44 protein-coding genes and 1 pseudogene are annotated in these 57025 nt (G+C 70.4%); 24 read left to right on the forward strand and 21 right to left on the reverse strand.

The features are described 5' to 3' along the window. Positions 1-165: 165 nt before the first annotated feature. From GAS53_RS01265 to GAS53_RS01300, 8 genes are all read left to right on the forward strand, one after another. Positions 166-1443: an ROK family transcriptional regulator gene (locus GAS53_RS01265; RefSeq protein ID WP_151475474.1), complete on the forward strand. Its 1278-nt coding sequence runs from the start codon at positions 166-168 to the stop codon at positions 1441-1443. A gap of 154 nt (positions 1444-1597) precedes the next feature. Then, positions 1598-2863, forward strand: a complete 1266-nt coding sequence (locus GAS53_RS01270) for an ABC transporter substrate-binding protein (RefSeq protein ID WP_151475475.1) — start codon at positions 1598-1600, stop codon at positions 2861-2863. Between the two features lie 21 nt (positions 2864-2884). Beyond that, positions 2885-3847, forward strand: a complete 963-nt coding sequence (locus GAS53_RS01275; RefSeq protein ID WP_151475476.1) for a carbohydrate ABC transporter permease — start codon at positions 2885-2887, stop codon at positions 3845-3847. A gap of 8 nt (positions 3848-3855) precedes the next feature. Beyond that, complete coding sequence (locus tag GAS53_RS01280) at positions 3856-4740, forward strand: carbohydrate ABC transporter permease (protein ID WP_151475543.1); 885 nt, start codon at positions 3856-3858, stop codon at positions 4738-4740. Positions 4741-4752: 12 nt separating this feature from the next. Continuing rightward, on the forward strand, positions 4753-7647 hold the full coding sequence (locus GAS53_RS01285; RefSeq protein WP_151475477.1) for a glycoside hydrolase family 2 TIM barrel-domain containing protein: 2895 nt from the start codon (positions 4753-4755) through the stop codon (positions 7645-7647). A gap of 84 nt (positions 7648-7731) precedes the next feature. Beyond that, positions 7732-8727: an ABC transporter ATP-binding protein gene (locus GAS53_RS01290; RefSeq protein ID WP_151475478.1), complete on the forward strand. Its 996-nt coding sequence runs from the start codon at positions 7732-7734 to the stop codon at positions 8725-8727. Positions 8728-8801: 74 nt separating this feature from the next. Next, complete coding sequence (locus GAS53_RS01295; RefSeq protein WP_225858658.1) at positions 8802-9536, forward strand: ABC-2 family transporter protein; 735 nt, start codon at positions 8802-8804, stop codon at positions 9534-9536. Position 9537: 1 nt separating this feature from the next. After that, positions 9538-10338 carry an ABC transporter permease gene (locus tag GAS53_RS01300; RefSeq protein WP_151475479.1) on the forward strand — a complete coding sequence of 267 codons (801 nt, stop codon included), beginning with the start codon at positions 9538-9540 and terminating at the stop codon, positions 10336-10338. A 106-nt stretch (positions 10339-10444) separates the two neighbouring features. Here GAS53_RS01300 and GAS53_RS01305 read toward each other — a convergent pair whose 3' ends face one another. Then, positions 10445-12649 carry an MMPL family transporter gene (locus tag GAS53_RS01305; RefSeq protein WP_192582890.1) on the reverse strand — a complete coding sequence of 735 codons (2205 nt, stop codon included), beginning with the start codon at positions 12647-12649 and terminating at the stop codon, positions 10445-10447. A 412-nt stretch (positions 12650-13061) separates the two neighbouring features. Here GAS53_RS01305 and GAS53_RS01310 point away from each other — a divergent pair, with 412 nt between their 5' ends. Then, complete coding sequence (locus GAS53_RS01310; RefSeq protein ID WP_192582891.1) at positions 13062-14795, forward strand: sensor histidine kinase; 1734 nt, start codon at positions 13062-13064, stop codon at positions 14793-14795. Continuing rightward, complete coding sequence (locus GAS53_RS01315; protein WP_151475482.1) at positions 14786-15430, forward strand: response regulator transcription factor; 645 nt, start codon at positions 14786-14788, stop codon at positions 15428-15430. Before GAS53_RS01310 ends, GAS53_RS01315 begins: the two co-directional genes overlap by 10 nt. A 28-nt stretch (positions 15431-15458) precedes the next feature. On the opposite strand, the gene GAS53_RS01320 is transcribed toward GAS53_RS01315, so the two are convergent. From GAS53_RS01320 to GAS53_RS01330, 3 genes are all read right to left on the reverse strand, one after another. Continuing rightward, positions 15459-16394, reverse strand: coding sequence for an AraC-like ligand-binding domain-containing protein (locus GAS53_RS01320; RefSeq protein WP_151475483.1), 936 nt, complete (start codon positions 16392-16394; stop codon positions 15459-15461). 260 nt (positions 16395-16654) lie between these two features. Beyond that, on the reverse strand, positions 16655-17155 hold the full coding sequence (locus GAS53_RS01325) for a hypothetical protein (protein WP_151475484.1): 501 nt from the start codon (positions 17153-17155) through the stop codon (positions 16655-16657). Then, a complete protein-coding gene (locus GAS53_RS01330; RefSeq protein WP_151475485.1) occupies positions 17152-18870 on the reverse strand; it encodes a PHP domain-containing protein in 1719 nt (572 codons plus the stop codon). The genes GAS53_RS01325 and GAS53_RS01330 overlap by 4 nt, the downstream gene beginning before the upstream one ends. A 237-nt stretch (positions 18871-19107) precedes the next feature. Between GAS53_RS01330 and GAS53_RS01335 the strand changes: the two genes are divergently transcribed. Further along, the gene (locus tag GAS53_RS01335) at positions 19108-20436 is read left to right on the forward strand and encodes a jacalin-like lectin (RefSeq protein WP_151475486.1); all 1329 of its coding nucleotides are present in this window, start codon (positions 19108-19110) and stop codon (positions 20434-20436) included. A 125-nt stretch (positions 20437-20561) separates the two neighbouring features. Here the strand turns inward: GAS53_RS01335 and GAS53_RS01340 are convergent, their stop codons facing one another. From GAS53_RS01340 to GAS53_RS01350, 3 genes are all read right to left on the reverse strand, one after another. Then, positions 20562-21377 (reverse strand): SAM-dependent methyltransferase, encoded by an 816-nt coding sequence (locus tag GAS53_RS01340; RefSeq protein WP_151475487.1) that lies wholly within the window; start codon positions 21375-21377, stop codon positions 20562-20564. Positions 21378-21486: 109 nt separating this feature from the next. Beyond that, on the reverse strand, positions 21487-22410 hold the full coding sequence (locus tag GAS53_RS01345) for a hypothetical protein (protein ID WP_151475488.1): 924 nt from the start codon (positions 22408-22410) through the stop codon (positions 21487-21489). An 84-nt stretch (positions 22411-22494) separates the two neighbouring features. Then, positions 22495-27456 (reverse strand): DUF6531 domain-containing protein, encoded by a 4962-nt coding sequence (locus tag GAS53_RS01350; RefSeq protein WP_151475489.1) that lies wholly within the window; start codon positions 27454-27456, stop codon positions 22495-22497. A 245-nt stretch (positions 27457-27701) separates the two neighbouring features. Here GAS53_RS01350 and GAS53_RS01355 point away from each other — a divergent pair, with 245 nt between their 5' ends. The 3 genes from GAS53_RS01355 (at position 27702) to GAS53_RS01365 (ending at position 30595) form a co-directional block, all read left to right on the forward strand. Beyond that, entirely contained in the window at positions 27702-28277 is a 576-nt protein-coding gene (locus GAS53_RS01355) for a TetR/AcrR family transcriptional regulator (protein ID WP_151475490.1), read from the forward strand. A 190-nt stretch (positions 28278-28467) separates the two neighbouring features. Further along, positions 28468-29856 (forward strand): prenyltransferase/squalene oxidase repeat-containing protein, encoded by a 1389-nt coding sequence (locus GAS53_RS01360; RefSeq protein ID WP_225858646.1) that lies wholly within the window; start codon positions 28468-28470, stop codon positions 29854-29856. Between the two features lie 16 nt (positions 29857-29872). Then, complete coding sequence (locus GAS53_RS01365) at positions 29873-30595, forward strand: hypothetical protein (RefSeq protein ID WP_151475491.1); 723 nt, start codon at positions 29873-29875, stop codon at positions 30593-30595. A gap of 5 nt (positions 30596-30600) precedes the next feature. On the opposite strand, the gene GAS53_RS01370 is transcribed toward GAS53_RS01365, so the two are convergent. Both GAS53_RS01370 and GAS53_RS01375 read right to left on the reverse strand, forming a co-directional pair. After that, positions 30601-31023, reverse strand: coding sequence for an NUDIX hydrolase (locus tag GAS53_RS01370; protein WP_151475492.1), 423 nt, complete (start codon positions 31021-31023; stop codon positions 30601-30603). An 89-nt stretch (positions 31024-31112) separates the two neighbouring features. Next, entirely contained in the window at positions 31113-31568 is a 456-nt protein-coding gene (locus GAS53_RS01375) for an Lrp/AsnC family transcriptional regulator (RefSeq protein ID WP_151475493.1), read from the reverse strand. Positions 31569-31746: 178 nt separating this feature from the next. On the opposite strand from GAS53_RS01375, the pseudogene GAS53_RS01380 reads away from it, so the two are divergent. Then, positions 31747-32802 (forward strand): annotated as a pseudogene (locus GAS53_RS01380) (APC family permease); the annotation flags it as partial. Between the two features lie 84 nt (positions 32803-32886). On the opposite strand, the gene GAS53_RS01385 reads toward GAS53_RS01380, so the two are convergent. Beyond that, positions 32887-33687, reverse strand: a complete 801-nt coding sequence (locus GAS53_RS01385; protein WP_225858647.1) for an isocitrate lyase/PEP mutase family protein — start codon at positions 33685-33687, stop codon at positions 32887-32889. Beyond that, on the reverse strand, positions 33684-34199 hold the full coding sequence (locus tag GAS53_RS01390; protein WP_404829160.1) for a DinB family protein: 516 nt from the start codon (positions 34197-34199) through the stop codon (positions 33684-33686). The genes GAS53_RS01385 and GAS53_RS01390 overlap by 4 nt, the downstream gene beginning before the upstream one ends. Before the next feature lie 287 nt (positions 34200-34486). Between GAS53_RS01390 and GAS53_RS01395 the strand changes: the two genes are divergently transcribed. Next, complete coding sequence (locus GAS53_RS01395) at positions 34487-34909, forward strand: hypothetical protein (protein WP_151475495.1); 423 nt, start codon at positions 34487-34489, stop codon at positions 34907-34909. Positions 34910-34918: 9 nt separating this feature from the next. Here the strand turns inward: GAS53_RS01395 and GAS53_RS01400 are convergent, their stop codons facing one another. Next, the gene (locus GAS53_RS01400) at positions 34919-36631 is read right to left on the reverse strand and encodes a DUF2264 domain-containing protein (protein ID WP_151475496.1); all 1713 of its coding nucleotides are present in this window, start codon (positions 36629-36631) and stop codon (positions 34919-34921) included. 96 nt (positions 36632-36727) lie between these two features. Continuing rightward, positions 36728-37765: a rhamnogalacturonan acetylesterase gene (locus GAS53_RS01405; protein WP_151475497.1), complete on the reverse strand. Its 1038-nt coding sequence runs from the start codon at positions 37763-37765 to the stop codon at positions 36728-36730. A gap of 186 nt (positions 37766-37951) precedes the next feature. Between GAS53_RS01405 and GAS53_RS01410 the strand changes: the two genes are divergently transcribed. Further along, on the forward strand, positions 37952-38932 hold the full coding sequence (locus tag GAS53_RS01410) for a polyprenyl synthetase family protein (RefSeq protein ID WP_225858648.1): 981 nt from the start codon (positions 37952-37954) through the stop codon (positions 38930-38932). Here the strand turns inward: GAS53_RS01410 and GAS53_RS01415 are convergent. Together GAS53_RS01415 and GAS53_RS01420 are read right to left on the reverse strand one after the other, a co-directional pair. Next, positions 38919-40331, reverse strand: coding sequence for an RICIN domain-containing protein (locus GAS53_RS01415; RefSeq protein ID WP_151475548.1), 1413 nt, complete (start codon positions 40329-40331; stop codon positions 38919-38921). The genes GAS53_RS01410 and GAS53_RS01415 overlap by 14 nt on opposite strands. A gap of 184 nt (positions 40332-40515) precedes the next feature. Then, positions 40516-41658: a glycoside hydrolase family 43 protein gene (locus tag GAS53_RS01420; RefSeq protein WP_151475498.1), complete on the reverse strand. Its 1143-nt coding sequence runs from the start codon at positions 41656-41658 to the stop codon at positions 40516-40518. A gap of 269 nt (positions 41659-41927) precedes the next feature. Here GAS53_RS01420 and GAS53_RS01425 point away from each other — a divergent pair, with 269 nt between their 5' ends. Beyond that, complete coding sequence (locus GAS53_RS01425) at positions 41928-44042, forward strand: autotransporter (RefSeq protein WP_225858661.1); 2115 nt, start codon at positions 41928-41930, stop codon at positions 44040-44042. A 34-nt stretch (positions 44043-44076) separates the two neighbouring features. On the opposite strand, the gene GAS53_RS01430 is transcribed toward GAS53_RS01425, so the two are convergent. Then, positions 44077-44982 (reverse strand): LysR family transcriptional regulator, encoded by a 906-nt coding sequence (locus tag GAS53_RS01430; protein WP_151475499.1) that lies wholly within the window; start codon positions 44980-44982, stop codon positions 44077-44079. 108 nt (positions 44983-45090) lie between these two features. Here GAS53_RS01430 and GAS53_RS01435 point away from each other — a divergent pair, with 108 nt between their 5' ends. Beyond that, the gene (locus GAS53_RS01435) at positions 45091-45918 is read left to right on the forward strand and encodes an oxidoreductase (RefSeq protein ID WP_151475500.1); all 828 of its coding nucleotides are present in this window, start codon (positions 45091-45093) and stop codon (positions 45916-45918) included. 41 nt (positions 45919-45959) lie between these two features. Here GAS53_RS01435 and GAS53_RS01440 read toward each other — a convergent pair whose 3' ends face one another. Continuing rightward, a complete protein-coding gene (locus GAS53_RS01440; RefSeq protein ID WP_151475501.1) occupies positions 45960-47084 on the reverse strand; it encodes a protein kinase family protein in 1125 nt (374 codons plus the stop codon). Between the two features lie 237 nt (positions 47085-47321). Between GAS53_RS01440 and thrS the strand changes: the two genes are divergently transcribed. The 4 genes from thrS to GAS53_RS01460 all read left to right on the forward strand — a co-directional run bounded on the left by thrS (position 47322) and on the right by GAS53_RS01460 (position 51708). Further along, a complete protein-coding gene (thrS, locus tag GAS53_RS01445; RefSeq protein ID WP_151475502.1) occupies positions 47322-48590 on the forward strand; it encodes a threonine--tRNA ligase in 1269 nt (422 codons plus the stop codon). 136 nt (positions 48591-48726) lie between these two features. Further along, positions 48727-49653 carry a homocysteine S-methyltransferase gene (gene mmuM, locus GAS53_RS01450; RefSeq protein WP_151475503.1) on the forward strand — a complete coding sequence of 309 codons (927 nt, stop codon included), beginning with the start codon at positions 48727-48729 and terminating at the stop codon, positions 49651-49653. A 208-nt stretch (positions 49654-49861) separates the two neighbouring features. After that, positions 49862-50152 (forward strand): hypothetical protein, encoded by a 291-nt coding sequence (locus tag GAS53_RS01455; RefSeq protein ID WP_225858649.1) that lies wholly within the window; start codon positions 49862-49864, stop codon positions 50150-50152. Then, positions 50152-51708, forward strand: coding sequence for an amidase (locus GAS53_RS01460; protein WP_151475505.1), 1557 nt, complete (start codon positions 50152-50154; stop codon positions 51706-51708). The genes GAS53_RS01455 and GAS53_RS01460 overlap by 1 nt, the downstream gene beginning before the upstream one ends. Positions 51709-51795: 87 nt before the next feature. Here the strand turns inward: GAS53_RS01460 and GAS53_RS01465 are convergent, their stop codons facing one another. Beyond that, positions 51796-53352, reverse strand: a complete 1557-nt coding sequence (locus GAS53_RS01465) for a carboxylesterase/lipase family protein (protein WP_192582892.1) — start codon at positions 53350-53352, stop codon at positions 51796-51798. 302 nt (positions 53353-53654) lie between these two features. Between GAS53_RS01465 and GAS53_RS01470 the strand changes: the two genes are divergently transcribed. Then, entirely contained in the window at positions 53655-54683 is a 1029-nt protein-coding gene (locus GAS53_RS01470) for a LacI family DNA-binding transcriptional regulator (RefSeq protein WP_151475506.1), read from the forward strand. Between the two features lie 99 nt (positions 54684-54782). Here the strand turns inward: GAS53_RS01470 and GAS53_RS01475 are convergent, their stop codons facing one another. From GAS53_RS01475 to GAS53_RS01485, 3 genes are all read right to left on the reverse strand, one after another. Beyond that, a complete protein-coding gene (locus tag GAS53_RS01475) occupies positions 54783-55466 on the reverse strand; it encodes a ThuA domain-containing protein (RefSeq protein ID WP_151475507.1) in 684 nt (227 codons plus the stop codon). Positions 55467-55591: 125 nt separating this feature from the next. Further along, positions 55592-56233: a hypothetical protein gene (locus GAS53_RS01480; protein ID WP_151475508.1), complete on the reverse strand. Its 642-nt coding sequence runs from the start codon at positions 56231-56233 to the stop codon at positions 55592-55594. 65 nt (positions 56234-56298) lie between these two features. Next, positions 56299-56946: a DUF4389 domain-containing protein gene (locus tag GAS53_RS01485; RefSeq protein WP_151475509.1), complete on the reverse strand. Its 648-nt coding sequence runs from the start codon at positions 56944-56946 to the stop codon at positions 56299-56301. Positions 56947-57025 lie beyond the last annotated feature (79 nt).

Genomic DNA, 57025 nt, shown 5'->3' on the forward strand with positions numbered 1-57025 from the left:
GGGTGACGGCAGTCGTGATCCGGCGCGTCCTCCCGACAGGCGCGGGGGACTTTGTACAGCCCCTTTCCTAACCCCTTGTCGAAAGTCCCGGCAGGCCATAGCCTTGCGCCGCGCCGGGGCCGACGGTCCCCGCCATGGCCTGGAGGGACCGAGGGGGCACATCGGGTGAAGCGCACGTCACGCGACATACGCACCGCGAACCGCTATGGGGTGCTGCGCCAGATCATCGCCCACTCGCCCACATCCCGGCAGGAGCTGGCCGCCGCGACCGGGCTGAGCCTGGCCACGGTCGCCACGCTGGTCGGTGAGCTGCTCGACCTCGGGATGCTGACGGAGGTCGGGTTCGAGGACTCCGCGGGTGGCCGCCCGCGGGGCCTCGTGGCCGTCAACGCGTCGGGGGGCGCGTTGATCGGCGTCGACATCGCGGAGACGTACGTACGCGTCGAGCTGTTCGATCTCGCGCTGAACGTGCTGGCCCGCGCCGCCGAGGACATGCGCCCCGGTGAGATCCGCCCGGAGCAGGTCGTCGGGCATGTCGCCACGGCCGTCGGCTCGGTGGTCGCGCAGGCCGGGGTCGAGGGCGCGCGCGTCCTCGGGGTCGGCGTCAGCGTGCCGGGCCAGGTGGACCGGGAGGCCGGCGTCTGTGAGTACGCGCCGAACTGGGACTGGCACGACGTGCCGCTGCTCGACCTGCTCTCCGAGCACATCGCGTATCCGCTGTACCTCGACAATCCGCTGCGCGCCTGCGCGGTCGCCGAGCTGTGGTTCGGGGCGGCGCGCGGGCGCGGGGACGCCGTGGTGGTGAACCTCGGGACCGGGGTCGGCGCCGGGCTCGCCCTGGGCGGCGGGCTGCACCGGGGCGTGAGCAACAGCGCCGGCGAGTGGGGCCACACCACGCTCGTGCTCGACGGGCGGCTGTGCCACTGCGGCAACCACGGGTGCGTGGAGACGTATGTCGGGGCGCCCGGAATCATGCTGAATCTGCGGGAGTTGAGCCCCGGGAGCACCCTGCTGCACCCCGAGGACCAGACGGCGACGATCAACGCGCTCGCGCGCGGAGTCGCCGCGCAGGACCCGGTGGCGACCAAGGTCGTCCGGGACACGGCGCGTTATCTGGGCGCCGCGATCGCCGACCTGGTGAACCTCCTGAACCCCGAGGTGGTCGTGCTCAGCAGCTGGGTCGCGGCCACGCTCGGCGAGCCGCTGCTGGCCGAGGTGCGGGAGGCCGTGGCCCGGCACGCGCTGAGACGGCCGCTGGCTGCCACGGAGATCGTCCTCTCCCCCATTCCCACCGATCCGGTGTGCCTCGGCGCGGCGACCTTCGCGCTGGAGGGAGCCCTCACCTCGGCGAGCCAGAAACCGGCGGGCGGCAGGTCCGCCGCACGTCGCGCCACCACCGCCGCTGCTGCTGCCGCGAGGAGCCGTACAACACCACGTTCATGACGGCCGCGGGCCCGCCGTGTCCGGCATCTCGAACCCTCCACAACACTTCGAACGGGCTTTGTCCAACCCCTTGCCGAAGCCTTAGCCGAAGGTTAACTTCCCCGCACCGCACAGCGATTTGAGCCGCCGCCGTACTCGAGACAAGGACGTCAGAATGTCGGCACTGAGCAACAGCAACTGGGACCGTCGATCCGTACTGCGAGCCGCCGCGGGCCTCGCCGCGCTGGGCCCGCTGGCCGCGTGTGGCGGCAACACCGGCCGTGAGGGCGGGGGTTCCTCGGGCAAGGTCCTCACGCAGTACTTCCACGCGTACGGGGAGGCCGGTACGCAGGAGGCCATCAAGAAGTACGCGAAGGCCTACGACGATGCCCGCGTGACCACCCAGTGGATCACCGGCAACAACTTCGAGAGCAAGCTTTTTTCGTCGCTGCTCACCGACAACGCGCCGGACGTCTTCGAGTTCCACCCTCAGCTGCAGCTGATCAAGAGCGGTCAGGTGGCGCCGCTGGACGACATCCTCGGCCCGGTCAAGGACGACTTCAACCCGGCCGACATCAAGTCGCACACGGTCGACGGCAAGGTCTACGGCGTCCGGATGATCGACGACCCGCAGTTCTTCTTCTACCGCAAGTCGCTGCTGGAGAAGGCGGGCCTGGGGGTGCCCCAGACCCTCGACGAGCTCGCCGAGGCCGCCGCCAAGCTCACCACCGACAAGGTCAAGGGCCTGTTCATCGGCAACAGCATGGTGTCGACGAACTACGCCCTGGTCTGGGCGGCCGGCGCCGACCAGCTCAACGCCAAGAACGAGATCGCGTACCACACCGACGACGTGGCCAACGCGCTGAAGGTGTACCGCAAGATGTTCACCAGCGGACACCTCCTCCTGGACGCGCCTGCCGACTACTGGGACCCCTCCGCGCTGGTCCAGGGCCTCACCGCGATCCAGTGGTGCGGCATGTGGGCCATGCCCGTGATGCAGAAAGCCCTCGGCGACGACCTCGGCATATTCCCCTTCCCCTCGGCTGCCTCCGGTGCCAAGCCCGCGGTCTACAACGGCGGTTGGTCCATGTTCGTCAACGCCAAGGGCAAGAACGTCGACCTGGCCAAGGAGTACGTGAAGTGGCTCTGGATCGACCAGAAGGAGTACCAGGAGGACTGGGCGCTCAGCTACGGCTTCCACATCCCGCCGCGCAAGTCGATCGCCGAGTCCGCCGACAAGCTGAAGTCGGGTCTGCCCGCTGAGGGCGTCAAGCTCTTCACGGACTACGGGCGCTTCGACAACATCTCCTGGACCCAGGCGATGATCACCGCGCTCGAGGAAGTGATCGCCAACGCCGTCCGCAAGGGCACGGACCCGGAGAAGGCCCTCGACGCCGCGGACAAGAAGGTCAACCTCGAACTCAAGAAGCTCTTCGGATAGGGCCGACGGACAGGTATCGAGATGTCGACCACCAAGACGCGCGACGTCGCGCGCCCCGCCCCGGCCAAGGTCTCCAAGACCAAGCCGCGGCGGGGCGTGGGGGGCAGCACGTTCAACTTCTGGCTCTTCACCGGCCCGTTCCTCATCGGCCTGGTGATCTTCGTCTACATCCCCATCGGATGGAGCGCCTGGCTCAGCTTCTTCGAGGCGCGCTACACGGTCACGCCCGACAAGTTCGTCGGCTTCGACAACTACAAGCTGATGCTGACGAACGGCGACTTCACCAAGTCGCTCGTCACCTTCACCGTCTTCGCCGCGATCGTCGTGCCGATCACCTGGGCACTGTCGCTCGGCCTGGCGCTGATGGTGCACCGGCTGCGGTTCATGAAGGCGTTCTTCCGGTCGGTCTTCTTCCTGCCGACGGCGGTCAGTTTCGTCGCCGCCTCGCTGATCTGGAAGATGTCCATCTTCAGCGGTGTCCGCTTCGGTCTGATGAACACCATCCTCGGCGTGCTCGGGATCGAGAACGTCGCCTGGCTGGCCGACCCCAACCCGCCCTGGTACTGGTTGGTCATCGTCACCGTACGTCTGTGGCTCCAGGCCGGCTTCTTCATGATCCTTTTCCTGGCGGCTCTGCAGAACATTCCGCCGGAGCTCTACGAGGCCGCCGCGATCGACGGCGCCAAGCCGGGCTGGCAGACCTTCCGGTACATCACGCTGCCCCAGCTGCGGGCCACGTCGACGGCCGTGATCCTGCTGCTACTGGTGGCCGCGTACCAGGCGTTCGACGAGTTCTTCAACCTCCTCTCCAAGACGACCTGGGGCCGCCCGCCCCTCGTCGAGCTGTACTACACCGCCCTGGGCGACGACCAGGACTACGGCGCCGGCAGCGCGGGCGCGGTCATCCTGACCCTGCTGATCTGCATGGTGACGATGCTCCAGGGCAGGTTCATGGGCTTCGGAAGGGGGGAGGAGAACAAGTGACGACCCTCATGGAAACCCGCAAGACCGACGTCGAACCTCCGAAGAAGCGCGAGCGCAGGCGCGACCGACGTGGTGTCCTCGGCTCCGCCGGCCTCTACACCGCCACCGGCATCTGTGCCCTGCTCTTCCTGGTCCCCTTCTACCTGATCGTCCGCAACGCCCTGTCCACGGACGCCGAGATCACCGGCGAGGACTGGCAGTTCTTCCCCACGGACATCCAGTGGGGCAACATCACGGAGCTGTTCGACGACCCGACGGTCCCGTTCGCCCAGTCCCTGTGGAACTCGACGGTCGTCGGTGTCTTGCACACCGTCGGTACGCTGCTGGTCTGCTCGCTCGCGGGATACGGCCTCGCCCGGATCCCGTACAAGCACGCGAACAAGATCTTCTACGCGGTCCTGGTGACCCTGATGGTCCCGGCCGCCGTGACCTTCGTACCGAGCTTCGTGCTGGTCTCGTCACTCGGCTGGGTGTCGAGTATGCAAGGTCTCATCGTTCCGGGGCTCTTCAGTGGTTTCACCTGCTTCCTGTTCCGGCAGTACTTCCTGGGGTTCCCCAAGGAGTTGGAGGAGGCGGCGCGCGTGGACGGGCTCGGGTACTGGGGTGCGTACTGGCGCATCGTCGTACCCAACTCGCTGAACTTCTTCGCCGCGATCGCCACCATCACCTTCATCAGCGGCTGGAACGCCTTCCTGTGGCCCCTGGTCATCGGTCAGGATCAGGAGGCGTGGACGGTACAGGTCGCGCTCTCCTCGTACATGACCAACCAGACCGTCAACTTCCATCTGATCTTCATGGCCACGGCCATCTCGATCCTGCCCCTGGTGCTCGTGTTCCTGTTCCTCCAGCGCTGGCTGGTGCAGGGGGTCGCGCAGACCGGCATCAAGGGCTGACCTAGGAGACCGATGTCTTTCCGCACCACCAGCACCGGTACTTCCGTCGACTACGTCGAGGATGTCTCGCCCGGGAGCGGCGCGCTGCCGCCCCGGGCGTGGTACGCGTCCTCGGACGCCGCTTCCCTTTCGCTGAACGGCAGTTGGCGTTTCAGGCTGAGGACGGAGGCCGACGCCGAGGACGACTCCTTCGCGACTGAGGGGTTCGACGCCGGGGGCTGGCCCGAGGTGTCGGTGCCCGGCCACTGGGTTCTCCAGGGGTACGGCTCGCCGATCTACACCAACCACCGCTATCCGTTCCCGGTCGATCCGCCGCGGGTGCCGACGGAGAACCCGACCGGTGACCATCTGAGGGTCTTCGACCTGCCGGACGAGTGGCCGGCGGACGGCGGGGCCGTGCTCCGGTTCGACGGCGTGGAGTCCTGTGCCCGGGTGTGGCTGAACGGCACGGACATCGGTGAGTTCAAGGGGTCCCGGCTGGCGCACGAGTTCGCGGTCGGGCACCTGCTGAAGCCGGCCGGGAACGTGCTCGCCGTCCGGGTCCACCAGTGGTCGGCGGGCTCGTACCTGGAGGACCAGGACCAGTGGTGGCTGCCCGGCATCTTCCGGGACGTCACGCTCCTGCACCGCCCGGCGGGGAGCGCGCTCGACTTCTTCGTGCACTCCTCGTACGACCATCTCGAAGGCACCGGGACCCTGCGCGTCGACTCGGACGTCGACGGCAGGGTCACCGTGCCCGAGCTGGACATCGATGTCGCGACCGGCGAGTCCGTGACCGTGCCGGTCCGGCCGTGGACCGCCGAGACGCCCCGTCTGTACGACGGGACGCTGGTCACGGACGGCGAGCGGGTGCCGTTGCGCATCGGTTTCCGTACGGTCGTGCTCGATGACGGCCTGATCAAGGTCAACGGCAAGGCGGTCCTCTTCAAGGGCGTCAACCGGCACGAGTGGCATCCGGAGCGCGGCCGTGCCCTCGACCTGGAGACCATGCGCGAGGACGTGCTGCTGATGAAGCGGCACAACATCAACGCCGTGCGCACCTCCCACTACCCGCCGCACCCGGCCTTCCTGGACCTGTGCGACGAGTACGGGCTGTGGGTCATCGACGAGTGCGACCTGGAGACCCACGGCTTCACCGAGCAGGCGTGGCGCGACAACCCGGTGGACGACGACCGCTGGACCCCGGCGCTCCTCGACCGCGCCTCCCGCATGGTCGAGCGCGACAAGAACCACCCCTCGATCGTCATCTGGTCCCTCGGCAACGAAGCCGGTACCGGGCGCGGGCTCACCGCGATGGCCGAGTGGATCCGCGGCCGGGACGGCTCGCGGCTCATCCACTACGAGGGCGACTGGAACTGCCGTGACACGGACGTGTACTCGCGGATGTACGCGGACCACGCCGAGGTCGAGCGGATCGGGCAGGGCCTGGACGGGGGCCCGCTCAAGCGGCGCCAACTGCCCTTCATCCAGTGCGAGTACGGGCACGCCATGGGCAACGGGCCCGGCGGGCTCGCCGACTACCAGCGGATCTTCGAGGCGTACGACCGGATCCAGGGCGGCTTCATCTGGGAGTGGATCGACCACGGCATCAAGGACGAGCGGTACGGCTTCGCGTACGGCGGCGACTTCGGGGAGGAACTGCACGACGGGAACTTCGTCTGCGACGGGCTGATCTTCCCGGACCGCACGCCCTCGCCCGGGCTCCTCGACTACAAGAAGGTGATCGAGCCGGTCCGTATCGAGGGCGACGGCGCGGACGGGACGGTCCGGATCACCAACGGCTACGACTTCGCGGACCTGTCGGCGCTGGCCTTCGAGTGGTCGTACGAGGTCGACGGCGAGACGGTCGAGGCGGGAGCCCTGAACGTGCCCGCGCTCGCGCCGGGCGAGTCGGCGGAGGTGAAGCTGCCGGAGCCGCCGGCGGACACGCGTGAGGCGGAGAGCCGGTGGACGGTTCGGGCCGCACTCGCCGCTGACACGGTGTGGGGGCCGAAGGGGCATCTGGTGGCGTGGGCCCAACTGCCCTTCTCAGAACGCCCGTTGGTGACCGTCGCCGCCAGTGAGCGCCCTGTCCTCGACGATCAGGAGTGCATCACGCTCGGGCCCGCCGTCTTCGGCGCCCGGACCGGCGAGCTGGCGACGATCAACGGGATCGACGTCATCGATCTGAAACTCGACGTGTGGCGGGCGCCCACCGACAACGACGAGGGCGCGGAGTGGCAGCCGGACATCCGCTACGGTGCGCTGTGGCGCAAGCTCGGTCTGCACCGGATGCAACACCGGCTGGACGCCGTCGAGTTGAGCGATGACGCCCTCACGGTACGCACCCGGGTGGCACCGGCCGCCGCGGAGGTGGGCCTGCGTACGGTGTACCGGTGGACGTCCGACGGGACACGGCTGAGGCTGACCGTGTCCGTGACACCCGAGGGTGACTGGAACGTGCCGCTGCCACGGCTCGGCATCCGCCTGGGGCTGTTCGCCGGCAACCGGGTGAAGTGGCACGGCGGCGGGCCCGGCGAGGCGTATCCGGACACCGATTCGGCCTCGATGCTGGGGCGTTGGGAGTCCACGGTGGACGACTTGCAGACCCCGTACGTCCGTCCGCAGGAGAACGGCGCCCGTGCCGACGTCCGCTGGGCGGAGGTCAGCTGGGGGGAGGACTTCTCCGCGCTGCGTGTCGAGGGCGAGCCGGAGTTCTGGTTCACCGCCCGCCGCTGGACGAGCGAGGATCTGGATGCGGCCGGGCATCTGACCGATCTGACGCCCGGCGACACCGTGTGGGTCAACCTCGACCACGGCCAGCACGGCATCGGCTCGCAGTCGTGCGGCCCGGGCACTCTGCCGCAGTACCAGCTGCGGGTTCAGCCCGCTGAATTCTCCTTTGTCTTCTCGGCGGTCGATGCCTGAGAATGTTACCGGTCACACGGCCGTTCGGCTCCCCAGCCGGACGGCCGTGTTCGTGTGTTCCCGGCTCCCCCGGAGGTACCCCGCGTGAGTGGCTCCATCGAGGTCCGCGGTCTGTCCCGGACCTTCCACACCACCGTCCGCCGCCCCGGATTCGGGGGCGCGCTCAGATCCCTCGTCAACCCGGAGCGGGTCGCCAAGGACGCCGTCTCCGACATCACCTTCGACGTCTCCCCCGGTGAACTCCTCGCCCTTCTCGGGCCGAACGGCGCGGGCAAGTCCACCACCATCAAGATGCTCACCGGCATCCTCACCCCCACGTCCGGCGAGGCGCGGGTCGCGGGCGTCGTCCCGTACGAGGAGCGCGAGCGCAACGCGCGCAACATCGGGGCCGTGTTCGGGCAGCGCACCCAGCTGTGGTGGGACCTGCCGGTGCGGGAGTCCTTCTCGATCCTGCGCGACATCTACGACGTGCCCGAGGCCGAACACCGGGTGAGGCTGCGGGAGTTCGACGAGCTGTTGGACCTCTCCTCCTTCTGGGACACCCGCGTACGGCACCTCTCGCTCGGCCAGCGCGTCCGCTCCGACCTGGCCGCCGCCCTGCTGCACGATCCGCCGGTGGTGTTCCTCGACGAGCCCACCATCGGCATGGACGTGGTGGTCAAGGAGCAGGTGCGCGAGTTCCTGCGGTACCAGGTGGAGGAGCGCGGGCGGACGGTACTGCTCACTACGCACGACATGACGGAGGTCGAGCGGCTCGCCGAGCGGGTCGTCCTGATCAACCACGGGCGGCTCGTCCTGGACGGCACGCTGGACGAGATCCGGCGGAAGTTCGGCTCGACCTGGCAGGTGCGGGTGACGCTTTCCGACCCGCACGCGCCCGTCGAGCCACTGCCGGGGATCGCGCTGGTGCGGCGCGAGGGCCCGCAGGCGGTGTTCGGTCCGGACGGTCCCACGGCGCCGACGATGCACCAGGCGCTGAAGCAGGTCATCGAACGGTACGAGGTGACCGACATCGCCCTGGACGAGGCCGACTTGGAGGACGTGATGCGGGCCGCGTACGTCCAGGCGGGGGGCGAGTGACCGTGACAGCCGTCCTGCGCGGCTGGCGGGCCGCCCGTGTCACCCCGCTCGGCGAGCTGCACACCCCGCCCCGGATGACCGCCGCGCTGCTCCGGCTCACCGTGCAGGTGGTGCTCGTGGCGTCGCTGTGGCAGGGCCTGTACGCGGCCACGGGCACGACCGCCGGCCTCTCCGAGGACCAGGCCGTCACGTACGCCGTGCTGGCCGTACTGGCCATCCGAATACGGGAGTTGGACCAGTACGCGGGCCGTGACACCGTGCTTCAGCACATGCACTTCGGCACGATCGTCTACTGGTACCTGCGCCCGCTCCCACCCCAGCGCTACTACGCGTTCCGGGCGCTCGGCGAGCAGCTGTACGGGCTGGTGTGGGTGATCGCCGGATACGCGATCTGTCTGGCGGCCGGGGTTGTGGACCCGCCCAAGTCGGCTGCCGTGGCAGGGGTGTTCGCGGTCAGCGCGTTCCTCGGCCAGTGGGTTCTCTACTACGTGATGCTCGCCATCGATCAGCTGTGCTTCTGGACGCTCCGCAACGGCGCGGCGATGCTGATCCTGATCTTCGCGCAGAACCTGCTGTCCGGGGTGTACGCGCCGCTGTGGTTCTTCCCCGACTGGTTCATCACGCTCAGCGGCTTCCTGCCGTTCCAGGCGACGCTCAGTGTGCCGCTCTCGCTGTACGTGGGCCGGATCGAACTGTCCGACGCGGGCCCGCAGTTGGCCGTGCAGGCCGCCTGGGTGGTGGCTCTCGCCCTGCTCACCCGGTTGCTGTGGCGGCGGGCCGCCCGGCGCGTGATCTCGCAGGGAGGCTGACATGTCGGCCAGGACTCTTCGCGTCGTCTGGCGCATCACGAAGCTCAACTTCCGTGCACAGCTGGAGTATCGCTCCGAGTTCCTGATGATGATCGCGATCGGCGCGGTCTGGCAGGTCTCGGTGATCGTGTTCGCGACCGTGCTGCTCACCCGGTTCACCGGGATGGGCGGCTGGGACAGCTCGGACGTCCTTCTGATCCCGGCGACGCGGATGCTGGCGCACGGCCTGTTCGTGCTGTTCCTCGGGCGGGTGCACGGGATAGGACGGCAAATCCAGGAGGGGATGATCGACACATATCTGGTGCGCCCGATGCCTGTCTACCGCCAGGTCCAGCTCTCCTTCTTCCCCACGAACGCGATCGGTGACCTGACAGTGGCGGCAGGCCTGATGGCGGGTGCGCTCGCCCGCAGCGACCTCGACTGGACGCCGACCAGGATCACGTACCTCATCGTCTGTGTCCTCGGCGGAATGCTCCTGGAGGCGGCCCTGTTCACGGTGGTCGCCTGCGCCTCGCTGCGCTTCCCGGCCGCCGACTACTGGGGCCGCTGGCTGGAGGAGCTGCTCGGCACGTTCGGCAGCTATCCGCTGAACGTGCTGCCGAAGGCGGTGGGCGGCTTCCTCACGTTCGGGCTGCCGCTGGCCTTCGTCGCGTACTTCCCGGCCGCGGTGCTGACCGGGCACGACTCCGGTGTCCCGTACTGGCTGGCCGCTGTGTCGCCGCTGCTCGGGGCCGCGGCCTACCTGGGCTCGCGGCTGCTGTGGCGTTGGAGCCTGCGGCACTACACCGGGGTGAACGGATGACGGCGACCTGGCGTTGTCGGCGGGGCGCGTGACGGAGCGGGGCCCGGACCAGTGACTGGTCCGGGCCCCGAGGTCGGGCGGGGTTCGATGCCCTGCGGGCAGGCGGCTACCTTGCGGCGGGCGCCGTCGCCGCGAGATCCGCCGGCGGTGCGGGGGCGACCAGGAGGTCGTCCGCGTCGTCGCCTTCGATGTGGATGTCCGGCAGGATCCGGTGCAGCCATCCCGGCAGCCACCACGCGTGCTTCCCGAGCAGACTCATCGCGGCGGGAACGAGGACCATCCGTACCAGCGTCACGTCGAGGATGACGGCCACGGAGAGGCCGACACCGAACAACTTGGTCGTGGCGTCGTCCATCAGGATGAACGCGCCGAACACCCCGATCATGATCAGCGCGGCGCTTGTGATCACCCGGGCCGTGGAGCCGACGCCCTCGACAACCGCCGCTTTGGCGTCACCATGGCGCTGGAACTGCTCACGTACCCGGCTGAGCAGGAACACCTCGTAGTCCATGGACAGTCCGAAGAGAACCGCGAACATGAGCATGGGCGCCAGCGACATGATCGGAACGCTGCCGTCGAGGCCGATGAGGCCGGACCCCCAGCCCCACTGGAAGATCGCGACGAGCACTCCGTACGAGGCACCGATGCTGAGGACGTTGAGGATCGCGGCCTTCAGCGGCACCAGGACCGACCGGAACACGATCATCAGGATGATGAAGGACACTCCGATCACGGCGCCGAGGAACCACAGCATGCGCTGCTGGAGCTGCGTCGCGAGGTCCGCACTCAGGGCGGTCGCGCCGGTGACCATCGGCTTCGCGTCGGTTCCGCGCAACGCGTCGGGCAGCAGGTCCTGGCGCAGGCGGTCGACGAGCTCGCCGGTTTTCGCGTTCTGCGGCGAGGTGGTCGGAGTGACGGCGAATGCCGCCAGATCGCCCTTGGGACTGAGCGCCACGGCGCCCACGGAGGCGATCCCGGGATCGTCCTTGAGAGCCGTGCCCACGCCGTCGACCTCGGACGGGTCGGTCCCGTTCATCTCGATCACCACTTGCAGCGGACCGTTGACGCCCGGTCCGAAGCCCTCGGCGATGAGGTCGTACGACTTGCGTGTGGTGCTGGTCGGAGCATCGTTGCCCGCGTCGGGGAAACCGAGATGCATGGAGAAGACCGGCACGGTGAGCACGCCGAGCAGAACGAGGGCGGCAGCGCCGTAGCGGACGGGCTGTGCGACCACTTTGGCGGACCAGCGACTGGACTTGGACTTCGGGTTGTATGCCGGCTTCGGCTTGACGAAGGGAATCCGCAGGCTGTTGACCCGTCGGCCGGCGAGCCCGAGCATCGCGGGCAGCAGGGTGAGTGCGGCGAGCAGGGTCACCGTGACCATGATCGCCGAGGCCCAGCCGATCACGGTGAGCATCCGAAGGCCCGACAGCTGCAGGCCGGTGATCGCCACGATGACGGTGACGCCGGCGAACAGTACCGAGAGGCCTGCCGTGGAGTTGGCGCGGCCCACCGCCTCGGGCACGGCCATGCCGTTGGCCAGGTTCTGGCGGTGCCGGGTCAGGACGAACAGCGCGTAGTCGATGCCGATTCCGAGGCCGAGCATCATGGCGACGATCGTGGCGATCTCGGGGACGGCCATGAGTCCGGAGATGACGCCGATGGTGCTGAAGCCGATGAGGATGGCCACCAGCGCGACCACGATCGGCAGGCTCATCGCGACGAGGGAACCGAACGCCACCGCCAGGATCACGACGGCGAACGCGACACCGAGCACCTCGCTGGGGACCCCGTCCGCCTCCTCACCCTTGGCGGAGCCGAGACCACCGTCGTACTCGACCTGCACTCCGGCGGCGCGGATGGGCTCAGTGGCTCGTTCCGCGGCGTCGAACTGGGCCGCGGTGACCTTCTCTTCGGTGTCGAAGGCCAGGGTCGTGAAGCCGGTGCGACCGTCGGGACTCAGCGTGGGGCCCCGTGCGTCGTACGGGTCGGACACCGCGACGACGTGCGGTACCGCGGCGAGTTCGGTACGTGCCTCGGTCACCGCGGCCTTGACCTCCGACCGGGTCAGCCCTTCGTCGGAGTGGAAGATGATGTTGGCGGTGGAGATGCTCTCCTGCGGGAACTTGTCCTCGAGCGCCTCGGCCGCCTTCTGCGACTCGATGCCGGGCACCTTGAAGGTTTCGTCGGCGCTGCCGCCGAAGGACTGGTTGAGCAGAAAGGCGGCGGCCGCGATCACGACCCACGTCATGATGACGCGCCATGGGTGCCGGCCGGAGAAGTGGCCGATCCGGTAGAGCAGTCGGGACATGAGCTTCCTCCTTGGGGCGCGGAGTCGCGGCGGACCGGGATTCTCGGGCTCGGGTGCGTCGAGGGCGCCCCGACGGGGCTCGTCCGGTTCCTCTTGGATGACCCGGGTCTTCATCACGGCTCCTTGGGGGCGGTTCGGGATTGCTCCTCACGCTGACAGTCCGCGGTACGGCGGGTAAGGCGGGCCACTGGCCGGTGTGGGGGGCGGGTTTCTGGTGTGCCGCGGGGGTGCGGACACCCCCGCTGCCGGAAGGCCGGTGGTGGGAAGGGGGTTCGGTGTCCGCGCTGGCGCGGGTGCCGTGCCGGGAGTAGCGTGCGAGCGACGCCTCCCTTCATCTCCGGCCGTACGCAGGCCCGTTGTGGACGGTCGCGCCCCGGTCACGCCGACGGCAATGATCGGGAAGGGGGAAGCGATGCCAACGCTCTCGGCACGTCCCGCTGTTCGCGTGCGGAGGTCGGTGCTGCTTGGCGGCCTGGCTGGTCTGGTCCTGGCTGCGGCCGCCGGTGGCTGCCTGACTCTCGCCGCGGCGGGCGGCATCCCGGCGATACACGCCGCGCTGATCGTCTGGATGGCGACGTCCTACTCCGCGGCCGGCCTCATCGCGTGGCGGCGCCGGCCCGCCAACCGCTTCGGCCCGCTGATGCTCCTCACGGGAGTGGCCACCTTTGCCACGGCCCTGTGGTGGGCCGACGTCGTCGCCTTACGGACCGTCGGGCAGCTGTGCGACCTGCTGCCGACGGTACTGATCCTGCACCTGTTCCTGGCCTTTCCGACCGGCCGGCTGACGAGCCGACTGGAGAGGCTGCTCGTCGGCCTGGGCTACGTGGCCGCGGTCGGTGTGCAGCCGGTGGCGATAATGCTGGGCAGCTTGGGCCCGGACCATCCCCTGCTGCTGATCGACGCGCCGGAGGTGGGCTTGGCGTTGTTCGACGGTGAGCTCATCGTGATCAGCGTGGTCTCGCTCGCCGGTGTCGCACAGCTCGTGGCCCGCCGTCGAGCCGCCGGGCGGCCGCTGCGCAGGTCCCTCGGGCTGCTGATCGACTCCTTCGGGCTCGGGCTGGCGATGATCGCCGTCATGCTGGTGGTGGGCGTGTTCGGCGGACCCTCGTTCCCGGTGGTCCAGCGGGTGAGCATCACGGTGATCGGGTTCGCCCCGATCGCCTTCCTCGCCGGTCTGCTCGGCGCCCGGCTGGCCCGCACCGCCGTCGGCGACCTCGTGGTGGAGCTGCGGGCCGAACCGGACGACCTGCGGGCCCCGCTGGCCCGGGCGCTCGGGGATCCGTCGCTCGCGGTGCTGTACTGGCTGCCGCAGTTTGCCAGCTGGACCGACCAGGACGGCAAGCCGCGCGAACTGCCCACCGATCCGGCCCGGGCGACGACCCTCATCGAGCGCGACGGCGCTCCGGTGGCGGCCCTCATCCACGACGCGGCGCTGAACGACGAACGCGAACTCCTCGACGCGGTCAGCGCCGCCGCGGCCATCGCGCTGGAGACCGGTCGGCTGCAGGCCGAACTACGGGCCCACGTCGACGAGTTGCGCGGTTCCCGAGCTCGGGTCATCGCGGCGGGCCAGCAGGAGCGCCAGCGGCTGGAGCGCAATCTCCACGACGGCGCTCAGCAGCGGCTCATCGCGCTCTCTCTCGACCTGGCCATGCTGGAAGCGAGTCTCGACGGCGATCCGGCCGCCCGAACCCGCCTGTCCCAGGCCCGAGACGAGATCGCCACCTCCCTGGCGGAGCTCCGCGATGTGGCGCGCGGGCTGCACCCGGCCGTCCTCAGCGCGCACGGCCTCGATGTCGCCCTCGAATCGCTGGCAGCGCGGGCTTCCGTGCCGGTCCGGCTGACGGTACGGCTCGACGGCAGACTCGCCGAAGCGGTCGAGGTCGCGGCGTACTACGTGGTCTCCGAGAGTCTGGCCAACATCGGAAAGCACGCCCGGGCGACGGCGGCGACGGTGAGTGTCGCCCAGGCCGACGGCCAGATCGTGGTCGAGGTCCGCGACAACGGCCGCGGCGGCGCCGACACCGAGGGCGGCAGCGGACTGCGTGGACTGGCCGACCGGGTCGAGGCGCTCGACGGCCGGCTGCGGGTCTGGACGTCGAGCGGCAGCGGCACCCGGGTGAAGGCGGAACTGCCATGCAGGTAGCCATCGCCGAGGACAGCGTCCTGCTCCGGGAAGGCCTCGCCCGGCTGCTCGGCGACGCCGGATTCGACGTGCTGGGCCGCTGCGGGGACGCCGAGGAACTGCGCACCCTGCTGCGCGGCAGGCTGCCGGACGTGGTCATCGTCGACATCCGGCTGCCGCCCACCCACAGTGACGAGGGCCTGCGGGCGGCGGTGGAGATCCGCGCGGCCCATCCCGAGGTCGGGGTGCTGGTGCTGTCCCAGTACGTCGAACTCGGACTGGCGATGAAGCTGCTTGCCGAATCGGCGGAGGGCGTCGGGTATCTGCTCAAGGACCGGATCAGTGACGTGCCCGACTTCCTGGCCGCCGTACGCAGGGTCGCCGCCGGCGGCTCGGCGGTCGACCCGATCATCGTGTCCACGCTGCTGTCGCGGCGGCGCAGCGACGACCCGCTGGAACGGCTCACGCCGAGGGAGCGCGAGGTGCTCGAACTGATGGCCGCAGGCAACTCCAACCAGGGCATCGCCGACCGGCTGGTGATCACGCTGCGCGCGGTGGAGAAGTACGTCTCCAGCATCTTCGGCAAGCTCGGCCTCCCCGCCACGGGCAGCGAGTCCCGGCGTGTGCTGGCCGTGCTCATGTTCCTCCGGACCTGACTGAAGGGTCCGGCTGTGGATCGTCGAGTCACCGGTCGAGTCTCAGGTCACGGGCCGTCCGGCCGTACCGCGCCTTGAGGGCGCGGGCCAGGTGGCGTGGGTCGTGGATGCCCCAGCGGGCGGCTACGGCAGCGGTCGTACGGCCGTCGTGGCGGGGGTCGAGGAGGTCGCGGCGGACGCGTTCGAGGCGTTCGCCGCGCAGCCAGGTCGCGAAGGGGATCCCGGTGCGGCGGAAGAGGCGGTGGAGCTGGCGGGCCGAGATGCCGTGGGCCGCCGCGACCGACTCGACGCACAGGTTCGGGTCGGAGATCTTCGCCAGCGCGTAGACGCGGATACGGTCGGCCAGTTCGGTGGCCGTGTCCATCCGGCCCGGCTCGGTCTCCGTGAAGGCCGCGATGAGGAGGGACACGAGCGCGTCGCCCACGTGGGCCTCCGCCGGTCCCGCCAGCTCGTCGAGGTGGCGGCCGAGTCCCTGCAGGAACGCGGCGAGGACCGCCTGCGCCCCGGTGTCGGCCGGCAGCCGCCTGGCCGCCCGGCGGGCGACGGTGTCGGCGTGCCGGCCCAGTTCGGTACGCGAGATCCCGACGGCCATCACGTCACAGCCGTCGGGCACGGCTAATCGGTACGGGCGCGTCATGTCGAAGACCACGAAGTCACCACTGCGCGCCCGGGACTGGGTGCCGCCCTGGTCCGCCGCGGCGGGCTCCGACGACCGGTGCAGGGTCAGCTTCAGCAGCTCGGGGTCCGTGGACGTGATCGCCCGGGGCGACCGCTGGACCAGATGTGCCGCGCCCCGGAAACGCGCCACCGCCGCACGCCCGACCGCCGCCGCGTCGATGTCGGCCCGGAAGGCGTCCGCGTCCTCGCCCGGTGCCGTCACCGCGAGCGGCGCGAGGATCGTGGAGGCGGCCGTCTGCAACTCGCCGATGGTGGCCTGGTGTACGTGTAAGGCGCCACCGTCCATGGAACCGCTCCCTGCCTGCCCGGGCCCTTATCGGTATATCGATTGACGGACGCGGGAGTTACCCGGTTCCCGGGCGCGATTCGGAGACGGTCCGGGCGGGATGTGGAGACTCGGAGCCCTGCCTCTTCCGTACCTTCTTCATGGGGGAGCAATGTCGGCTGGAACCTTCACCACAGTTCCAGCCGGCTGCTCCATCAGCACTCCGGCACCCGGACCTCCGCCCACACCGCCTTGTGAACTCACCTGACGCGTCGCGTCGGTCAGTGGTCCGCGCAGCACGGCGTAGGGTCAGGGACCTCGAACGGCACCAGCACTCCGCCCGCAGCCGGCATGAGGGTCAGCACGAGTTCGCCGTCCTGCCACTGCGGGCGGACGTGATCCCTCGTCACGACCCTCTGGTCCCCCGGGGGTTGGTCGGGCGAACCCAGTACCGTGACGCGGTCGATCGCGGAGCTCGACAGGAGTTCCGCGACCGTCACCGTGCCGGTCAGGGAAGCCGCACCCGGGTAGACGACGGCCCGGCCCACCTCATCGGGCGCGCCGGTCGTCACCTCGTACCCCTTGGCCGTGAGCCGTCGCGTGGTCTCCTCGGAGGCCGTCGCGAAGGAGAACACAACCCTCGGCCGCTCCCCGCGCACCAGGTGCGTACAGCCGAACTCACCCTCAGGGAGGGCGAGTTCGGCTGCCAGTTCCAGCAGCAGGTGGTCGGCCGCGCGCAGGTCGCGTACGCCCGCGTCGACCGTGATGACGTACTGGCTCACGCGGGCAGGACCCACACGGGGTTCGAGTAGAACCACAGGTCGGTCCACGGGTCGGCGTCGCCGACGACGTCGATGGCCGGGCCGTTGGGGTCGACGGCCGCACCCATCAGGCCCGTTGCCGAGCGGTTGCCGTCCGTGCCGCGCAGGCGGACGTACAGCGGGCGGTCGACGCGGCCGAGGGCGTACGTGATCCGGACCGTGCCGGTCGACTTGTTCACCTCGTACGACTTGACCACCTTCGCCGTCGGCGCGGTGAACGTGTCCTTGTCGGAGACCTTGCCGGTGACGTCGCCCTGGATGACGTCCACGCGGGCCAGCTTCGGTACGAAACCGGCCCAGTTGGCACCGCTGGCCAAGGACACGTCCACCGTCAGCGTGACGTTCGTGCCCTTCCTCACGTGGAGCGCGCCGCCCAGCGTGGCCCAGCGGCTGCCGCCCGAGACCCGCGCGTCGAGGCCGCTGATGAGCTGGCCGTGGTCGACCCAGATGCGTCCGGCGCGTATGCCGTCCATGACCGCGGCGTACGAGAAGCCGTCGGAGCCGACGTGGGTGCGGCTGTACTGGCCGGGCCAGTAGTCGCCCTGGGTGAGGTCGATCTTGCCGCTGTAGACGGGGTCGGTGTGCTTGCCGTTGGCCGTGTAGTCGCTGTCCGGGCCGCCGCGCTTGGCGGTGTCCGTGTACACCTGGTGGGAGTCGGAGTTGGCGGTGATCCACCAGGCCTTGCCCTCGGCGAGGAGGCTGTCCCAGAGGCCGCCGACAGTGGAGGTCATCCAGTCGAAGCCACCCCAGGTGCGGTAGCTCTCCGGCGGGTAGCCGGCGAAGGAGTTGGCGCTCGGGTTGTTGTCGTAGATGCCACGGGCCCGGCCCATGCCGAGCGGCGCGGCGATACCGGCCGCCTGGTGGCCCGGCGCGCCCTCGAAGCCGACGGCGATCTGGTGGCTCGCGGGGGTCGCGTCGCGCCAGGCGCGGATCTCGTGCGGCGAGTCGACACCGCGCCGCGCCGGGTGGTTGGCGAGCATCAGTGCGTCCTTGACCTTGCGACGGCGGACCTGCTCGCCGAGGAAGGCCAGGCCCGCGATGGCGAGGGCCTCGTTCGCGGGCGTCGAGTCGGAGGCGCCCTTCACACTGCCGTCGTAGTCGGTCTCGAACTGCTTGAGGACGGAGACCTCGTTCTTGCCCGGGTGCACGAAGACGGTGCCGTGCTCGGCGGCCGGGATGTTCCACTCCAGGCCCTGGAAGACGAGGGTGTCCTCGTACGCGGCCCGGGCCTCCTTGATGTCCGGGTTGACCTTCTCGACGCCGATCTTCGCGTGGGTCACGTTGCCGTGGTCGGTGATGACCATCCAGTCCATGCCGTGCTTGGCACCCTGGCGGACCTGGTCGACGACGCGGTACTTGCCGTCGTTGCTGTACTGCGTGTGGATGTGGTGGTCACCGGCCAGCCAGAGGAAACCCTTGCCCTTCCGGCCCCGGGCGGGCGTCTGTGCGGCGGCCGTGCCGGTCGCCGGGCCGCCGAGCACGCCCGCCGCCGCGAGGCCCGCGCCGAGCAGCCCGGCGCGGCGCAGCATCGAGCGGCGCGACCGCTGGTCGGGGGTCAGCGCCTCGTCGGGCACGGAGGTGTCGAAGGCCGCCGGGAGACCCGTACCGCCCTCGTGACCAGCACCGTGGTCGTGATCGTGAGGGTGGTGATGCCCGTGCCCGTGGCTGTGCCCCATGTCGGCCTCCTGTGTCCGGCGCCGCCGGTGCGGTCGCGCGCTATGGAGACTCGATGCGAAACATGAACTTTGAACGACGCCGGGGTGATCACCGGGCGACCCTGGCACGGCAGATCGCCTCGCCACTCACTGTTCCCCCAACTGCCCTTGTCCGTCACACTGGTTGACCTTGAACCTGAGCAGCGTTCAGCTTCCTCCGATCACTTCAGTTTCCTCCGATTACTGGAGACACCCCCCATGAGAAGACTCATCGGCACCCTGATGGCCGGCGCGCTGGCCGTCGCCGGGCTCACCACCGCCGCCGCCACGGCTCCCGCGGCGGCCGCCGCCCCCTCGTCGGGCACGTTCAACGTCCTCACGTACAACGTCGCGGGCCTCCCGGAAGGGCTGAGCTCCGGCAACCCGGCGAAGAACACCCCGCTGATCTCCCCGCGGCTCGGGGCGTACGACATCGTGAACGTGCAGGAGGACTTCAACTACCACGCGGCGCTGTACGCGGGCGACAACCACCCGCACCGCACGGCGACCAGCGGCGGTGTGCCCTTCGGCGACGGCCTCAACACCCTGTCGGACTACGCGTTCGACGACTTCGAGCGGGTGAAGTGGAACGACTGCACCGGCACCAACTGCCTTACGCCGAAGGGCTTTTCGCTGGCCCGGGTCCGGCTGGCCGAGGGTGTCTTCGTCGACCTCTACAACGTGCACACGAACGCGGACTCGACGGACGACGCCCTCGCCGCCCGCCGCAAGAACGTCGACCAGCTCTCCGACTTCATCCAGGCGAACTCCTCGGGCAACGCGGTGATCGTCATGGGCGACACCAACACCCGCTACACGCGCTCCGGTGACAACATCCGCACCCTGGCGAGCGAGAACGGTCTGACCGACGCGTGGGTCCAGCTGGTCCGCGGCGGCAACGCCCCCGCGCAGGGCAGCGACGCGATCGTCTGCCCCGAGACCGCGCCGACCAACGACTGCGAGGTCGTGGACAAGGTCCTCTACCGCGGCAGCGACCTGCTGAACCTCTCCGCCACCCGCTACAACAACGACTGGGCGAAGTTCCTGGACTCGGCCGGCGGCAACCTCTCCGACCACTTCCCGCACGCCGTCGACTTCTCCTGGACGCTGCCCTCGAAGCTCCGGGCGAGCGACGTCTTCGGCGGTCCGCACGGCACGGCGTTCAACGACGCGGACAACCTGCCGGCGACCGTGTCACCGCGCACGCTGACGCTGCGCGGCGCCTCCCGCCTCGACGCGGTGTCGCTCACGCACGACGGCGGTACGTCCCTGACCCACGGCGGCACGGGCGGTACGGCCGCCTCCCTCACCCTCGCCGCCGGCGAACACCTCACCTCGGTGAAGCTCACACGCGCCCAGAAGGACGGCAGGACCCGCGTCTTCTCGGCTGCCTTCACCACCGACAAGTCCCGTACGGTGACGGCCGGTTCGGCCACCTCCGACGCCGTGACGTACACGGCCCCGGCCGGCTGGCAGATCGTCGGCTTCACGGGCCGGGCGGGCAGCGAGATCGACAAGCTGGGTGTGCTTTACGCGCCGATCGGCTGACCCGCCGAGACGGCGGCACCGCGCCCCGTAAGGGGCGCGGGGAACTGCGCGATCAGCCCCCACCGGCCCGCGCTCGCGGCGGAGCCGCATATCGATACAGCATTACCGTTCCTCCAGCGGAGCGCTTACGCCTTGCGTCCGGCCCCGCACCACATGGGCAACCCGTCGGGGCCGGGCGCGTCGTCGGGGGCGGGCCGCCACTCGGGCAGCTGGACGACTCCCGGGTCGAGCAGCGTGGTGCCGTCGAAGAACCGTGTGACGTCGGCGTGCGAGCGCGGGGTGGCGGCCGCGTGCTCGGCGGCCCGTTCGTTGTAGACGCGCATCGACTCGGCGACCTCGTCGGCTCCGATGTCCGAGGCCGGGTGCGAGAGGACGAGGTGGCTGCCGGGGGCGAGCGCGTCGAGGAGGCGGCGGGTGAGGGCGTACGGATCGTCGGCGTCCGGGATGTACTGCAGGATCGCCACGAGCATGAGACCCACGGGCCGCGACAGGTCCAGCGTCTCCCGCGCAGAGGTGAGGATGCGGTCCACGTCGTGCAGGTCCGCCTCCACGTACTCCGTCGCCCCCTCCTCGGTGCTCACCAGCAGCGCCTGGCCGTGGGCCAGCACGATCGGGTCGTTGTCGACGTACACGACCCGGGCGCCGGGGTCGATCCGCTGGGCCACCTCGTGGGTGTTGTCGGCGGTGGGGATTCCGGTCCCGATGTCGAGGAACTGCCGGATCCCCGCCGTCCTGACCAGCTCGCGAACCGCCCGTCCCAGGAAGGCCCGGTTGGCCCTGACCGCGGGGACGATCTCCGGGTTAGCCGCGGCCGCCAGCTCCGCGGCCTCCTGGTCGGCCGGGTAGTTGTCCTTGCCGCCCAGCCAGGCGTTGTAGACCCGCGCCGGATGCGCCACCGCCGAGTTGATCGGCACCATCCCGCCGCCCGGACGCTCGTACATCGCACTCAACTCCCCACTCGCCGGCATCCTCCCGCCACGGGCACAGTAGCCGACGCCGAAACACCAACTACCTTGCAGGCCACGCCAGTTGTCCAACCGGCCGGCATCGTCACGCGTAGTCCGCCGCGTCCCCGTCCGGGGCCAGCCGCATCCAGGAGTGAAGGTACTCGCGTCTCGTCCGGCCGGGCGGCAGGGCGGATGCCAGGGCGCGCAGGACCCGGGCCGGGGCGTCCCCCGTGTACTGCTCCAGGCGTGGGGTGGCCCTGAACAGGAGTCGGCCGCCGGGGAGCTCGGTCACCTCGTGGAAGGCACCCGACGCGCGCAGTACCTCCGGGCCGCCGAGCCGGGCCGCCACGTCCGGGGAGCAGAGGGTGGCCCACGCATAGCCACGGAGCGTCTCGTGGCTGTGCGGGACCGTCTCCTGGGGCGCGAGGCTCAGCATCCGCTCCAGCGCCGTGCCGTACGCCGTGTCCGCGTCGTCCGTGACATGCCCGTACGAGGCGTTCAGGCGGACGGCCCAGGCGCCGAGGAGGTCGAGCCACCGCTGCTGGACCGCCTCGGAGTCTCGCCACGGCACCAGGGGGGCGGGGGCCGAGGCCGCGAAACGGGTCCACTCGGGGGCGTCGGGCAGCCGGCGGAACTCGACGGACACCGCGTGCTCGGGCTCCACGGGGTGCCCGCGCGCGTCCAACGGGTGCATCAGGAGCACGCATTTGTACGGCGCCGAGGGCGTGCCGAGCGAGGACAGCAGCCGTTGCCAGGTCCGTCGCGTATAGCGGGTCTGTCTCATGTTCGCGCCGCGCGGGCTGCGTTGGATCAGCAGTTGCGCGCTCACCCCGTGCGGCGGACCCCATGGTGCGTCCGGGTTCTCCTCGTCCGGGCCCGGTGCCGCGGGCTCGGCGGCCAGGCCCGGCTCGTACTCGGGGAACAGCTCGGCCCTGGCCTCGGTCAGCCAGGCGGTGGCCGGCCGGGCGAAGTCCTCCGCCCGGCCGCCGGTCCGGCAGTCCAGCTCCAGCTCCAGCTCACCCGTCATGCGCCCATTGCACCATCTCTCTAGGGCCCTCCCTCTTGCACCATCCCGCGTCGGCCGGAGCAGAAGCCGGATCAGAAGGCCGGATCAGGAGAACGCGAGGCCGCCGAGCAGTCCGCCCACGACGGCGCCCCCGACGCCGAAGGTCAGCGCTCCGACGACGACCGCGCCCGCGACGACACCGGCGCCGACGGCGACGTCTCCCCAGTCCACGCTCGGGGCCTGCGGTGCCGGATCGGGCTGGCGCGGTTGCGGTTTCGGCTCCTCCTCGGGGACGGGCTGCCTGATCGGCTGCGGCAGCGGATCCGGGACGGGGGGCTTTCGCGTGGGGCGTTTGGGCCGCTTCTTGACGTAGACGACCGCGCCGTCCTTGTTGAAGTCCGGGGAGTAGACGTAGTGGAAGTCCCTGCCGTCCCGGGAGACGTACGGCACCTGGCGCGTCCGCTCCATGGGGTCCCCGGGAGCCGCGGGCTGACCCACGTATCCCTTGTACGCCGTCATATAGTGCTGGACCTCGTCCCTCGCGAGCCGGACGGCCGGGCCGACACCCGACTTGCCCGACTTCACCTCCCAGATCAGGGCCGTCTTGTCGGTGTGCTGGTAGATGATGTCGATCTTGCCCGGCTCGCCGGTGCCGTTCTTCGAGGCCCCGGGGATCGAGAACTCGGGGTTGGACTGGGTGCGGCCGCCCGCGCTGGGCCCGAACCGGCGCCGCATCTGGGTGGCGAGCTGGTTCCTGGCCGTGTCCCTGGCCAGGTTGTGCAGCGTCGTCTTGTCCCCGCCGGGACCGGCCGCGGCCCGGGCGACGGCCGACTGCACCGTGCTGCGCGCCTGGGAGCGGAGCGAGGCCGTCGCGGCCAGCGGCGTCGCGGCGCCCACCGCGCCGGCGGGGGCGACCAGCAGGCCGAGCGGATCGGTGTTGTTCAGCGGGTCGTTGGCGGCGTAGGTGTAGGGGTGGTCGGCGTTGTCCGGGCCCATGTCCTGGACCGTGATCGGGTCGCGCGTGCTGTAGCGGCCCAGGCGGGTGTCGTACCAGCGTGCCCGGAGGTAGAGCTCCGAGCCGCTCGCCAGCTCTCCCCGGTAACCGAAGCGCGGGAGCTGGGGGTCGGGGAGCCGGTGGCCGTGGTCGCCGTGCCCGTGCCCGTGCTCGTCGTGCCCCCGGTCACGGTCGCCGTCGTGCTCCCGGTCGCGGTCGCCGTGGTCCCAGTCATCGCCGTGTGACCCGTGTCCATGTCCATGTCCGGGGCCGTGCCCGTGTCCGTGGTCTTCAGGAGCACCGAAGCTCGCGTACCGCTCCGCCTGCGCCCACGCCCGGGTCTCGTGCGTGCGGATCGTCGAACCGGCCGAGTCGCGGTGGAACGTCTCCGAGTCCTCCCTCCAGTTGGCGAAGACCCGCCCGTAGCCGTAGGTGAAGTCCGCGTTATAGCGGCTGGGGTGGCCGCGCTCGGTGTCGGCGAGTGCCGGGTCGGCGCGCTGGGTGAGGATCTGCGGGATCCGGTCCCAGCTCCACCGGTAGCGCACGGACGCCGTGCGCTCCGTCTCGTGCCGCTCGTCGACATTGGCGAGCACGAGGAGGGTGAGCAGGCCGTCGCCGTTGTACGTCGCCTCGGTCCGCTCGGCGGGGCGGACTCCGGTGCGCTCCACCTTCACCGCGCGCCCGAAACCGTCGTACGTGATCGACCGCAGCTCGTCGCCGGTCCGCTCCTCGGTGAGACGGCCCGCGGAGTCGTACGTGTAGTGGGTCCGCTGCCCGTGGGCCTCGGAGCGGATGAGCTGGTCGGCGTCGTCGTAGCGGTAGTGGGTGTGGTGCTCGCCGTGCCGGAGCAGGACGCGGTTGCCCACCGCGTCGTAGCGGAAGTGCAGGCGGTCGCGGCTGAGTTCGTGCCAGAAGCCGTTCTCCTCACGCGGCAGGTGCGCCCACTCCCGCGGCTCCTCGTGCCACTCGTGCCCTTCATGGCCGTGGTCGTCGTGCCCGGGCCCGGCTGCCCACGGCCAGTGCCGCTGGTGCCAGTGCCGCTGACCGACCAGCTGCCCCAGGCGGTCGTAGCGGTACGCGCGGAAGTGGTCGTCGTCGCGCTGGGTGAGGAGTTTGCCGTCCGGGTCGTACGTGAACTCGCTCCGGCTGACCGGCCGTCCGTCGCGTACCGTCTCGAACCGTGCGAGCAGTCCCTGGTCGTAGTGGTAGCGCCGGGCATGTCGTCCGGGGAGCTGTTCGGTCAGCAGCCGTCCGTCGGGATCGAGTGCGTACGAGACGTGTCCGGCCCGCTCGTCGTGCAGCCCGACCAGCTTTCCGTTGAGGTTGTAGCGGTAGCTCACGTCCCGGCCGTCCGGGTAGTTGAGCTTCGTGCGCCGTCCGGTCCTGTCGTACTCCGCCTTGAAGACGGCTCCGTCGGGACCGGTGACGCTCACCCTGTGTCCGGCCCGGTCGTAGGCGTAGCGGGTGGTGCCGCTGCCGTCGGTCATGCTGGTGCAACGCCCGAGCTTGTCGTACGTGAAGGTGACCTTCGTGCCGTCGTCGGCCCGGCGTTCGACGCAACGTTTCTCGGCGTCGTAGCGGAAGTGCTGTGCCTCGCCGTCCGGCTCGGTGATCCGGACGAGGTTGCCGGACTTGTCGTAGGCGCGGCGGGTCGTGCGGCCGAGCGGGTCGGTCTCGGTGAGGAGCCGGCCCGCCTTGTCGTAGGTGTAGCGGGTGACGTTGCCGTTGGCGTCCGTCACGGAGATGAGGCGGCCCGCGCTGTCGTAGCCGTACTGGGTCGCGTTGCCCTCTCCGTTGACCACCGACGTGAGGTTTCCGGTCGCGTCGTGGCGGAAGCGGGTGGTGATGCCGCTCGGTAGGGTCTCGGAGGTCTCCTCGCCCCGCTCGTTGTAGGTGTGGCGGGTCACCCAGCCGCGCGGGTCGACGGTGGCGACCAGGCGGCCCGCCGCGTCGTACTCGGTGCGTGTGATGAGTCCGGCGGGCGTCGTCACGGATATCCGGCGGCCGTTGGCGTCGTACGCGTAGCGCGTCACGCCGCCTTCCGGGTCGACGACCTCGCGGACCAGGCCGCGGCTGTCGTGACGCACGCTCAGCCGGTGGCCGTCGGGGTCGGTCACGGCGGTCAGACGGCCCGCGGAAGTCCACTCGTTCTTGGCCTGCGCGCCGTTCGGGTCGGTGACCCTGACCGGCATCCCGCCTTTGTCGTAGGCGATCCGCCAGGTGCCGCCTCCGGCGTCGGTGACCTGGGTGAGGCGGCCCGCAGGGTCGTAGGCGTTACGGGTCTTGCCGCCTCCCGCTCCGGTGATGGCGACGGGCAGGCCCCGCGCGTCGCACTCGACCCGGCTGGTGCCGGAGGGGTCCTTCTGCTCGGCGAGGTTGCCGTCGGCGTCGAAGCCGAACTCCGTGACCCCGCCCTCGGGATCGGTGGCCTTGGTGACGCGGCCGAGCGCGTCGTGCTCGTAGCGCGTCTCGCCGCCCTCGGGGTCCGTGACCCGGGTCAGGTTGCCGTCCTCGTCGTAGGCGTACGTCGTGGTGTGGCCCAGGGGGTCGGTGGCCGAGGTGCGGTTGCCTGCGTCGTCGTAGGTGTACGTCGTGGTCCCGCCCGAGCCGTCGGTCTGCTCCAGCAGCAGTCCGCCCGGCGAGTAGCGGTAGGTGTTGCGCGTGCTGAGGGGGTCACGGTGCTCGGTGACCCGGCCGTCGGCGTCGTGGCTCCAGTGGGAGACGTTCCCGTCGGGGGCGGTCAGCTCCGTCTGGTTGCCGCGCTCGTCGTAGCCGATGCGGGTGACCTGGCCGCCCGGGTCGGTGATGGCGGTGAGGTTGCCGTGGCTGTCCTGTTCGTAGCGGGTGGTGAGGTCGTCGGGGTCGGTCTCGGAGGTGATGAGGCCGTTCTCGACCGTGCGCCGGGTACGGGCGCCGCCGGGCTCGGTGACGGTGGTGGGGATGTGGCTTTCGCCGGTGTACTCGTAGCGGGTGGGTTCGTCGCCCGGCTCCGCGGCGGTGACGACCCGGTCGGCGTCGTCGTAGGTGAAGCGCGTGACGGCTCCGGCGAAGTCGCTGGTCAGCAGGTTGTCGCGGGCGTCCCACGTCTGCGTCAGCTCGCCGCCGGAGGGCGTGGTCGCGCGAACGAGGCGTCCGCGCCTGTCGTAGCCGAAGGTCGCGGTGTGACCGGCCTGGTCGGTGCGGGCGGTCAGCCGGCCGTCGGCGTTCGCCCGGAACACGGCCCGGGCCCCGGAGGGGCGGCTGGTGACCGTGGTGGTGCCCGGCGGCTCGTCGTAGCCGAACTCGGTGGCGCCGCCGGAGGGCAGGCCCTGGCGCACCACCCGTCCCTCGTCGTCATAGCGGTTGGTGACGGTCACCGTGCCGTCCTCGTCGGTGACCTTCGCGAGTTGTCCCTGAGCCGTGCTCTCGTACCGGGTCACGCCGCCGCCCGGAGCGGTCACGGACCGCAGGGTGCCGTCCTCTCCGTACGCGTACGAGACGGTGCGTCCGTCGTCGGCGGTGACCGAGACGAGCCGGCCCTCCGCGTCATGGGCGAGATTGAGGTGCCGGCCCAGCGAGTGCTGGACGCGCAGCAGCCTGTCCTCGTCCCCGTAGGTGAGCGTGACCCGGCGGCTCTCGCGGGTGATGGTGGTCAGCCGTCCTGATGCGGTGAAGTGCCGGCGCTCCCCGGAGTTGAAGCGCACCGTGCGGCTGCCGTCCTCGTCCTCCGTGAGGTCGGCGGCGAGATCCTGCGGGCGTACGAACCTGCCGCTCTTGTTCCGGGTGAAGACCAGTACCCGGCCGTCGTCGTCGTGGAAGGCGACCGCGCCCTCCGGACGGTCCGTCAGGTGCGAGCTGAAGGAGGTGGTCCAGCCGCGGCCCGGCGAACCGTCCTCCGTGGCACGTGAGTTGTACGTACGCCGCCAGTCCAGGAGTCCCAACAGCGGGTCGGGGAAGGAGAGGTCGACGGTCTCCTGCGTGTGGTTGCCGGTCGCCGTGCTGACCCCCGATCCGGCGAAACCGTAGCCGGGATGTCGGCCGAGTAACTCGGGCAAGGGACGTGTGACCTGGCTGGATTCCTCGGAATTGGGCATGAAGCGACTCCGCCCTGCGGCTCGGCTCACGCGGGGCCACCCCCCGCTCCCGTCCCTCCCAGCCCTACCACGGGCCCCTCAGGCCGCACTACCGCCGACGATGCGTCTCAGCCACAGCCGCAACCACAGCCGCGGCCGCGGCACCTCGGCGTCTGCTTCCGCGACGCCGGCTGTGCATACTAGGCCTTTGCCTAAATATCCTAGGCAACCCGGATTCAACCCCAGGCTTGCGGAGGTGATCGCGCATGGCCCGAGTCGGACTCACGGCCGACCGGCTGGTGCTGGCCGCCGCCGATCTCGCGGACGAGGTCGGCTTCGAGAACGTCACGCTGTCCGCGCTGGCCCGGCGGTTCGGGGTGAAGGACGCGAGCCTGTACTCGCATGTCAGGAATCTGCACGAGCTGCGGACCCGGGTCGCGCTCCTCGCGGGCGGCGAGATGATCGACCGGATCGCCACGGCGGTGGCCGGGCGCGCCGGCAAGGACGCCCTGGCCGCCTTCGCCGACGCCTACCGGGAGTACGCCCTGGAGCGGCCCGGCCGGTACGCGGCCACCCAGATCCGCATCGACCAGACCCTGGTCGCCGAGTCCCCCGCCTTCCGACGGACCGCCGAGATCACCTACGGCATGCTGCGCGCCTACGGCCTCGACGAACCCGATATCACCGACGCCGTACGCCTGTTGCGCAGCACCTTCCACGGCTACTGCGCCCTGGAGTCCACCGACGCCTTCGGCGCCCCACGCGACGTACACACCTCCTGGACCCGAACCATCGACGCCCTCCACGTACTGCTGGAGCACTGGCCGCGAAGCGCCCCGTAAGGGGCGCGGGGAACTGCGCGACCAGCCCCCACGCACCCGCACCAGCCCCAAGGCCTTCACCCACATCCCGCCCAGCCAGCGGAGCGCCACGCGGAAACACTGCCTCCGCTCAGCACCCCAGGCGTCCCGCAGACCACTTAGACTGAAAGCTTCGCCGTCCACGTGCCGCCCCGGGGGAGGGAGCGCGCTCTTGTCCCAACAGCAGCTCCGACGCGGTCAGTTGAGACCGGACCCCGAACCGCACGTACCGCACGGCCCGCGCCCCGCGCGTCTGGTGCGCTGGCTAGGCGGCTTCGGCTGCGCGGCCGCCGGCTACGCGGTGTTCCAGTCCCTGGTCGGCGTGCTCCCGGACAGCATGAGCGGGGAGTCCGCGCGCTACGCGATCGCCGTGGTGAGCGGGCTGGCGACGGCCGTGGCGACCTGGCTGTCGGCGGCGCTGCTCCGGTCCCGGTACGCGGCGGTCAACACCCCTGTACCCACAGGGCAGTTGACCGGCCCCGCTCCCACCCACGCAGGGCCGGGCCCGCTCCCCGAGCTCTTCTCCGCCGCGTACGACACCCTCGCCGAACAGGTCTGCGTGGCGGACGACCCGGTTCACGGGCGGCTCACCGGGTGGCCGCACTCCCTCGGCGAGACCGGCCCGAGTCGGCCCACCTCCGTCGGCACGGCGTACGGCCTGCACATCATGCTCGACCTCGGGATGCCCGACGGGCGGATCGGCGCGGGCGACCTGATCGACACGCTGTGGCGGCTGCGGCTGCCCGACGGCGGCTGGTCGGCGCGGTCGCAGGGTTCCGAGGCCCGCCCGGAGGTGACCGCCCATGTGCTGGGCGCGCTGGCCCGGGCGGGAGCCTCGCGGGAACGGCTCGCTGCGGAGGTGGCGCGCTGCGAGGCCGGCTTCACGCATGAACTTGACCGCACCGGCCGGGAGTTGACGCATGTCGTGACGACCGTGCTGCGCGGTCTGCTGCGCGCCGCGCCCGGCTCGGACACGCTGCCGCTGCTGCGGGACGCCCTCGTCGAGGGCGCGGTCACCGATCCGCGCCGCCAGCACCGCCGCTGCTGGACCTACCGGCTCGCGCCCCTGCACGGCCCCCCGTCCCCGCTGCACACCGCGCAGGCCGTGGTCGCCCTGGACCGCGCGGCCCGTGTGCTGGGCGAGAACGCCAACGCGCGCGCGGCCCGCGAGGACGGCGTGCGCTGGCTGCTGGCCTGTCCGGACGCTCCGCACGACACCTGCCTCGACCTGTCCAACCTCCGCGAGGAGGTGCGCAGGCCGCGCACCGACGACCCGTCCCGCCACGAGGTCCTGAACGTACGGCACTTCACGGCCTCCTGGATCGTCCGCGCCCTGCTCACCACCGGCGCCCGCGACATCGCCCGCGAGGACGGTCTCGAGGAGGAGCGGCGAGAACGTCTGAACGGCGCGGCGAGCGCCGTGTGGGCGGGGCAGACGGACGGCATCTGGACCTGGGTCCGCGACGACACCAGCGAGCTGCGCCGTCCCATGTGGATGACCTACCAAGGTCTTTCGGCGCTGCGCGCGCATGCCGTATGGGTATACCTACCGAATGGCTGAGGTAGGAGGAGCGTGCATGGGTGGTCGGCAGGTCCTGGCGGCGCGGCGGTTGCTGGCCGAGGCACTGGACGGCGAACTGCCCGAGCACAAAAGGGTGTTGGCGGCCCGTGAGGTCGTGGCCGAACTCGGCTCCTCCGACCGCCTGTTGGAGCTGACCGCCGAACTCGCCTCCGGCGAGGGCGACCCGCACGGCTGCGCCCGCCTCTCGTACCGCCATGTCCTCGGCTTCGACAAGCTCCTGCTCATCGACGGCGGCCCGCACCACATGCTGCGCGCCCATCTGTGGCATCCCGGCCGGGGTGCGATCGGCAAGGAGGACATCCACAACCACCGTTCCCCGCTTGCCTCTTATGTCGTACGGGGGCGGCTGGCGATGGAGTTGTACGCGCCCCGGCGCGACGGCGGGATCGAGGCGGACCGCTACCAGGAGTCCCTGGCGGACGAGTCGGCGGACTGGCTGCTGGAGCCCACGGGTCCGGCCAGGCTGCACCTCACGCAGGTGGCCGCGTACACGGCGGGCAGCACGTACGCCCTGCCCGCGCACACCCTGCACCGCGCATGGTGCGACACGGCCGAGCCGACGGTGACGCTCTTCCTGGAGACGGGAAGCGGACGGCGGCAGCACACCGATGTGTTCACGGCGGCGGGCCCGCATCCGGGGGCGGTGCCGAAGGTGCCGCTGGACGTGGACGACTATCTGGCCGAACTCGACGCCTTGGCGGAGTTGCTCAGAAGCTGAGTTGCTCAGAAGCCCGTGAGGGCCTGGCGCACAATGTCGAGGTTGTACTCGTCGATGTCGACGCTGTCCAGGTCGGCGGGGCTCAGCCAGGCGTACGCCTGATCCGGCTCCGGCAGGGTGATGTGCCGGGACAGGGGCTTGACCAGGAAGTTGTCCTGCCAGTTCTTGATCTCGTGGCCCCGGTACTCACTGACGAAGGACGACTCGCCGACCTTGCGGACGACCTCGCCGAGGAGACCGGTCTCCTCCTTGAGCTCGCGCAGCACACCGTCGCGGGAACTCTCACCCGGTTCGAGCTTTCCGCAGGGCACACCCCACACCCGTGGCAGGAACCGCTCGGTCTCACTGCGGCGCACCAGCAGCACACGGCCTTCGCGCATCACGACGGCAGCCGCCAAACGCTTGTCGCCGGGGATGTCCAAGTCCATGGTTCCTCGGTCCCTCGCCGGTCGGAGTCCACAGGGTTCTATACCCACGAAAGTGTCAACCGTACCAGGGTCTCCTGCGCGCCAGGAGCTCATCCCAGCGGGCTCGTCACCGGATTGCTGACGTGCTGATAGATCACCGCGCTACGGAAGTTGACGACTTCCCGCCGCTTGCTGAACCGGTCCAGGAGGAAGCCGTGCAGGTGGTCGACGTCGGGTACGGCCACATGGACGAGGAAGTCCTCACTGCCCGCGACGACGAACACCGACAGCACCTCCGGCAGGTCCGCGACGTACGCCTTGAACCCTTCGATGACCTCCCTGCTCAGCGGACGCACCTGCACCGAGAGCAGCGCCTGGACGTTCCGGTTGAGTGCGCGCAGGTCGACGGAGGCGTGGTAGCCGGTGATCACACCACGGTTGCGGAGAGCCCGCACGCGTTCCAGGCAGGTCGACGGCGCGATACCGAGCGTGCGGGCGAGTTCGCGGTTGGTCTGCCGCGCATCGCGCTGGAGATGCTCCACGATCGCCGAATCAAGTTCATCCATGACCGGCATTCTGCCGCGCCCGCCGAATTGAGTTCAGTGGATCGTCCGGCTCTCGTTCGCTCTGCCTACGTTCACGGTGAACTGCCGAACATGGGACGGAGGGGTCGGGATGGCGAGGACAGCGGTCTCCGAGCCGGCGGTGGCGAAACTCGGGGTGCGGACAGGGGCCGCGCTGTGCATGGGAGCCGTGCTGGGGCCGGGTGTCCTCGCGCTGCCGTCGTCGGCCGCCGCGGCGGCGGGGCCGGCCTCTCTGCTGGCCTGGCTCGGGCTGATCGGCCTGAGCCTGCCCGTGGCGCTGGTGTTCGCGGCGCTCGGCGCCCGGTATCCCGACGGGGGCGGCGTCTCCGCCTTCGTACGGCGGGCCTTCGGGGCGCGGGCGGCGGCCCCGGTCGGCTGGTGGTTCTTCTGGGCGGTGCCGCTCGGGGTGCCCGCGGCGGCGCTGATAGGCGGGGAGTACGTGGTCGCGGCGGCGGGCTGGCGCCCGGGCTCCGCACCGCTCGTGGCGGCCCTGGTGCTGGCGGCCGCTGTCGGGGCGAACATGGTCGGGCTGCGGGTGTCGGGACGGGTGCAGCTCTGGTTCGCGGGGCTCCTCGCCGTGCTCCTCTGCGTCACCGTCGCGGCGGCCGCCTCGGAGGTCGGGGCCGCGCACTACACACCGTTCGCGCCGCACGGCTGGGCCTCGGTGGGGAGCGCGGCGAGCGTGCTGTTCTTCGCGTTCGCGGGGTGGGAGGCGATCACTCATCTGTCCGGTGAGTTCGCGGCGCCGGGGCGCGATCTGCCCCGGGTGACGCTGCTGGCGTGGGCCGTCGTCTCCTTCCTGTATCTCGGGCTCGCGGTGGTCACCATCGGGGTCCTGGGCCCGGTGGCCGGGACCACGTCGACACCGCTCACCCTCGTCCTGGAGCGGGGCATCGGCTCGTACGCCCGTGCCGTGGCCGCGGGCGCGGCACTGCTGCTCACCTTCGGGGCCGTCAACGCGTATCTCGCGGGCGGGGCCCAGCTGGGCGCGGCGCTCGGCCGGGACGGGGCACTGCCGCGCGCCCTCGACGGGCATCCGCGCCGCGGTCTCGTCCTGCTCGCCGTGGCCTGCGCGGCCGTGACCGCGGCAGCGGCGGCGGGCCTGCTCGGGGTGGAGAGCCTGCTCCGGGCGACCTCGGCGTGTCTGGCGGCGGTCACGCTGGCCGGGACGCTGTCCGCGGTGGTGCTCCTCCCCCGGTTCCGGTACGGGGCCGTCGTGACGAGCGTGCTGGTCGGAGTGGTGCTGGTGTTCTGCGGGGTGTACCTGGTGGTGCCGGCCGTGCTGGCCGCGGGGGCCTGGCTATACGAGCGCCTGCACCTCGCCGTACGTCGGCGCGGTCCCCTCGACGGGCCGGCCCGCCAGGATCAGGGCCGCCGTCTCCAGGGCCGCGCCGAGGGCCCGGCGGTAGAGGAGGGAGCCGAGACTGACGCGGCGTACGCCCAGGTCACCGAGGGCGGGGACGGTCGGCCCCGCGGGTGAGTAGAGGATGTTGAGGGGGACGTCGAGGGTCTTCACCAGGGCGGCGATCCGGGCCGGTTCGGCGAGTCCGGGGACGAACACGCCATCGGCGCCCGCCTGTTGGTAGGCATCGAGGCGGTCAATCGTCTCCCGCCCAACACCGTCACCGTCACCGTCACCAGCGACGGTGACGGCGCCTTCGCCCAGCCAGTACGTGTCCGTGCGGGCGTTGACGAACAGGGTGGGTACGGCGGACTTCACCGCCGCGATCTTCGCCGCGTGGAGTTCGGCCCGGGCCAGGCTGCCGTCGGGGCGGCCGTCCTCCAGGTTGATGCCGACCACTCCTACGGCCGCGAGCTCCCGGGCCACCTCGGCGACCTCGTCGGGGTCGTCGCTGAACCCGCCCTCGGCGTCGACCGAGAGGAGGAACGGGCCGTTGCCCAGCGCGAGGGCCAGGCCCAGCGTCGCGTCCCGGGTCGCCGCCGCCCCGTCGGGCAGTCCGGCGGCCGCGGCGACTCCCAGGCTGGTCGTGCCGATCGCCTCGAAGCCCCGGGCGGCCAGGGCCGCGGCTGAGGCGTGGTCCCAGGCGTTGGGGAGCAGCAGTGGGGTGTCGGCGTGATGGAGGGCGGCGAAGGCGGTCATGACGTCCCGCCCAGGTCTCCGACGGCGTCGGCGTAGTACGTGGATCCCGTGAGGTGGAAGGCGAGTTGGCGGAAGGTCCAGCCCTCGCCCGGTGAGCGGTCGAGCTGTTCCTCGGTGAGCACGGACAGGCGGTTCGACCAGATCCGGGCGAGCCGGGTGAGCCGGCTGCGGGCCTCGTCGAGGTCCTCGGGGGTGAAGGGCGCGAGGTCGGCCGGAGTGGTGGTCGCGGAGGCGTGCCAGTGGTCGGGCAGCGGGCGCTCGCCGACCAGCCGGGCCTCCATCTCGGCCAGGTGGTCGACCAGGTGGTCGGCGACTCGGCGGACGGCCTTGTGCGGGGTGTAGACCCGGTCGTCGACGTGGGCGGGCGTACCGTCCCAGGCCGTCCAGGTCCCGGCCAGGGCGAGGACGTGATCGACCATGGCGGTGACGGCTTCCGCGGGGTCGCGGTCGTCGGTGGCAGGGACGTCGGCCACGGACGCCGTGGGCACTGCGGGTGCTTCGTGCGTGGTCATACGGCAACGCTAGAGGCGGAACACTTCGGCAAGCGCCGAACGATCCCGGGGCTCCGGCACCGGCCGGCCTCGGGACCACCATCCACGGCACCCTGCCCGTTCACTGCGGCCGCGTTCCTGTCCACCGCGACCGCCCTGACAGGGGCGTCACCGACCGCGACGTCCCTGAAGATCGCCCGCCTCAAGCCCTGAGGCGGATGCACTGCCTCCGTGCAACCCCTCCCGGGGCTCGGACGTCTCAACCAGGGCCAGGCGCGTGCGCGCACGGACCGGAAGAGGGCGGTGCGATGGCCGGCAAGGGGAAGCACGGTTTCGTACGGAGCGTGCGGCGGTTCTTCTGGCTGCCACGGGAGATGCCACGCCGGCCCGCTCCGGTGGCGCCCCTGGTACAGGCGTGGCTGTTCTGCCTGGTTGTGGGAGCGTTCTTCGCGATGGTCACCTGGGACGAAGAAGTCACGACGCCATCGATGATGACGGTCGTCGTGTGGGTGGCCACGCTCGACGAAGTGATCAAGGGGGTTCGGCACCGCTGGCCGGCCTTCTTGACCGCCTGGGTGGTGTGCTGGGGGTTGCCCTTCCTCCTGTCCGCGGCGGTGCCGGCTCTCGAGGATTCCCTGTGGGGCGAGTTCGCCGCCTTCGCTCCCGCGACGGCGGCGTCCGTGGCGACGTTCATCGGCATCACGCGTCTGCCGCAGCACCGGCGCCTGTGACCTCCACGCTCAGGCGCTCCTGACCACGACCACCCCGTCCGCAGGCCGGGCCCGCACCTCGCTCCCGCCGCTCCAGCGGACGTGGATCTCGTTCGTCCCGTCCACGCTCACGGCCACCGACTCCTCCAGCGGGATCGGGTCCGGCTCGGCGGTGAGGCGGGCGAGGCAGACGAACACGGTGTCCGCGGAGGTCGTGACACCGGTCAAGCCATCGGGGGCGTCCGACAGGCCGTGGACCGGCCGGAGTTCAGCTCGTAGGCCACGGTCCTCCGCGGCCCATCCGGTGACCCGCACCGCCGTCCCCTCGGGCGCCCCCGACACACAGAACGCCCGTACCTCCACCGCGCCTTCGGCCAGCACAAGGCTCGTGACCCGGGCGCCGGAGGCCGTCGTGTGCCGGGAGGCCGCCCAGCCCTCGCCCACTCCCAGCGGCTCGATGCCGGTACGGCTCGGATCGTCGCCCACGATCACGCTGTTGTCGTACGACGCCGAAGGCCCCGTGACCGTCGAGTACGCGAGCCGCGTGTAGTACGGGTCGTAGCGCACGTCCTCGCTGCCGTGGTTGTGGAGGCGGACCAGACCGTCCGAACTGGTCGACTGGAGCAGCCAGTTGGGCGGACCGACCGGCCGCAGCTCGTCCTGCCGTTCCGCCGGGCCCGGCTGCTCGGTCGCCGTCCACACCTCGTGGTCCGGTGGCAGCAACAGGCCGAGGAAGCCCTTGCTGGCCCAGTACGGGGACGCCGGGCCCGAATAGCCTTGCAGGACGGCCGAGTCGGGGCCGTGCCAGCCCAGGGTCAGCAGGCCGCGCTCGTCCACGGCTCCCCGGTCGAGGAAGTACTTCAGCGCGCCGGACGCCTGCCGCCGCGTCTCCCCCGGCGGTAGGGGCGTACGGCCGGTGAGCGCGCCGAGCCACAGGGGTGCCGTCGTCGCGAAGCGGTACGTCAGGGAGCGGCCCTGGTGCATGGGGGCGCCGTCGCCCCCGAACAGGCGGGCGTAGTCCGCGAGATGGGCCGACAGCCGGCCGCCGTACAGGTCGAGGAGCCGCGCGTCGTCCGCCAGCCAGGCGTGCAGCACGGGGTACAGGTGCATCGCCCAGCCGTTGTAGTAGTCGAACTTGCGGCCGTCTCCGTCGGTGTACCAGCCGTCGCCGACGTACCACTGCTCGATACGGTCCAGGCCGCGGTCGATCGCGGCACGGGACAGCGAGGGCTCGTAGCCGATCTCTGCCAGGAAGCCGCCGACCGTCACCGGGAACAACTCCCAGTTGCAGGGCCAGGGTTCGGCCGTCAGCGCGTCGCCGAGCCAGGCCGCGGCCCGCTGTCGCACACCGTCGTCGAGGCGGTCCCAGAGGAGGGGGCGGGTGAGGCGCAGGGCGAGGGCGATGGAGGCGGACTCGACGAGGGGCTGGCTGCGGTCCTCGATGCGGGGCCAGACGCCCGCGGTTCCGGCGGCGAGCCCTTCGGCATACCGCTCCAGAGCCTTCTCGTCGCGACGGAAGGCCGCCAGCATCAGCGTACGGGCGTATCCCTCCAGGCCGTCGGAGAGACGACCCGACCAGCTCGTATGCTCGCCGGGCAGGTGGTAGAGGGCACGGTCCTCGGTCGCGTACGGTTCCACGGCCGCGAGCAGGGAGTCGGCGGCCGCTTCCCAGTGGGCGCGGGTGTAGCCGGTGTACGGGCTGAGGGCGCGGTTCTCGGGAACGCCTGCGGGGCCTGCGGGCATCGGTCGGGCTTCCTGTTCTCGGTCGGGTCGTGCTGCGTACAGGTGTGTACTACCTGGGGCGCCCCGGTTCCGGTCAGGACGCCCCAGGAGTCCAGCTCACCTCACCAGGCGCTCGGGCACCAGGTGTTGGGCGACAAGTTCGTCGCGGACGAGCTCCGCGTACGCCGTCGCGCCGTGCGCGGAGGTGTGGGTGTTGTCACGCTTCTCGTTGTAGAGGTAGAGCGCCTTGGAGCCCTCGACGCCCAGCGACTCCACCATCGCCTTCGTCTTGGCCGTGAGGTCGATGAGCGGCACGTCGTGCGCGGCGGCGACCGAACGGGTGACAGCGGGATGGTCGACGCCCAGGCCGTTCACCAGGAGGGCCGTGTTGTTGTTCAGGGTGCCGTCGGTGTTGAACCAGCGACGGACGATGGGCGTGACCAGGACCGGACGGCCGCCCTTGTCGCGTATGCCGGCGACGAGCGTTTCGAGGTTCGCGCGGTACGTCGCCTCGTCCGTCTGCTTGTCGTTGTGCGCGAGCTGGATGAGGACCAGGTCGCCCTTGCGGATCAGCGGCTGGACGGTCGCGAAGAGCTGCGGGTTGGCGAGGTAGGAGACCGTACTCTCCCCGGAATCGGCGTAGTTGGCGACCGAGACGCCCTTGCGGAGGTACTGCGGAAGTTGCTGCCCCCAGCCGGAGTAGGGGTCGCCCGGCTGGTCGCAGACCGTGGAGTCGCCGACAAGGAAGATCTGGCGGGTGTGGTGGCGGCCGGCCGGGGTGACGCGGATGTCGGCGAGCGCGGGCGCCGAGCCGCCGATGACCAGGTCGAGACCGGGCGTGCCCTCGGGCCCGGTGGGCTCGCCCTCGGGGGTGCGGACGTTCACGGTGAAGCTGCGGGTCACCGGCTCGCCCGCCTCGGTGGGCGTCTCGGCGAGCAGCGTGCGCCGGGTCTCCCCGCTGATGCCGGTGCTTGCCGCGGTGTCACCACCGAGCCGGACGCGTACGTCGTACGTGCCCGGCGCAACGTCGAAGTGACAGCCCGTAGCGCTGCAGTTCTCCTTCCCCAGGCCACGGCTGTGCGCCTGGGACGGAGTGGCGGACAAGGCCGTGGCGACGGTCAGCGCGGCCAGCAGGGTGATCGTCGTGCGTCTCAACGCGGTTCCTCCAGCGGGGTGACAACAGCGCGGCGGTTCCTGGCGGCTGGACCGTACCCCCGAAGAGTAAGCGCTTTCTAGAGGGATGCGGAAGATGGAATGCCGTGGCCGAAAATCGCCCTGGTTCACCCTCACCCAAAAGTGATCGAATCGCTTCCGTGAACCTGGACAGAAAGGAAAATTGACGTGAATCCCAAATCGTACATGGACATTTATCAGCAGCACTCCGCAGATATCGAGGCGGAGATGACAGCCGCTGTCGAACGGCTCGGTCCGTCCTCCACCGCCGTCAAGAACGCAGTCGCCAAGCTCTTACAGCACCAGAAGTTCACATATCCCCTGCAGGTGTTACCAATGCTGGTCCACGCCGCGGAGACAGGCGCCCCCGAACCGGCTGTTCCGCTGTCCGCCGTGCACATACTGTGGTGGACTTCCGCCTGCTATCTGGACGACCTGGCCGACGGGGAGGGCACACGCGTCTCCGGCGTGCTCAGCGAGCACGAAGCGCTGCTGGCATCCATGATCACAGGGCATGTACTTCCCCTGCACGTCGTCCGGTCGCAGCAGGTCCCGGAGCCGGTGCGCGGTGCTTTGACGGCCGAGGTGGTGAACTGCTGGATCGTTGCCACCGAAGGGCAACTGAACGACATGAGCGGAGATGCCGACGACGCCACGACAGACTCCACGATCACGGTATACCGAGGTAAATCCGGCGCGCCCTTCGGCATGATATCGGCAATGGGCGCGATATTGGCCGGCGCCGACCATGAGCGCATACAACTGTGGCGCGAGTTCGGGGATGTCTTCGGCATCCTGTGGCAGTTGTTCAACGACCAGGAAGACATCCTTTCCGGCCGCAATGAAGACCTGCGGAACGGCACCGTGACCTATCTGCTCGCATGCGCCCTCGAGGAGGCCTCGCCCCGGTCCAGGGCACACATTCTGAACCTGCACGCCGCCTCAAGGAATGCCGACGGGGCGCGAGCAGAACTGACGAATGTCCTTCTCGCGCCCGCTGTTCTTCGTCGGTACCGCAAGGACCTGCACAAGTTCCGCGACGAGGCGCACCGCATTCTGGGCCGACTGGGCGGCGACGAGGCCTACGTGCCCGTGCTGCGCGACCTCGTCGACCGGTCGGCCCAGATGCTCCTGCTCAACTCCCCCTAGTCCACTGCTGGTTGGTTCCCCCGTTACAGGTGTAGGTGATCACCGCGGCGGAGTCGGCGGTTGACGCGCCGTTGACGTCCAAGCATTCACCTGTCGCACGGGACTTGATGTTCACGTAGGAGCCGGTGGTGGTGAGTGACCACTGCTGGTTGGTGGCCGAGGAGCTGCAGTTCTCCTGTGTGACCGTGTTGGCGTTCTCCTGGACGCACAGGGAACTGTTGCGCACGTTCAGCTGGTAGTAGCCGCTGCCGACGGACTTGAACCAGTACTTCTGATTATTGCCGCCGTTGCAGGTGTACTGCTTGATCTGGGCGCCCGGCCACAGCGACTGGCTGGTCATGTCGGCGCACTTGGAGGAGTGGCGGGCGATCAGGGTGTTGTACGTGGCGCTCGTCCCGGTGACCGTCCCGGCGGTTGTGTCGACGGTGACCTCCGGGGACCAGGACATGGACATCGTGGTCGAGCTCGGGAAGGTCAACGGCAGCCAGACGTAACGGGAGTCGTTGACGGTGCCGCCGAAGGAGTTGCCCCAGCGGTCGCCCATGTAGAGGTACGAGGTGCCCGAACTGCCTTGTACGGGAAGGACGTACGCGGTCTGGGAGCCGTACGTCGTCGAGTCGCCGATGTTCGTCATCGCCGTCCACGGGCCCGCGATGGACGTCGCCGTGGCGTACTGCTGCTGGTTGGGGTTCCAGCCGGTCGCCCCCGAAGTCAGCATGAAGTAGACGCCTCCCCGCTTGAACAGCGCCGGGGCTTCGCGGTGGCCGCCGTGCCACGGGTCGGCGACGAGGCTCGCGGTGCCCGTGTAGTCGGCCGTCAGCCGGTAGATCTGGAGGTCGTAGTTCTCGCGGGCGGCCGAGATCATGTAGCCGGCGCCGTCGGTGTCCACGAAGACGGTGATGTCACGGGACATGTGCTGGCCGAGCGGCCGGAAGCTGCCCTGCCAGTCGTAGTTGCCGTCGACCGTGTCCGACACGGCGACCGCCGCACGGGCCTCGCTGTAGTCGACGCCGTTCTCCTTGTGCATCCACATCACGAACTTGCCGGTGGCCGCGTTGTACATGACCTTCGGCCGCTCGATGTTCGCGGTCGCCAGCTCCGGGTCGCTCGCCTCGGTCAGGACGTGGTTGCGGAACTCCCAGTTCTTCAGGTCTGTGGAGCGGTAGGCGTCCACGTACCGGAAGGTGTTGTCGGCGTTCCTGTTCTCACCGAACCAGTAGTAGTACGAGCCGACCTTGATGACCCCGCCGCCGTGCGCGTGCACGGGGTTGCCGTTGGTGTCGGTGAACTGCGTGCCGTTGGTGACGGCCTGGGGCGCCGCCTGGGCCGGACCCGCGGTCACCAGCGCTCCGGCGAGCGCCAGACAGAGGGCCAGGAGGATCGCGTACGCACGTCTCAGGGGGGTCTCGCGCCTCATGGAAATCCCGCGTCTCGTCATCGGACACTCTCCTTCAGGACGGTGAAGCGGCGTGCGAATCCGGTGAGCCCGGGCAGCTCCCGGATGGGGGTCCAGGACCTGTTCTCGAACAAGGCGACATCAGCGGCGACACTGCGACCGTCTCCGCCATTACGAGCGCGATCCACTACCCCTCCCTCGGAAGGACGGAGCGCCGAGCGAGCGTTCGGTCACGGGTGGTCGCCCTCGGCCCCCGGACGGGCGTGTCGGCGACCGGGATGCCGAAGTCCGGTGTGCCGTCCGGCTTCCAGCCCAGCTTCTGGATGCGGGTGTGCCGGTTGGGGTCGTTCAGCGGGTCGCCGACGATCTCCTTGTACTGGCGGGCGTGGTAGACGAGGACGTCGGTGCGGCCGTCCTCGGCGACGGTGAAGCTGTTGTGGCCCGGGCCGTACTGCTTGGTGGTGTCGTTGCTGGTGAAGACCGGCGTCGGTGACTTGGACCAGTTCGCCGGGTCCATGAGATCGCTGTCGGCGTCGGCGGTCAGCAGGCCCATGCAGTAGTTGAAGTCGGTGGCGCTCGCCGAGTACGACATGAAGACGCGACCGTTGCGTTCGATGACCGACGGGCCTTCGTTGACCTTGAAGCCGATCGTCTCCCAGGGCAACTCCGGTGTGGTGAGCCGGACTTGGGGGCCCGTCAGGGTCCAGGGGTTCGCCATCTCGGACAGCCAGATCGCGGTGTTGTTGTCCATGCCGGGCTCGTGCTGCGCCCAGGAGAGGTAGCGGGTGCCCCGGTGGGTGAAGGTGGTGGCGTCGAGCGAGAAGGTCTCCCAGGCCGTCTTCAGCCGGCCCTTCTCCGTCCACGTCCCCTGGAAGGGATTGCGGGCGGTGTTCTCCAGGACCCAGATACGGATGGCCCAGATGTCGTTCGCGGGCGCGGCGGCGAAGTAGATGTACCACTTGCCGTCGATGTGGTGGATCTCCGGCGCCCAGATGTGCGCGCCCATGTCCCCGCTCGTGTGCTTCTTCCAGATGACCGACTCGGCGGCCCTGGACAGCCCGCGCAGGGTCCGGGAGCGGCGCAGGATGATCCGGTCGTACTCCGGGGCCGTGGCCGTGAAGTAGTAGTAGCCGTCGGTGTGACGGTGGATGTGCGGGTCGGCGCGGTTCCGGACGAGCGGGTTCACGTACGGGCCGGTGCCACCCGCGGCGTCCGGGGCGGCGGCCTGGGCGACCCCTGGGACGGCCGTGAGCGCGCCCGCGGCCAGGGCGCCCTTCAGGACGAGTCTGCGACTGGGAACCTCGGGCGGGTCGACGTCATTGCGGCTCATGCGTGTGTCCCTCCACGCTCACGTTCACAATTTCGAACAACATCCGACATTACGAAACGCCGAAACCGTACGGGCGTGTTACGAGGAGGTCAACGGGTCGGGAGCGAACTGAAGAGACAAACTTTTGGAGCCCAAGTTTTTGTTATCGGCCCCCGGGTCCGCCCGTCTCCACGGACGTGAACAAGAACATCCACGTGCGGGCGGCAGGGATTCGCGTACGGACGGCAGGTGCGGGCGGGGCGCTCGCCGTCGTCGTCGCGACAGGAGTCATGGCACCGGGCGCGGCGGCGGCACCCGCCGGGGCGCAGGACGTCACGGCGGCGGTGCTCGCCGACCGCGACGTGACGCTGAGCGGCGACGCCGTGGTGACCGTGCCGGCCGGCGAGACGACGTACGACGGGGTGTTCCGGGGCGAGGGCACGCTCACCGTGCGCGGCTCCGGCACCCTGGTCCTCACCAAGGACAGCGACTTCACCCTCCCGAAGTCCCGGCAGCGGCAAGCGGTGCGGACGCAGGGCGGCAACCACCCGTACGTCACCACGGCCAACCCGGACCCGCCCGCGATCACGGTCGAGCGCGGCGCGACCCTGCAGTACGGCAACGGCGGCACCACCGGGCTGATCGGCCACTTTCCGTACAACACCCCGGCGTTCCGGCTCAACCAGGACAACATCCGGGTCGACGGCACCCTGCGGCTCTCCCTGAAGAGCGCCTACAACCTGGGCACCATCAGCGGTTCCGGGCTGATCACCCAGCCCAGGTTCCTCTGGGGCACCTGGGACATCTCGGGCACCCACCCCTTCTCCGGGGTGATCGACAACGGCACACAGGCGAACGCCGGACGACCGGAGTACGCGACGTCACTGCCCAACATGCGCAAGGTCCTCAACCAGGGCACCTGGACCGTCGACACCCCGCTGGGCCAGACCGTCACCCAGCGCATGGACTTCTACCAGCGCGAGTACGGCAGCGACATCAACGTCCAGTCCCGGCCGGGCAGCAAGGTCGTTCTGACCGGCCAGTACAGCTGGTCGAACCAGGGCGGCGACACCAACCCCTCTCTCAGCGACCCCGCCCTGAACTGGACGCCCGCACGCAAGAACATCAACAAGCGCGGCACCAACATCAAGGGTGCCAACGTCCAGTGGGGCGACGGGACGACGAACAAGATCTTCATGCCGGGCACGGCCGAGACCGTCTACATCAACCTCCTTGCGGCCAGGTCCCGTTCGCTGCTCACCTTCGACTACAACGGGCCGGTGACGCTGGGTGCGCCGATCGGCGGCGGCGTCTTCCACGACACACTGTCCGCGCCCGGCGCCGGGGACATCGTGATCAAGGGGACGAAGGGCAATGACGTCACCTTCGCCGCCGTCCAGTACTACAACGGCTCCACGACCGTCCAGAAGGGCGCGGTGCTGCGCCTCGGCAGCGGAAAGGCGGGCGGCGACAGCGGCCTCTACACCAAGGGCGACCTCTACAAGGTGGTCAACGACGGCTCGCTGGTGCTGCGCAACACGTCCAAGCCGCTCACCCTGTCCCGGATCAGCGGCAGCGGTTCGCTCACGCAGTCGGGAACCGCGACGACGACGCTGACGGGCGGTGCGGTGACGTACACCGGCACCACGACGGTCACCAAGGGCACGCTCGCGCTCGACGGGACGGGCCTGGCCCGCAGCAAGGCGTTCCGCCTCACGACGGCGGGGGCGCGGCTCGACGTGCGCAAAGCGCCCGGGCAGGCGCTGAACCTGGCCACGTCCCTGTCCGGCAAGGGCAAGGTCGTCGGCTCGGTGACCAGTACGGGCAAGGTCTCCGGCGGGGTGACGGTGACCGGGGACTACACGCAGCGCGCCGGGGGTCAACTGGCCGTGCGGGACGGGGCGTTGAAGGTGGGCGGCAAGGTCACGCTGGCGGGAAAGCTGGACGCCCGCCCTGCTGCTGTATCGAAGGGGAAACCCACAGCGGAAACGACGGCTGAGGCCAATGCGAAGGCAGAGCCGAAGGCGGAAACGGTCACACTCATCGACCACGCCGGCAAGACGAAGACGACCGGCACGTTCACCGGGCTCAAGGAAGGCGCCACGGTCGAGGTCGGCAAGACCAAGTACCGGATCAGCTACCGGGGCGGCGACGGCAACGACGTCGTCCTGACCGCCGCAACGGCGAGCCCGTCCGCGACCGCTCGCGCGGCCGGGGAGTCGGTCGTGCCGAAGGCCGCGGATACGCAGAACACGGCCGACGAGAGCTCCGTATCGCGCGCGTGGTGGCTGGCCGCGGCCGTGCTGGGGCTGCTGGCCGCGCCGATGATTGCGGTGGTCAGGCGCAGGCGCGCACAGCGAGGGGGCGGACGGCGACGGGGCGGGCGGCACTCCGCCACCGGGTGAGCGACGGTCCCGGATGAACGCCCGCATGTGGGCCTCATCGGACGGTCCCCGCGACCTTCCTCGCCGCCCGCAGGTAGTCCAGCACCAGTGGGCGGCGGTCTTCCGCCCGGGCGGCGAGCGCGAGCCGGCTGGGCGCGATGCCGTGGACCGAGCGGGTGATGACACCGCCGAGGCTGATCAGGGGCACGTTGCCGACCGCGACCAGGCAGACGCCGCGGCCGTCCACCAGTGCCTCGTATGTCTCGTCGGTGCTCGCGATCTCGGCGCCGATACGGGGCGGGCGGCCGCCGCGTTCGTCGAGGGCGAGCCAGTAGTCGCGCAGCGCCCCGGTGCTCTTCGGCAGGGCGAGGAACGGTTCGTCCAGCAGGTCGGCGAAATCGACGAACTCCCGGGCGGCCAGCGGGTGTTGCTCGGGCAGCGCGACCATCCGGGGTTCCTCCGCGACCACGACGTACGTGTAGCGGTCGGCGTCCGGGAGCGGCAGCCATACGAAGGCCACGTCGGCCGTGCCGTCGGCGAGCCCGGCGCTCGCGTCCTCCCAGCCGATCTGCCGGAGCCGGAGGGTGACCTCGGGGTGGGCCTCCGTGAAGCGGGAGCGGATCGCCGGGAGCAGGCCGCCGCGCGCGGGGCTGGTGCTCATGCCGACGACGAGGGTGGCCGCCTGCTCGGCCTTCGCGCGTTCGGCCGCGTCCAGGGCGTCCCGCCAGACGGCGAGGACCTGCCGGGCGTACGGCAGGAGTGCCGCGCCGACCGGTGTCAGCCGTACGCCCTGGCTGTCGCGCTCGAACAGCGGCGCCCCCAGCTGCCCCTCCAGCGCCCTGACCTGCTTGCTCAGCGCGGGCTGGGAGACGTAGAGCCGTTCGGCTGCGCGGGTGAAGTGCAGCTCCTCCGCCACGGTGACGAAGTACCGCAGATCCCTGGTGTGGGCGTCCATAGCCATTGGTTATCACGACGGGTCTTGGACGGGCGAGGCTCCTCGGGACAAGGCTTGTCAGCAGAGGGAGACAGCGAACAGACACACACAGAGTCGACGAACGAGGAGACCGTGATGAGCAAGGTATGGCTGGTGACCGGGGCGAACAGCGGTTTCGGGCGGGCGATCACTGAGGCGGCCGTCGCCGCCGGGAACGTCGTGGTGGCCACCGCCCGCCGCCCGGCCACGCTCGAGGATCTGGTCGCGGCCCACCCGGACCAGATCGAGGCGCTGCCCCTGGATGTCACGGACCTGGCGGGGATCGAGACGACCGTGCGGGACGTGGCCGCGCGCCACGGCCGGATCGACGTGCTGGTGAACAACGCGGGCCGCAGCCACGTCGGCGCCGCCGAGGAGACCACCGACGAGGAACTGCGGGAACTGTTCGACCTCCATGTCTTCGGGCCCGCCGCCCTGGTCCGGGCCGTGCTGCCGCACATGCGCGCCCGCCGCTCCGGGGCGATCGTGCAGCTCAGCAGTATGGGCGGCCAACTGTCCTTCGCCGGTTTCTCCGCCTACAGCGGTACGAAGTTCGCGCTGGAGGGCATGTCCGAGGCGCTGGCCGACGAGGTCCGGCCGCACGGCATCAAGGTGCTGATCGTCGAACCGGGCGCCTTCCGCACCGGCCTGTTCGGCAACATCAGCGCCAGCGCGGAGCTGGACGCGTACGCCGACACGGTCGGACCGACCCGCCATATGGTCGCCTCCGGCGACGGCACCCAGCCTGGCGACCCCGCGAAGGCCGCCGCCGCGATCATCACCGCACTGGAGGCCGACAACACCCCGCTGCGCCTGCCACTCGGCGACGACGGGGTTGACGCCGTGATCGGGCACCTGGACGCGGTGCGTACGGAGATCGCCGCGTGGGAGAAGGTGGCACGGGCGACGGCGTTCGACGACTGACGGCGTTCAGTGGCTGATGGTGTTCAGTGCTTTGAACGCCGTCAGCGATCGAGACCGAGCTCGGTGGCCAGCCGCCTTGCCTCCTCCGCCCAGTCCGCCAGGAAGGCCAGCACCACGCCCCGTTCGCGGTAGCGGCGCTCGGCCTCGACCGTGCGGCTCCCGCCGTAGTCGAGCTGCTGCTCGTCGCTCGCGCGGGACAGCATCAGGGCGGTGAGCCAGTCGTACTTGACGGCGGAGGCGCACACCCCGAGGCGGACGAGACGTTCGTCGCCCTGCCAGCCGCTCGCGCGCAGGCCGCGTACGTAGCCGTCGTACACGGCGGTCGCCAGCTCGGGGAGCCGGGCGGCGGGCTGGAACAGGTCGAGGACGGTGTCGGGGATGTAGTTGCCGATGTCCTCACCGAGTGCGCCGTCGCCGGCGAACGCCCAGTCGAACAGGACGCTTTCGCCGCGATGCGAGACGAGGTTCGCGGGCCACTGGTCGAGGTGGCTGAAGACCCGGGGCAGCGACTCCATGGTCCGCAGGAACCACTCGCGTTCGTGGTGCAGCCGCACCATCCGCTCGCGCAGTCCGTCGGGGAAGTGGTCGCGTACGAGCGGCTGTTGCCACGCGGCGTCGTCGTCGAGCAGCTCCCGGCCCACGCTCTGACCGGCGGTGTAGTCCCGCAGGAAACGGCGACTGAGCCAGGGCCGGTCCGGGACCACGCCGTCCGCGAGCGCCCTGCCGTGCGCCGCGCCGAGGCGCTCGGCGTGCCGGACGTGCCCCGCCACCGGCCACTTCGTGGCCGGCTCGCCTTGTACGTCCTCCAGCCACAACGCCACGTCGCCGTCCGGCCGTTCGACGGAGGCGAGCAGCCGGGGCGCGGTGATGCCCCACGCCTGCCAGGCCCGGGCGAGCCCCTCCTCGTACACATGGGCCTCGCGTCGCCAGAAGTTCCAGTGGCGCGGGTCCTCCGAGGCGGCCCAGGTCTCGGTGGTGTCCTTGGCACGGGTGAGCACCTTCAGGACAGCGGACCGCTCGCCGGCGGTGACGCGCCAGACGCCGCCGGTGACGCCGTTCTTGGGGTTGTGCGTGAGGGTCTCGAACTGGGCTTGTTCGGGCGGGAGTTGGAAGATGTCGCGGACTTCGTCGGCCGGCTGCGGGGTGAGCGGGGCGGCTTCACGCATGCGGTGATCTTAAAGGACCGTGGGGACAGAGGGCCGGGAGGAAAACCCCGTGCGCGCTCCCCCACCCCGTTGCTACGGTCCCCACCATGAAGCGCGCCCACATGATGACGACGACGCCGGAGAGTGTCCCGGCGCGCTGACCTATGAGCCAGTCCGAAGCCCCGGGGCGAGTGCCCCGGGGCTTCGGCGTACGCGGTCACTCGCCCGGTCCAACCCGTCGACGAGGAGACCGCCACCATGAACGACAACGACCGCAACAACAGCCACGGCAACCACCACCACGACCACGACCACCGCAGACTCGGCCGCGAGCTGGACCTGTTCGACACCGACCCGCTGATCGGCGCGGGGCTGCCGTACTGGCTGCCCGACGGGGCGGTCGTACGGCACACCCTGGAGGAGTACATCCGTACCGAGGAGCGGCGGGCGGGCTACCGGCACGTGTACTCGCCGGTCCTCGGCAAGCGGGAGCTGTACGAGATCTCGGGGCACTGGTCGCATTACAGCGAAGACATGTTCCCGCCGATGGATTTGGGTGCGGAGCAAGTCGTGCTGCGCCCGAGCCTGTGTCCTCACCACGCGGTGATCTACCGCTCACGCTCGCACAGCTATCGCGAACTACCCCTGAGAATGGCCGAGTTGGGCGGCATGTACCGCTCCGAGCTGTCCGGAGTCCTCGGCGGGCTGACCCGCGTACGCGCGATCCACCTCAACGACGCGCACATCTTCTGCACCCTGGACCAGGTGGCGGAGGAAGCCCGGGCCGCCCTGGCCATGATCCGCCGGGCGTACGAGGCGCTCGGCATCAGCCCGGCCCGCTACCGGCTCTCGCTGCCTGGCCGAGGCGGCAAGTACGTCGCCGCGCCCGAACTGTGGCAGCGGTCAACCGCCCTCCTGACCGAGGTCCTGGACCGCTCAGGGCTGCCGTACGAGGCGGTCGAGGGCGAGGCCGCGTTCTACGGGCCGAAGATCGACGTCCAGGTCACCGACGGCGCGGGCCGGGAGTCCACCCTGTCCACCGTGCAGGTCGACTTCCACCAGCCCGAGCGATTCGACCTCCACTACATCGGCGCGGACGGCGCGAAACACCGGCCGGTCATGGTGCACCGCAGCATCATCGGCAGCGTGGAACGCGCCGTGGCCCACCTCGTGGAACAGCACGGCGGCGCCTTCCCGGCGTGGCTTGCCCCGACCCAGCTGGTGATCCTCCCGATCTCGGAGGCGGAGCTCCCGAACGCCGCCTCCCTCGCGCATCGCTGCGCCGAGCGAGGGCTGCGGGCCGAGATCGCCGGCCCCGAGCGCGGCACCCTGGGCGCCCGTATCAGAGAGTCCCGCCTGGTCCCGTACCAGGCGGTGATCGGCGCTAAAGAAGCCACCGACGACCGGGGGGCGCTACGCCTGCGAGACGGCCGCCGCATCGACCCACTACCGGTCGAGGACGTCCTCGACCGGATCGGGTCACTGACCGCTGCCCACAGCACCGCACTGTGGGACAGCCCGGCCTGAGCGCCCCGTTCAATCTGTTAGGGGCGCGGGGCTGCATCGATGTGCGGCTCCGCCGCGTGGGCGTGGCCAGTCCCACACAACCCGCACCCTCAAACACCGAGCGAGTGCCTGCCCCCGCTTCGACTAACGTCAAGACATGACCAGCGACACCCCTGCCTCCCTCCCCGAAGCCCTCGCCACCGGCACGGTCGTCCTAGACGGCGGTATGTCCAACCAGCTGGAAGCAGCCGGGCACGACCTCAGCGACGAGCTGTGGTCGGCCCGGCTGCTCGCCGAGCAGCCCGAGGCGATCACCGAGGCACACCTCGCCTACTTCGAGGCGGGCGCAAACGTCGCGATCACCTCCAGCTACCAGGCGACCTTCGAGGGCTTCGCCAAGCGCGGTATCTCCCGCGAGCGCGCGGCCGAGCTGCTCGCGCTCAGCGTCAACCTCGCCCGCGAGGCGGCACGACAGGCGAAGGCCAAGGGGGTGCGCCGGCCGCTGTGGGTGGCAGCGTCGGTGGGCCCGTACGGAGCGATGCTCGCGGACGGCTCGGAGTACCGGGGCCGGTATGGACTGAGCGTCGACGACCTCGAGCGGTTCCATCGGCCCCGGCTCGAAGTGCTCGCCGCCGCCGGACCCGACGTCCTCGCCCTTGAGACCGTGCCCGACGCCGACGAGGCGCGGGCTCTGCTGCGCGCCGTGCGCGGGCTCGGCGTACCGGCGTGGCTGTCGTACAGCGTCGCCGGGGACCGGACGCGGGCCGGGCAGCCGCTGGAGGAGGCCTTCGCGCTCGCGGCCGACGCCGACGACGTGATCGCGGTCGGTGTCAACTGCTGCGCCCCGGACGACGTGGACCGCGCGGTGGAGACCGCCGCGCGCGTCACCGGCAAACCGGTCGTGGTCTACCCGAACAGCGGCGAGACCTGGGACGCCGAGGCACGCGCCTGGAGCGGGCACTCGACCTTCACCGCCGAGCAGGTCACCGGCTGGGAGGCGGCCGGAGCCCGGTTGATCGGCGGATGCTGCCGGGTGGGACCGACGGCGATCGCGGGGATCTCGGAAGCACTCAAGGTGGCGTAACGGCACGGGTGTTGCGGAAGCGGGCGCCTCTCCTGTTACAGGGGCGGCCTACGTAACTCCGGTGAAGCACGGGCTCAATGAGGACTTCACGGACAGGTGGTGAAGTCCCCTTACCCGTACGCCCGTTACGTCTGTACGCCCGTTACGCCCGTACATCCGTCATGCCTGTATGCCCGTCATGCCGGTACGTCGATCACGGAGGTCCCCCTTGGCCGAGGTGCAGCCGCCCACGCAGGAGCAGTTGGACGCATACGTCCGGACGAGACTCGCGCTGGCGGGCTTCGATCTGACGCTGCTCCCCGAGAAGGCCGACCCGGCGACCGGAGTGCCGACGCAGGCCCAAGTTCTCGCGTCTCTGCGGTCGTTCGTGGCGTCGACCCCGGGCGCGATAGCCGGGTGGGCGGCCCCCGCGACGAGTCCCGCGTACGGCCAGCAGGCCTCGCCGCCCCTCCTGTACCCGTCGATCACCGAGGCGTGGACCGGGAAGGCGGAGGAGTGATGAGCCGGGCCCTCAACAGACGTGTGTTTCTGGCGAGTTCGGCGGCGGTGGCGAGCGGCGTCGCACTGCAGAGCGCGGCGCCCGCGAGTGCCGCGACAGCGGCGAAACTCCGGATCCCCGACATCGACGTACGGCAGGCCGCCCGGCAGGATCCCTCGGAAGCCACCCTCGCCGAGGCCGTCGTCCTGATGCGGCGCGGAAAGCTGACGGCGACGGAGCTCACCGAGGCGTACCTGGAGCGGATCGAGCGCTACGACTCCACGTACCAGGCGTACGCGGAAGTCACCGGCGAGGCGGCTCTGAAGGCGGCGCGGCAGGCCGACCGGCGCCCCATCGGCGTCCTCCGCGGGATTCCTCTCTGCATCAAGGACAACTACTTCACGGATGGTGTGCCCACCCGGTGCAACTCCCTCATCTTCGAGGACTTCGTGCCGGACGAGGACGCGACCGCCGTGGCCCGGCTGAAGGCGGCCGGCGGAATCGTGCTGGGCAAGGGGCAGATGGGACCGCTGGCCACCACCCGGGCCACGAAGCCGAACGGCACGGTGACGACGGTCAACGCCTGGACGCCGGCGGACCCGTCCGTCGATCCCGGCGGTTCCTCGACCGGGCCCGCCTGCTCGGTGGCCGCACGGCTCGCCTCGTCGTCCATCGGCACCCAGACCGGCGGCTCGATCGTGCTGCCGTCCAACCAGCAGAACCTGACCGGGCTCAAGCCGACGATGGGGCGCGTGTCGATCCACGGCGTCATCCCGCTCTCCTTCACCCGCGATCACGCGGGGCCGCTCGCGCGCGATGCGATGGACGCGGCGATCATGCTCCAGATCATGGCGGGGCCCGATCCCAAGGACCCGCGCACGCTTGGGCTGCCGGTCGTACCCGATCTGATCCGGTCCGCAACTCCCGTCGCGTCGAAGGGAGTTCGCCTGCGCCGCGCCACGAGAATCGGTGTGCCGGCCGACTTCCTCTCCTCCCAGAAGGAGATGCGCGGCGCCTTCCTGGACCAGTTGGCCGCGATCCGGGGCGTGACGCTGGTCGACATCACCTACCCGGCCGACTGGGCCCTGCTCACCGGCACCTTCAACGCGGCCCGCCTCGCCGAGCGCACCGAGCCGTTCCGGCACTGGCTGCGTGAGGATCCCACCAAGTTCGGTGTGTCCCTGCTGAGTTGGCTGCAGGGTCTGATGCTCTCGGGCGACGAGTGGATCACGGCTCAGCGCGCCAAGACCCACCTCCTGCGGGAGGTCCTCGACGGCATCCTCAACGACTGCGACGTGGTGCTGCAGACGGGTCCCGTGCCCTTCGACATCCTCGGCCTCCCAGAGATCGCCTTCCCCATCGGCTTCGGCACCAACGGCGTACCGGTCGGCACCATCCTCGGCGGCCAACCGTACGAGGAGGACCGCCTGTTGGAGGTCACCGCCGCCTACCAGGCAACCACGGCCTGGCACACACGCCGCCCGACCGACCCGACGGCCACGGCAAGGGCAAAGCTGCGGGCGACGCAGACTCGCCCCCGGCTATCGGCGGAGGAGGCGGCCGAGGCGTCGGCTTGATCGGCACGCTGACCAACTCCGGTGCAGTACAGCGCCCCCTTAGGGGCGCGGGGAACTGCGCGACCAGCCACAAACGACCCGCACCCGTCACACCCGCCGCACACCCCCCGACCGCCGAAGCCGCCGCACCACAGACAACGGCACCACACCCGGCCTCGGCAGCGCAGGACCCGCAACCTCCGAGGCAGCGAACTCGGCCTCCCACAGCCCGAGTTCCCGATCCCGAGGCCCGTGCACAACCATGGGATCGCCTGTCCCGAACACCCGTACCGGATGCGTCTCGTCCCACACCGCCCACCCCGGATCCCCGTCAACAGCGAACCGCACCCACGCCGAGTGCATCTCACCGGCAAGAGACTGCGGGGCCCCAGGCCCCGCAAGCTTCGCGGACTCGGGCACGTCGGCGGTGTCGAAGACGAAGCCGAGCTCCAGGGCATGGCAGGCACCCAGGCCGGGGACATTCGACGGCCAGGCGAACTCGTAGACGTACGAGGGTGCCCGGTGGGCGTCGGCGAGGCGGTGCAGCGGCACGCGCAGGAGAAAGTCGGTGACCAGCTGGCCCACCAGGTCGCCGGTGCTCGCGTCGGGGTGGGCCAGGCGGTAGCCGCGCGGGACCTCGGGACCGCAGCGGCAGCGGGCCATCGCGCCGGCCAGGGCGACCGGGCCGAGCCGGTCGATCCGCTCGAGCAGTCCGGTGGGCGCGAGCCACAGCCGGTACTCCTCGCTGGTCCAGCCCAGGAGCAGCTCGACATCCCGGGCCGGGCCGCCCTCGAGCAGCGCTTCCAGCGGGTCGCGCGGTACGAGGTCGCCGTCGACGACGATGCCGAAGGCGGGGCCGCCGAGGACCGGGCTGGCGCGGCGGCCGGCCTCGGCCTGGGCCTCGGCGAGGGCCGCGCGGTCGATGGTGGCGAACGCCTCGGCGGTGGCCGGGATCTTCAGCCGGGCGGCCATACGCCGCACCAGGCGCCGTACCTTGTCCCGTTCCGTCGCCTCGGGCGGGCCGCTCTGCAGCGCGGCCCGCCGGAACAGTCCCTGGGCGCGGGGGCTCGCCAGCAGTGCCCCGATGCTGATCGCGCCGGCGGACTCGCCGAAGACGGTCACCCGGTCCGGATCGCCGCCGAACTCGGCGATCGCGTCCCGAACCCACTCCAGCGCGGCGAGCTGGTCGCGCAGGCCCGGGTTGGCCGGAGCGTCCGGGAAGAGGCCGTAACCCTCCACGCCCAGGCGGTAGTTGAGGGAGACGAACACCACCCCGTCGCGGGCGAAGGACCGGCCGTCGTACACGGGCACCGCCGACGAGCCTCGGGTCAGCGCCCCGCCGTGGATCCACACCATGACCGGGAGCCGGGCGCCGGGGCCCGGCTCGGGGGTCCACACGTTCAGGTTGAGGATGTCGTCGCCCGGCACGACCGGGTCGGAGAGCAGCTGCGCGAAGGCCTCGGAGTACGGCGGCTTGGGCGGCGTCGGCCCGAACGCGCCCGCGTCGCGCACACCGTCCCAGGGATCGGGCGGGACGGGCGGCCGGAAGCGGCGGGGGCCGAAGGGCGGGGCGCCGTAGGGAATGCCACGGAACACGGCGAGGCCGTTCTCGTAACGGCCTCGTACGGCACCGTGAGGGGTGCTGACCACGGGACCCTCGGTCATTCGACCATCTCCTCCCACTGCGGGAACCACAGGGTCTGCCCCCACAGCGCATCACAGAACGCCCGTGTCACGCAGCCCCAAAAGGTCGAAATCCGCCGTGTACCCGCCCGCCCGCCGGGATGGGGCGGCGCGAGGAAGCCGCCCACGACCTGCGCGTTCGACATTTCGAAAGTTTCGGCCCCGTGGAATTCCGTTGAATACCGGCTCTTCCACGGCGAGTCGCGGCGGCCTTACTGTAGGAAGCGCTTTCTACCCGAAACTTTCGTCGGCCCTCGGGACGGGGCCTAGAGAGGTGGGCTTTCATGGTGCGTACCGGGAGCGTGGCCGGGCCGACCCTCGCGGTCGTCGCCCGCGAGGCGGGCGTGTCCGTGCCGACGGCCTCGAAGGTGGTCAACGGCCGCGAGGACGTCGCTCCGGAGACCCGCCGCCGGGTCACGGAGGCGCTCGACCGCCTCGGCTATGTGCGCAGACCCCGGTTCGACGCGGTGAAGTCACCCGGCCTGGTCGATCTCGTCGTGCACTCGCTGGAGAGCTCCTGGTCGGGCGCGATCCTGCACGGGGTGGAGGAGGCGGCGCACGACGCGGGCCTCGAGGTGGTGGTCTCGGCGGGCCTCACCCGGACCCGGGGCGGCCGACCCGAGCGTGGCTGGCTCGACAAGCTCTCCACGCGCGGCTCCTCCGGGGTGCTGTTCAACCTCGCCGAGCTGACCCCGTCCCAGTACGCCTGGCTGGAGCAGCACCGCATCCCGTTCGTCCTGATCGACCCGGTACTCGAGCCGCCGCCCGGTGTCGTCTCGGTCGGCGCGGCCAACTGGCACGGTGGTGTGACCGCGACCGAGCACCTGCTCGCCCTCGGCCACGAACGCATCGCGGTCATAGCCGGCTACCGCCGCAAGATGTGCAGCAGCGCGCGCGTCGCCGGCTACCGCTCGGCCCTCGCGGCGGCCGGTATCCGCCACCGCCCCGAGTACCTGCGCTACGGCAGCTTCGACGAGACCGCGGCGCACCGGAGGATGCTGGAGCTCCTTGATCTGCCGGAGCCGCCCACGGCCGTCTTCGTCTGCTCGGACCGGATGGCCCTCGGTGTGTTCCGCGCCCTTGCCGAGCGGGGGCTGTCCGTGCCGGGCGATGTCAGTGTGGTCGGGTTCGATGACTTGCCCGAGGCGCACTGGGCTTCGCCGGCCTTGACGACCGTCCGCCAGCCGCTTTCGGAGATGGCTGCGACGGCGCTGCGCTTGCTTGTGCGGATGATGGCGGGGGAGCAGCCTGAGGGGACTCGGACGGAGTTGTCTACGCGGTTGGTTGTGCGGGCTAGTACGGCGCCGTGTTGATTTGGGTGGGGTGGAGTCTGCGGGTCGTCTGGGGCTGGTCGCGCAGTTCCCCGCGCCCCTTACGGGCGCGTCTGACGGGGCGCGTCCGAAGGGGCACGGTCAGAAGGCGGCCGCCCAGGTGATTCCGCCGAGCAAGTGCTGGCGGAAGTCCGGGTCCTCGTATGCCTCCGGGGCGTGGCCCAGTGCGGTGTAGAAGACCCTGCCCGCCCCCTGTTCGCGGCACCACACGAGGGGGTGGTCGTTGCCCATTTCGCCTCCGTTGTACGAGGTCTCGTCGGCGGAGGCCAGTACGCGCGCCGCGCCGCGCGGGTTCGTGCGGAAGTCGTACCACTCGTCCGTGAAGTCCCAGACGGCGGGCAGATGGCGGGTGGCCGGGTGATCGCGGTCCTCCACCAGGGCCTTGCCCAGCTGGTGGTCGGGGTGCCGTGCGAAGCGGGCCCCGAGCAGTTCGCCGTAGTACGGCCAGTCGTACTCGGTGCAGGCCGCCGCGTGCACTCCGACGAAGCCGCCGCCCGCCTCGACGTACGCGGCGAGGTGCTCCCGGCCCGCGGGCGTCAGGACGTCCCCGCTGGTGGAGAGGAAGACGACGGCGGCGTATGGACCGAGGGGAGCGTCGAAGATCGCGGGGTCTTCCGTCGCGTAGACGGTGAAGCCGTGCGCGGCCCCGAGCGAGCGCACGGCCGCGATGCCGTCCGGGATCGACTCGTGGCGGTAGGCCGTGGTGCGGGTGTAGACGAGGACACGGGGTTCGAGGACACGCGGTCCGAGGTGCTGCGCTGCCATGGGATCCGACTCTATTTCCCGGGCGGGGCGATCCCTGGCGTGTGCGGGAAGCCCGAAATTTTCGGATCAGCAGGGCGGTTCGACCGGCGAGCCCGCGCGGTGGCTCCGTTAAATGAGCAGGCGGCTCAACCCGTCGTCCCCACCTCGTTGTTGGGCGCCCCGTCGCCCACCGGCGGCAGGTCCCCGCGCTCTACCGGCTCGGTGGCGGCACCCTCGGGCGCCGGGGGCATGAGGGCGGTCAGTTCGTTGGCGTCCGGCCGGTGCACCGCCTCGGCGGCCTCGCGCAGGACGGCACGGTCCACGTGGTTGGCGTCAGCGCTGAGCCGAACGACGTGGCCGTCGCGGGGTATCGCGTACTCGTGCTGGTCACCGGCCTTCCGGTACCAGGCGTCCCCATCGCGCTCACAGGTGACCTTCTCCCCCGACACCTCACCCACCGGCTTCTTCGCGCAGCTCTCCCCGGTGAGCGTCCCCCGGTCCACGAAGAGCCCGAGCTGAGCGCCACCCTCCTGGGACACGTACGCGGCGGAGAAACCATCGCCCCCGTACACCCCCACCGACTGCTGGGCAACGGTGAACCCGGGAGCCTCGGTGACGTACACATGCTCCGGCGCGACTCCCAAGGCCCGTGCACGGGCGTCGAGTTCGGCGGGGTCAGCCGCGCTGCCCGTCCCCGAGTCGGCCCCGGCCCCCGCCTCCTCCGTACCGCAGGAGACGAGCAGCAGAGGCAGCAACAGAAGCGGCAGGACGCGCGCGGCACGGATCATGAGGCTCATCCTGCCGCAAGGGTGTGCCCATGCCCCTCCGATAATCAGGTGCTCGGGTACCCGGCTCAGGGTTCGCTCGGCCCCTGGTCCAGGCGGTACGGCGGGTAGACGTCCGTCAGGAGCGCCCCGTACGCGAGGACGCGGATCGCCCAGCGGTGCAGCCCCACGTTCAGGTCGTACATGCCTCGCGGATAGCGGCCGGTGAACAGCAGCGAGACGCCCGCGTAGAAGGCCAGCAGGCCCGCGAGACCGCCCGTGAAGCGGGCGCCTCCCGTGAGGAAGAGGACCACGAGAAGCTGCGGCAGCACCAGAAGCCACCACTTGACGAGAAAGAGGCCGCGGGAGAACTCCTCGGCGCGAGCGACCTCCAGATGAGCCGGGTAGTCGGGCACGTCCGCCAGCGTGAAGGGCGGATAGCGATCCGTGCCGAGCGACCCGTACGCGTAGTACGCCACCCGCCAACTCCAGCGCAGTACCCCGACGTTGAAGCCGAACAGGGCACGCGGATAGCCGCCGGTGATCAGGATCGCGAAGAAGGCGATCACGGTCACGACCAGGAAGGCGACCCAGAGAAAGGCGAGGATGACGTAGTGCGGGATCGCCAGCAGCCATTTGACCAGCCACAGCCAGCGCGACGGGCCGGGGTCGTACACCGCTTCCAGGGTGACCGGGTTCTTCGGGTAGTCGTGCAGCGCGGTGGTCACGTGGGACATTCCGTTCCTCTCCACCCGGCGGCCGCGGAATAGATCCGCCCGCTTTTGCCCGCATACGAACCTTTCTCCCCGTGTACCG

This window comes from Streptomyces albicerus, assembly GCF_008905045.1.
Classification (GTDB): domain Bacteria; phylum Actinomycetota; class Actinomycetes; order Streptomycetales; family Streptomycetaceae; genus Streptomyces; species Streptomyces albicerus.

Excerpts from the sequence above, each read along its gene's own strand:
- GAS53_RS01270 (WP_151475475.1), top strand. The coding sequence starts at position 1,598 with ATGTCGGCACTGAGCAACAGCAACTGGGACCGTCGATCCGTACTGCGA.
- GAS53_RS01275 (WP_151475476.1), top strand. The coding sequence starts at position 2,885 with ATGTCGACCACCAAGACGCGCGACGTCGCGCGCCCCGCCCCGGCCAAG.
- GAS53_RS01280 (WP_151475543.1), top strand. The coding sequence starts at position 3,856 with ATGGAAACCCGCAAGACCGACGTCGAACCTCCGAAGAAGCGCGAGCGC.
- GAS53_RS01285 (WP_151475477.1), top strand. The coding sequence starts at position 4,753 with ATGTCTTTCCGCACCACCAGCACCGGTACTTCCGTCGACTACGTCGAG.
- GAS53_RS01295 (WP_225858658.1), top strand. The coding sequence starts at position 8,802 with ATGACCGCCGCGCTGCTCCGGCTCACCGTGCAGGTGGTGCTCGTGGCG.
- GAS53_RS01300 (WP_151475479.1), top strand. The coding sequence starts at position 9,538 with ATGTCGGCCAGGACTCTTCGCGTCGTCTGGCGCATCACGAAGCTCAAC.
- GAS53_RS01305 (WP_192582890.1), bottom strand. The coding sequence starts at position 12,649 with ATGTCCCGACTGCTCTACCGGATCGGCCACTTCTCCGGCCGGCACCCA.
- GAS53_RS01310 (WP_192582891.1), top strand. The coding sequence starts at position 13,062 with ATGCCAACGCTCTCGGCACGTCCCGCTGTTCGCGTGCGGAGGTCGGTG.
- GAS53_RS01315 (WP_151475482.1), top strand. The coding sequence starts at position 14,786 with ATGCAGGTAGCCATCGCCGAGGACAGCGTCCTGCTCCGGGAAGGCCTC.
- GAS53_RS01320 (WP_151475483.1), bottom strand. The coding sequence starts at position 16,394 with ATGGACGGTGGCGCCTTACACGTACACCAGGCCACCATCGGCGAGTTG.
- GAS53_RS01330 (WP_151475485.1), bottom strand. The coding sequence starts at position 18,870 with ATGGGGCACAGCCACGGGCACGGGCATCACCACCCTCACGATCACGAC.
- GAS53_RS01335 (WP_151475486.1), top strand. The coding sequence starts at position 19,108 with ATGAGAAGACTCATCGGCACCCTGATGGCCGGCGCGCTGGCCGTCGCC.
- GAS53_RS01340 (WP_151475487.1), bottom strand. The coding sequence starts at position 21,377 with ATGTACGAGCGTCCGGGCGGCGGGATGGTGCCGATCAACTCGGCGGTG.
- GAS53_RS01345 (WP_151475488.1), bottom strand. The coding sequence starts at position 22,410 with ATGACGGGTGAGCTGGAGCTGGAGCTGGACTGCCGGACCGGCGGCCGG.
- GAS53_RS01350 (WP_151475489.1), bottom strand. The coding sequence starts at position 27,456 with ATGCCCAATTCCGAGGAATCCAGCCAGGTCACACGTCCCTTGCCCGAG.
- GAS53_RS01355 (WP_151475490.1), top strand. The coding sequence starts at position 27,702 with ATGGCCCGAGTCGGACTCACGGCCGACCGGCTGGTGCTGGCCGCCGCC.
- GAS53_RS01365 (WP_151475491.1), top strand. The coding sequence starts at position 29,873 with ATGGGTGGTCGGCAGGTCCTGGCGGCGCGGCGGTTGCTGGCCGAGGCA.
- GAS53_RS01370 (WP_151475492.1), bottom strand. The coding sequence starts at position 31,023 with ATGGACTTGGACATCCCCGGCGACAAGCGTTTGGCGGCTGCCGTCGTG.
- GAS53_RS01375 (WP_151475493.1), bottom strand. The coding sequence starts at position 31,568 with ATGGATGAACTTGATTCGGCGATCGTGGAGCATCTCCAGCGCGATGCG.
- GAS53_RS01385 (WP_225858647.1), bottom strand. The coding sequence starts at position 33,687 with ATGACCGCCTTCGCCGCCCTCCATCACGCCGACACCCCACTGCTGCTC.
- GAS53_RS01390 (WP_404829160.1), bottom strand. The coding sequence starts at position 34,199 with ATGACCACGCACGAAGCACCCGCAGTGCCCACGGCGTCCGTGGCCGAC.
- GAS53_RS01395 (WP_151475495.1), top strand. The coding sequence starts at position 34,487 with ATGGCCGGCAAGGGGAAGCACGGTTTCGTACGGAGCGTGCGGCGGTTC.
- GAS53_RS01400 (WP_151475496.1), bottom strand. The coding sequence starts at position 36,631 with ATGCCCGCAGGCCCCGCAGGCGTTCCCGAGAACCGCGCCCTCAGCCCG.
- GAS53_RS01420 (WP_151475498.1), bottom strand. The coding sequence starts at position 41,658 with ATGAGCCGCAATGACGTCGACCCGCCCGAGGTTCCCAGTCGCAGACTC.
- GAS53_RS01425 (WP_225858661.1), top strand. The coding sequence starts at position 41,928 with ATGGCACCGGGCGCGGCGGCGGCACCCGCCGGGGCGCAGGACGTCACG.
- GAS53_RS01430 (WP_151475499.1), bottom strand. The coding sequence starts at position 44,982 with ATGGCTATGGACGCCCACACCAGGGATCTGCGGTACTTCGTCACCGTG.
- GAS53_RS01435 (WP_151475500.1), top strand. The coding sequence starts at position 45,091 with ATGAGCAAGGTATGGCTGGTGACCGGGGCGAACAGCGGTTTCGGGCGG.
- GAS53_RS01440 (WP_151475501.1), bottom strand. The coding sequence starts at position 47,084 with ATGCGTGAAGCCGCCCCGCTCACCCCGCAGCCGGCCGACGAAGTCCGC.
- thrS (WP_151475502.1), top strand. The coding sequence starts at position 47,322 with ATGAACGACAACGACCGCAACAACAGCCACGGCAACCACCACCACGAC.
- mmuM (WP_151475503.1), top strand. The coding sequence starts at position 48,727 with ATGACCAGCGACACCCCTGCCTCCCTCCCCGAAGCCCTCGCCACCGGC.
- GAS53_RS01460 (WP_151475505.1), top strand. The coding sequence starts at position 50,152 with ATGAGCCGGGCCCTCAACAGACGTGTGTTTCTGGCGAGTTCGGCGGCG.
- GAS53_RS01465 (WP_192582892.1), bottom strand. The coding sequence starts at position 53,352 with ATGACCGAGGGTCCCGTGGTCAGCACCCCTCACGGTGCCGTACGAGGC.
- GAS53_RS01470 (WP_151475506.1), top strand. The coding sequence starts at position 53,655 with ATGGTGCGTACCGGGAGCGTGGCCGGGCCGACCCTCGCGGTCGTCGCC.
- GAS53_RS01475 (WP_151475507.1), bottom strand. The coding sequence starts at position 55,466 with ATGGCAGCGCAGCACCTCGGACCGCGTGTCCTCGAACCCCGTGTCCTC.
- GAS53_RS01480 (WP_151475508.1), bottom strand. The coding sequence starts at position 56,233 with ATGATCCGTGCCGCGCGCGTCCTGCCGCTTCTGTTGCTGCCTCTGCTG.
- GAS53_RS01485 (WP_151475509.1), bottom strand. The coding sequence starts at position 56,946 with ATGTCCCACGTGACCACCGCGCTGCACGACTACCCGAAGAACCCGGTC.